This is a genomic window from Aeromicrobium sp. (assembly GCF_047606445.1).
Taxonomy (GTDB): domain Bacteria; phylum Actinomycetota; class Actinomycetes; order Propionibacteriales; family Nocardioidaceae; genus Aeromicrobium.
This window is the reverse complement of sequence record NZ_JASGEK010000016.1, coordinates 1-42,730: the sequence shown is the minus strand read 5'-3', so window position 1 is coordinate 42,730 and position 42,730 is coordinate 1. Positions and strand designations below refer to the sequence as shown.

Genomic DNA, 42,730 nt, shown 5'->3' with positions numbered 1-42,730 from the left:
GGTGTCTGGCCCACGTTTTGCGCCCACATACGGTGGACCAGACGCCGACGACACTTGAAAGGTGGACAACTCACCGCCTTGGCGGGGGCGTCAGTCGTCGGAGGGGCGGGTGAGGCCGGCGGTGATGAGGTCCATGACCGAGGAGTCGGCCAGGGTGGTGGCGTCCCCGACCTCGCGGTTCTCGGCGACGTCGCGCAGCAGGCGGCGCATGATCTTGCCCGAACGCGTCTTCGGCAACTCCGGCACGACCATGATCTGACGCGGTTTGGCGATCGGGCCGATCTCCTGGGCGACGTGGTTCCGCAACGCCGTGATGGCCTCGTCGTCGTCAGCCCTGTCGCCGGCCGACTCGCGCAGGATCACGAACGCCACCACCGCTTGCCCCGTCACGTCGTCGCTCGCCCCGACGACCGCCGCCTCCGCGACGCTCGGGTGCGACACCAGCGCCGACTCGATCTCCGTGGTCGACAGGCGGTGGCCCGACACGTTCATCACGTCGTCGACGCGGCCCAGCAGCCAGATCGCCCCGTCCTCGTCCTTCTTCGCGCCGTCCCCGGCGAAGTACACGCCCGGCCAGCGCGACCAGTAGGTGTCGACGTAGCGCTGCTCGTCGCCCCAGATGGTGCGCAGCATCGACGGCCACGGCTCGGTGACCACGAGGTAGCCGCCCGAGCCGTTCGGCACCGACTCGCCCGCGTCGTCCACCACGTCGACGCTGACCCCGGGGAAGGCGACCATTGCCGACCCCGGCTTCGCGTGCGTGACGCCCGGCAGCGGGGTGATCATGTGCGCGCCGGTCTCGGTCTGCCACCACGTGTCGACGATGGGGGTGCGGCCGCCGCCGATGTTGTCGCGGTACCAGACGTACGCCTCCGGGTTGATCGACTCGCCGACCGACCCCAGCAGCCGCAGGCTGGACAGGTCGTGCTCGGCGGGGATCTGACGCCCCCACTTCATGAAGGTGCGCACGGCGGTCGGCGCGGTGTAGAAGATCGTCACCTTCTTGTCGGCGATGATCTCCCACCAGCGGCCCTTGTGCGGGGTGTCCGGCGTGCCCTCGTAGAGCACCTGCGTCGCGCCCGCCGCCGTCGGCCCGTAGACGATGTAGGAGTGGCCGGTGACCCAGCCGATGTCGGCGGTGCACCAGTAGACGTCGTCGGGCTTGTGGTCGAAGGTGCCGTGGAAGGTCGTCACCGACTGCACGAGGTAGCCGCCGGAGGTGTGCAGGATGCCCTTCGGCTTGCCGGTCGTGCCCGAGGTGTACATGACGTACAGCGGGTGCTCGGCGTCGAAGGCCTCCGGGGTGTGCTCGGCCGAGGCGCTGTCGACCACGTCGTGCCACCAGAGGTCGCGGCCCTCCACGACGTCGGTGTCCTGGCCGGTGCGCCGCACGACCAACACATGCTCGGCCGGGCTGGACTCGCCCAGCTTCGCCAGCGCCTCGTCGACGGCGGGCTTGAGGGCGCTCGGCGCGCCGCGACGGTAGCCGCCGTCGGCGGTGATGACGAGCTTCGCGCCGCAGTCCTCGACCCGGCTGGCCAGGGCGTCGGAGGAGAAGCCGCCGAAGACGACCGTGTGCGGGGCGCCGAGGCGCGCGCAGGCGAGCATCGCGACGACCGCCTCGGGGATCATCGGCAGGTAGATGGCGACCCGGTCGCCGGCCTCGACGCCGAGGCCGGCGATGGCGTTGGCCGCGCGGCTCACCTCGTCCTTGAGATCGGCGTAGGTGAGGTCGCGGGTGTCGCCGGGCTCGCCGACGAAGTGGAAGGCGACCTTGTCGCCGAGGCCGTTCTCGACGTGCCGGTCGACGCAGTTGTAGGCGACGTTGAGCCTGCCGCCGACGAACCACTTCGCGAACGGCGGGTTCGACCAGTCGAGCACGTCGGTGAAGGGCTCGGCCCAGGTCAGCCGCTCGGCCTGCTCGCTCCAGAAGCCGAGGCGGTCGGCGGCGGCGCGCTCGTAGGTCGCGGCGGTGAAGTTGGCCTGCGCGGCCAGTTCGGCCGGCGGCGCGAACACACGGTCCTCGTGCGCGAGGTTGCTGATGGTCTCGTCAGTCACGACGTTCTCCTGTGTAGTCGTAGTGGCCCGCCTCACATTGTGGACCTTCGGGGTGGCGCAAAGGTGGCGGCCCGCCGGGCCTCCGGTTCGACGAAGTGCTCCTGGCTGCCCTTCTCGCTGGACGTCACGGCACCCGGCCCAGCTGAGGAAGAGTCCAGCGGGATCGAGACGGTCGCGAGGCCGCGATCCGATCCGTCTTGACTTCTTCGGCGGGGTTGTGGATCGGTGGCTTGCCAGTGGTGTCGGCTGGTGGGTAGGGTCGAGGTATCGCCCGCCCCTACGGGGGAGTGGGAAGCGGAGGCCGGACCCCCGCCGTATGACGGGAGTCGGCCTCGGCGTTTTCTGACGCAGTTCTGCTCAGACGTCGATTCGCGGGTAGACGCTCTCGTCGCGAGAGCGTGACCCGCCAGCGCGCTGGTCGGCGGCGAGTCCGGCGATGGCGTCGGGAAGCCACAGCATCGGTTCGTCGAGGGGACGGATGAATCCGACGCGGAACGAGGTCGGGATGACATGGGCGCCGATGAGCGCGGCAACCATGGCTCGGTCTTCGGCGTCGAGATGACCTGGTCGTGACTCGATCCACGCGTGAGTGACACCGCGATGGTTGAGTTCACGGAGGAGACGTTCGAGGCATTTGCGCCGAGCGCGCTCCTGGCGTTTGCCGTCGGCGGGCGTGACGACCGCGAGGTGGACGAGGTCCATGGCTGAGATCGTGTCGACCGTGCGTCGTCGGGTTCGTGCTGTCTCGTCGTTCCAATGGAGGCGGCCGGTCGGATTGACGACGAATCCCCGGAGGGTGGAACTCAGTGAGTCGACACGCGACGGTGGGGCCGGGCTTGCCGCGAGAACGTAGAAACCCTGGTGTGGCCCGTTGACGTGGACTGACTCGTCGATCCACGCATGCGGGGCTTCGGGCATGTGGTTCAGGTTAAGCGGGGCGTGTGGAGGCAGGACGGTTTTCCACAGGCTTGATGGAGTGATCGTCAGTTTTCCAGGGCGTGGAGTCCGGCGAAGGCGCGGTCGATCATGACCTGAGGCCGGGCTTTGGTCAGCAGGGAGACGCTGGTCATGAGGGCGAAGCCGAGAAGCACGCTCCGCAGAGGCGGGCTGGATGACGAGCGCCGCGCCGCCCCGCCTCCGTGCCCGGACCGTCATCCATGTCGGTCGTGAGAGCCGAGATGGGTTTTCCTGACGGGATACCACAATATGATGTCAGTATGAGTACCAAAGTTCGTAAGACCTTGACGCTTGACCCGGATGTGATCGAGTCCTTCGGCGACGATCCGGGAGCGCTCTCTGCCACGGTCAACGCGATCCTGAGGGAGGAGTTGAAGCGGCGTTCGCGGCGGGCGGCGCTGGCGTCCTTCGTGGAGGAGCTCAATCAGGAGTTCGGCCGGCCCGATCCGGTTGAGGTGGAGCGGTTTCGGAAGGCGTTCGGATGACGGCCTTGGTGTTGGACTCCGAGGCGTTGTCCCAGTTGGCGCGGAGTCGATCCGGTCGTTCCCCCGGCGCTGTCCACGCGGCGCTCGTGGCCGCAGTGGAAGCGGAGGCCGACGTCCTTGTCCCGGCGGCGGTGTTGGCTGAGCAGTACCGGGGAGGGCGCCACGATCAGGTGGTCGACTCCTGCCTGGGGCGCTACAGCGGGATCGAGGTCGTCGACACGACACGGGCGTTGGCACGGATCACCGGTCACGTGTTGGCGCGCGCCGGTCGCGGGTCGGCGGACCACGTCGACGCCACGGTGGTGGCGGTCGCCTTGAGCGCTCGCGACGCCGTGATCGCCACCGGCGACGTCGCCGACCTCACCGCCCTGGCGGGCGACCTGCCAGGCGTGTCGGTCGAACGAGCCTGAGTTATTCATCGAGTGTTACTCGACAGTCGGGGCGGAAGGCGCCACGGTGGACCTGTGGGTCGCACCGTGTGGCGCGCCCCGCGATGGGATATTTTGACATCAAACAATCTTGCCCGCGAAACGGAGACACCGTGGCCGATCCGACGATCATCTACACCCACACCGACGAGGCGCCGGCGTTGGCGACGCACTCATTCCTTCCGATCATCCGGGCCTACGCCCAGACCGCGGGTGTGAACGTCGAGACCCGCGACATCTCGCTCGCCGGTCGCATCATCGCCTCGTTCCCCGAGCACCTCACCGAGGAGCAGCGCGTCGACGACGCCCTCGCCGAGCTCGGCGACCTGGCCAAGCGCCCCGAGGCCAACATCATCAAGCTGCCGAACATCTCGGCCTCGGTGCCGCAGCTCAAGGCCGCCGTCGCCGAGCTGCAGAGCCAGGGCTACGCGCTCCCGGACTACCCCGAGGACCCGCAGACCGACGCCGAGCGCGACGTCCGCGCCCGCTACGACAAGGTCAAGGGCTCGGCGGTCAACCCCGTCCTGCGCGAGGGCAACTCCGACCGCCGCGCGCCCGCCTCGGTCAAGCGCTACGCCCAGCAGCACCCGCACCGCATGGGCGCCTGGACCGCCGACTCCAAGACGGCCGTCGCCACGATGGGCGCCAGTGACTTCCGCGCCAACGAGAAGTCGGTCGTTCTCGAGGCCGACGACACCCTGCGCATCGAGCTGGTCGGCGCCGACGGCGCGACCACCGTGCTGCTGGAGTCGCTGCCGGTCATCGCCGGCGAGGTCGTCGACGGCACCTACCTCGACGTCGCCGCGCTGCGTTCGTTCCTGACCGAGCAGATCGCCCGCGCCAAGGCCGAGGGCGTCCTGTTCAGCGTCCACCTCAAGGCCACCATGATGAAGGTCTCCGACCCGATCATCTTCGGCCACGTCGTGCGCGCCTTCTTCCCGAAGACCTTCGAGACCTTCGGCGCCGACCTCGACGCCGCGGGCCTGAGCCCCAACGACGGCCTCGGCGGCATTCTGGCCGGCCTCGACGCGCTGCCGAACGGCGCGGAGATCAAGGCGTCCTTCGACGCCGAGCTGGCCGACGGCCCGGAGCTGGCGATGGTCAACTCCGACAAGGGCATCACCAACCTGCACGTGCCGAGCGACGTCATCGTCGACGCCTCGATGCCGGCCATGATCCGCACGTCGGGCCACATGTGGGGCCCGGACGGCGAGGAGGCCGACACGATCGCGGTCATCCCCGACTCGTCCTACGCGGGCGTCTACCAGGCCGTCATCGACGACTGCAAGGCCAACGGCGCCTACGACCCGGCCACGATGGGCACCGTCCCGAACGTCGGTCTTATGGCGCAGAAGGCCGAGGAGTACGGCAGTCATGACAAGACCTTCGAGGTGCCGGCCGACGGCACCGTGCGCGTCGTCAACGCCGCCGGTGATGTGCTGATCGAGCACGCGGTCCAGGCCGGTGACATCTGGCGCGCCTGCCAGACCAAGGACGTGCCGATCCGCGACTGGGTCAAGCTCGCCGTCACCCGCGCCCGCGCCACCGGCGACCCGGCGGTGTTCTGGCTCGACCCCGAGCGCGCCCACGACCGCAACCTCATCGCCAAGGTCGAGGCGTACCTGCCCGAGCACGACACCGAGGGCCTCGACATCCGCGTCCTCTCGCCGGTCGAGGCGACGAAGCTGTCGGTCGAGCGCATCCGCCAGGGCCTGAACACGATCAGCGTCACCGGCAACGTGCTGCGCGACTACAACACCGACCTGTTCCCGATCCTCGAGCTCGGCACGAGTGCGAAGATGCTGTCGGTGGTCCCGCTGATCAACGGCGGCGGCCTGTTCGAGACGGGCGCGGGCGGCTCGGCTCCCAAGCACGTCCAACAGTTGGTCGAGGAGAACTACCTGCGCTGGGACTCCCTCGGTGAGTTCCTGGCGCTCGCGGTGAGCTTCGAGCACCTGGCGCAGACGACCGACAACGCGCGGGCGCAGGTCCTGGCCGACACGCTCGACCGGGCCACCGGCTCCTTCCTCGACAACGACCGCTCGCCGGGCCGCAAGCTCGGCACGATCGACAACCGGGGCAGCCACTTCTACCTCGCCCTGTACTGGGCGCAGGAGCTGGCCGCGCAGACCGACGACGCCGACCTGGCCGCCGCCTTCGCCCCGCTCGCCGAGGCGCTCGCGTCGAACGAGGAGGCCATCGTCGCCGAGTTGATCGGCGTCCAGGGCTCCCCGGCCGACATCGGCGGCTACTTCCAGCCCGACGTCGAGAAGGCGTCCGCCGTCATGCGCCCCTCCGCCACCCTCAACCAGGCCCTCACCACCCTCGCCTGATCTCTGGGTCGCGTCTCTTCCAGATTTGCGCCAAGTTCAACCTTTTCCCGTCAGGGATTCGGTTGAACTTGGCGCAAATCTGGTGAGAGGGCTAGTCGTCGAGGCCGCGGGCGGCGAGGGCGTCGCCGAGGTGGTGGGCATGGGCGACGGCGCGGATCGCCATCGGTGTGAGCCACGCCCGGGGGGATCGTTCGATCCCACGGGCACGGGCGGCGTCACGTGTCTCGGCGGCGATCTGAGCGATGCGAGGGATGGACGTCAGCGTGAGCGAGATCGTCAAGGCGACTCGCTCGGGACGCACGCCGATACGACGAAAAGGGCCGAGACCACGCACGAGTGCGTCCAGCATGGCGTCGACTCGGGTGGTCGCGGTGAACGTGACAGCCGCGATGACCAGCGCCAGCACCGTCGCCGCGACCTCGACTGCGACTGGCCAGCCGCGCTGCCACCATTGAAACGCCACGATCAGAGCCGCCATGATGGCGAAGGGACGCAAGCCCCCGACCAGATCGCGGAGGGGCAGGCGGGCGGAGAGCGCCATCGCCAGCGACACGCCGACGGTCGTCACGGTTGGCCAGGGTCCGCTCAACCAGACCACGAACACGCCATAGCCGAACAGTGCGGCGAGTTTCGGACCCGCGGGAAGCCGATGCAGCAGAGTCGTCCCAGGACGATAGACACTTAAGACAGGTGTCATGGGCCGACCGTGGACATGTAGTGGGCGACCGCGTCGTCGGCGGGTCCGTCGAAGGCGATCCGACCGTCACTGACGACGATGCCGCGTTCGCAGCGCGCCGCGAGCGCGAGGTCGTGGGTGGCCACGATCAGTTGCTGGTCGAGGCCGAAGAGGACTTCTGCGACGCGGCGCGTATTGCTCAGGTCGAGCAATGTGGTCGGCTCGTCGGCCACGACGATGGCCGGTTCGATCGCCAGCACGCCGGCGAGCGCGAGCAGTTGTTTTTGTCCGCCTGACAGCGCGTGCACGCTCACCTCCGCCCGATGGGCGAGACCATAACGATCCAGGATCGCCAGAGCGGCGTCGTGGCGCTCCGCCCGGCGGGGGTATGCGCGGCGCAGCGACAGGGCGACGTCTTCGATGGCTGTGGGCATCGCGAATTGCGCTGACGGATCGGTGAAACAGAAGCCCACCTTCTTGCGCACCGCCACTGTGTGCTCAGCGACGTCGAGGCCGTCGACGATGACGCGACCGGTCGTGGGCCTCACCAGTCCGTTGACGAGACGAGCCAGCGTCGACTTGCCCGATCCGTTCGCGCCGATGAGGGCGATGCGCTGCTCCGACCAGACTCCGTTGACGTCGGTCAGGATCGCTGTCTGTCCGTCGGGGGCCGTGACGCCGACGTCGACCAGCTCGATCACTGGCGGCTGAGCAACTGCGGGAAGGCTCGGTGGACGGCCATGGCCACCACGACCGCGATGGCGAGCTTGAACAGGTCGATGGGGACGAAGGGGGCCGCCCAGGCCAATCCCTGGCTATAGGACACCTTGAAGAACAGGGCGATGCTGAGAGCGCCGGCCAGCGTCACGACCAGTTCACCGACGAGTCCGCCGAGCACGACGAGCAGTTCGGTGAAGCGGGAGTCGCGTCGGATCGCGTACTGGGCTGCGAAGCCGATGGCGGCGGCGGCGAGCGGAAAAGTCAGCAGATAGCCGGAGGTTTGAGTCGAGAAAGGAGCCAGGCCCGCGGCGCCGCCGGCGAACACTGGCAGGCCGGCGATGCCGATGGCGAGGTAGAGCACCACGGACAGGAAGCCTCGAAGAGGCCCGAGCACGGCGCCGGCCAGGAACACCGCGAACATTTGCAGGGTGGTGGGCGTGCCGCTGGCGGCGCCGAAGATGGTGGCCGAGAAGGGTGAGACCACGGCGAGAATCGCGGCGAAGGTGGCGATGAGCGCCAGGTCGGTGCTGGTGAGGAAACGACGCTGGGTGGTCGGGGTGGTCATAGGGGCCTCCTGAATGGTGTTCACCTGAACATCGTTCAGGTTACTCGATAGAGTGGCCGTATGGCCCACAGCCTCGACGACGTGATCTCCGGCGCGCTGCGCGTGCTCGACCGTTACGGCCTGGAGTTCTGCTCGATGCGCCGCGTCGCGGGGGAGTTGGGGGTGCAGCCGAGCGCGCTGTACCACCACGTCAAGGACAAGCAGACGCTGTTGGCGCACATGGCCGCGCGTATCGTCCGCGAGGTGGAAGTCGGCGACGATCTGATCGCCTTCGCCCACGACCTGCGCGCCGCGATGCTGACCCTGCGCGACGGCGCCGAGGTCGTCGCGACCGCCTCGGCCTTCCGTCTCGGCGTCTCCGATCTGGAGGCCGACCTCGCCCGCCGCTCCAGCCCCGACCTCGCCCGCACGCTGTGGATCTACGTCGTCGGGCACACCCAGGCCACCCAGCTGCACCGCCAGGCCAGCAACCTCGGCGTGATCGAGGCCGACCCCGACCTCGACGCCTCCTTCGCCCGCGGCCTCGCCATCATCTGCGGCTGAGCGTCAACGCCAGGCGGCGAGCAGGTCGTCGGCGCGAGGAACACGGTCGCGGTGGCGGCGCAACTGGTCGAGTTCCACGGAGGTGACCCCGCCTCGGGCGCGCCACTTGACCGTGCCGACGAGCGAGGTCGTCTCGTGGGTGGTGGCGACGGCGTCCACTTCGACGCTGTCGGCGCTCGTCATCCAGGGGAACTCGTCGAGCACGACGATCATGGGCCGCTTCGGGCGGCGAGGCCCACCCGCAGGAGCCACTCGCGCCAGGACGAGGCGGGAGAGTCGGTGATGAGTTCGAGGTCGGGCAGAGGGCGTCGTGACTCGTGGAACGCGGCCGTGGCGTCGGAGAGCTGCTTGCGGATCGAGGCCTGGAAGACGGCGGTCGCGAACACGTACGGAACGTCGGCGTCCTCGGAGCGCGATGATCTGGCCGGTCTGTGTGGCGGCGACCGACCGGACGGACCGTCGCACCGTCAGGCCAGCGACCTTGCCATCATCTGCGGCTGAGCGTCTCGATGGTGACGAGATCGGAGAAGCGGCGGAAGTGCTGGTCGTTGTCGGTGACGATGACCGGGACCGCATGAGCGAGCGCCGAGGCCGCGATGTTGGCGTCGTGGACCTGACGGCTGAGAGCGTGTCCGTCGCGGACGAGGTGGGTGAGCCGCGCAGTCGTGCGCGCGTCCTCTGGCAACAGCGTCATGTCGAGGAGGAGCTCGTCGAGGTTGTTAGTCGCGGTCTGGGGGCTCAGGCCCAAGCCGTTGGCCTCGACAGGGCGGGTGCTGACGGCGAGGTACTCGCGGACGATCTGTGGAGTCACGCAGTGGGCGCGGGGGTCGTCGTTCAGGAGGTCGAGCGCGGCGCGGTGCGTTCGCCGGGAGGTGTCCGTGGCGGCGAGGAGGACATTGGTGTCGAGCAGGCACGACGGAGCGGAGGGGCTCATCGCTCGTCGTCGCCATAGAGCTCGTCGCGACTCCATGTGCCAGCGGTGCCGGTGGTGGCCAGGGTGAGCCGGAGAGGGCGGCGTCGGCGCGCGGGGAGGGGCTCGGCGGCAAGACGGTCCAGGGCTTCACGCACCTCTTGCTGGACCGAGTGGCCGCGTCTGGCCGCGCGCTCTTTGATGGCGGCTACGGTCTCGTCGGGCACGTCGCGGATGTGCAGGGCGGTCACATGGCGATGCTACCGCTGACGCTAGCTTCCGGTCGAGGGACAGCCGCAGGAGGCGCGTGAAAAGGGAGCGACGGACGGTCCGGCGGGCTGACCACCACAGCGCGCCGGACCTCGTGGACGTCCGTTGCTCCCTTTGGAGGAGAGACGAGTGAGCGGCGCGACGATGACGCGGTTCACGGGAAATCTTTTTCCGACGGCGACGCAGCCGCAGCCGATGGAGCACGCCGGTGCCGATCATCATCAACAGCAGGCCGAAGGCCGCGAGCCACCGGCTCACGGTCAGACCGGTCGTCGGCAGCAGCCCCGACGGGGGGTCGGTCGGCTCGACCTTCGTGACCGTGCAGGTCGCGTCGCCGTCCTCGCAGGTCGTGATCGGCGGCGCGCCGTTGACGACGACGCCGTTCATCAGCTCGGAGTCGCCCCGCTGGCCGTCGGGCAGCACGTGCGCGGTGTAGGAGACCTGCGTGCTCTCCTGCCCCGGCAGCGAGCCGCTGACCCGCAGCGACTCGCCGTCGCGCTCGACCGTGAGGCCGCCGACGTCGACCACCCGGCCGAAGGCGGCGTCGTCGAGCACCTGCGACAGGTCGTCGACGTAGTCGACGCGGCCGTCGTTGTCGCCGCTGTTGGCGATCGTCAGCGTGTAGGTGACGATGTCGCCGGCGTGGACCGGGCCGTCGGCGTCGACCGACTTCTCGACGCTGACGTCGCCGACGACCGGGTTCGCGGTGCAGAGCGTCGACGTCGGGTCGCAGGCGCCGTTCGACGGCGGCTGAGCCCCTGTGGCCAGCAGGAAGTTGCCGAGCGTCTGGTCGCCCAAGGCGTCGCGGTCCTTGACCTGGACGCCATAGCTGACCGTGTCGGACGCGCCTGCGGCCAAGGTGCCGGTGACGCTGATCCGATTGTCGTCGGGCGTGACCGTCACCAGGTCGGCGTCGGCGGTCGGGGGAACGGTCAGGTCGGCGTCGTCGAGCACGCCGGCCAGATGGTCGACCATGTCGACGTCGACCGGGGCGGTGCCGTCGCTGGTGAAGCCGAGCGTGTAGGCGAGCTCGTCGCCGGGCTCGACCGCCGTGCCCGAGGCCGGGTCGACCGTCTTCGTGGCGGTCAGGTGACGCACCAGATGCTCCGTGCACAACGGGTCGTCCTCCTCTGCGCACGCCGCGGCCGGGTCGGTCCCGGCCGGGACGAGGAAGGTCTCCAACACGCTGTCCTCATGCTGCGCGAAGGGCTTCGTCCGCACGGTGTAGATGACGGTGCCGCTCTCGCCGGAGTCGAGGTCGCCGGTGATCTCCAGCCAGGCCGGAAGGTGGGCGGCCAGCGTGCCGAAGCCCGCCGCGCCGAAACGCTGGACGTCCACGCCGCCGCTCGCGTGCGGGCCGTCGATCAGGTCGGCGTCGTCGAGCAGTCCGCTGATCCACTCGTTGTGGTCCACCGGCGTCGTGCCGCCGCCCGCGTTGCGGAAGGTGATCGTGTAGGTGATCGGATCGCCCTCGGCCACCGACGTGCCGGTCACCGGGCTGGCGACCTTCGTCACTGTCAGGTGCGGCACGGCGTTGACCGTGCACAGGTCGCTCGACGGCGCGCAGGAGGTCGGCGGCTGCTCGCCGTCCGGGGTCACGAAGTTCTCCAGCTCCGAGTCGCCGCGCTGCGCGAACGGACGCACCGTCGCGGTGTAGGCGACCGTCGCGGTGTCGCCCGGCGCGATGGTCCCGCCCACCTCCAGCGTCTGGCCGTTCAGCGTGCCGGTCGCGCCGTTCGTGCCGCCGGTCACGGCCACGTCGGCGTCGTCGAGCACGCCGCCCAGATGGTCGGTGTGGTCCAGCGGCGCCGGGACGTGCCCGGTGTTCTCGAAGGTCAGCGTGTAGGTGACGGTCTGGCCCTCGGTCAGCTGGGTTCCCGAGCCGACGTCGACCGACTTGGTCACCTCGACCTCCGGCAGCGCCGTCACGACCGGGATCTCCACCAGGTTGGACGTCGCCGAGGTCACCGGTGGCGGCTGCGTGCCGCCGGGCGGGGTCGGCGGGGTGAAGGTCGCGCTCGCGTCGTTGCGCACCCACTGGGCCACCGCGTCGTCGGCCGTCACGGTGTAGGTGGCGGTGAAGGCCGCTGTGCCGCCGTTGCCGTCGATCTCGTCCACCGACGCCGGAGCGACGGCCGACAGGCCGGGCAGGTCGTCGTTGACCGAGACGTCGTAGGCGGTGTCGTCGCCGGTGTTGGCGACGGTGAAGGTGTACCGCACCGTGTCGCCGGCGTCGACCTCGCCGGGGGTGACGAGGTCGCCGCCGGGAGCGAACTCCCAGTCCTTGGCGACCTCGATCACCGGCAGCGGCGGCTCGGCCAGCGCCCAGCAGCCCGTGGTGTCGTTGTTGCCGGGATTCTGATCGAGCAGCGGACCGGTCACCGACGCGGGGAAGCACAGCTCGTCGCCTTCGCCCAGCGCCGAGCCGAGCACGGTGACCGGGATCGACAGGCGCGAGGGCGCGCCCTCGACGATCGGCCGGGCAGTGGTCCCGTCGGCCTGGACCGGCGTGCAGGTCAGGCTCGCCGGAGCGTCGACCGGGGGCGTGCCGCCGCCGACGACCGAGCACGACCAGCCGGTCGCCGCCGGGTCGGGCAGCGCCCGCAGCCGAGTGTGCTCCGGCAGCTCGACCGTCACCTCGGCCGGCGCCTCGTCGCTGCCGCCGAGGTTCTCGACTGAATAGTGGATGTCACGGTCGGTCGACGGGTACAGCGCCGGCTCGCCGGCCATGTCGAGGTCGACGGCCAGGTCGGCCTCGGTCAGCCGCAGGCACACGCGCGAGGGCTCGGCCGGCAGGGTCAGCGACGAGTCGACGGCCATGGTGTTGCAGGCGATCTGGTCCGCCTGCGCCCCCGACTGCACGGTCGTGCTGAAGGTGACGCTGCGGGAGGCGCCGGGCGCGAGCGCGCTGATCAGGGTGAGGCGCATCGCCTTCTTGCCGACGATGTCGGTGTCCCAGGTGGAGGCGGGGTCGCCCGTGCTGGACGGGGCCATCTCCGGGCGCGACGGGTTGTTCGACGCGGAGTAGGCGAGCGCGAGTCCGGGTGTCGCGCCCAGGGGGTGCGCGACGGGGTCCAGGCCGTTCAGCGTCAGGCTGAACTGCGATCCTCGGCTGGCGCCGGTGACCAAGGTGGTGTCGCCGGCGTACGGCAGCACGTCGTAGGCCACGGCGTCGGGCAGCGCCTGGGTGCCGGAGTTGGTGATGGTGAGGCGGTACTTCACGTTGGTCGCGTTCGCCGGGATCAGCGCCTGCTGGGCGGGGCTGCTGGTCCAGGCGCAGCCGTCGGCCGCGTTCGCGTCCGGGACGCAGATCTCCTTGGACGTGCGGATGGCCGGGGCGCTGCTGACCGTCAACGGGGAGGCGTTGCCGAGGGCGACGGCCTCGGCGGTGACGCCGTCGCCGTCGACGTCGTTGGTGTCGGAGCCGTTCGCGTTGACCTGGCCGCGGGCGGTCTGGAAGTTCTGCCCGACGTTGGTCTTCCACGCGTCCGCCCCGCTGCCCTCGTCGTAGGCCAGCACCTGCGCGACCGCGCCGTTGACAGCCGTCGAGGCGGTGGGGCCGGGCGTGGCGCGCACGGTCAGGGTCGGCCAGTTCTCCAGGCCGGTCACGCTCGGCGTGATGGGGCCGGGCCAGGTGGCGACGACCACCTGACGCGACTGTCCCCCGACGGTGGCGGTGCGGTACTCGTAGGTGATGCCCGCCGGACCGCCCGCGACGGAGGCCGAGTCGGGGAGGATCTCCCAGCCGGCCGGCGCGAGGAAGGCCAGCTGCGGCGTGATCTGGGTGCCGGGCCACACCTCGCCGGTCGCGCCGCGCATGGAGAAGCTGACCTCCTTGCCGGGCTCCAGGGCGCCGCCGCCGACCACGGTCGGCGCCTCGGTGAAGCTGGCGGCCAGGTTGGGCACCGCCCGGGTGTAGCGGGCCGTGTGCTGGACGTTCGCCGTGATCGGCTGAGCGAGCGGCGTCCGGTCGGCCACCGGGGTGCCCGTGGCCCACGGCTGGTAGATCGGCGGCTGTCCGGTCCCGCCGAAGCCGGGGTAGGTCATCGACACGGTGGCGGTGTTGAGACGGTCCTCGCCGAGGTGGTCGACCGCGCCGTTGTCGACGGTGAAGTAGCCCACCAGCTGTGCCCACGAGTCCCCGGTGTCGGTCGGCTGGATGCGGACGGCGGGGATGGGCTCGGTGGTGGCGGTGACGCCGGTGAACCAGGTGCCCGTCTGCGCGGTGAAGTTGGTGTTGGCGGCGACCGTCGTGGTGCCGGTGGCGCCGGTGTTGAGCGTGTAGTTGAGCGTCATGCCCACGCCGGCCGCGCGCAGGATCGTGGTCTTGATGTGGTCGTGCGACAGGGCGTTGTCGGTGATCGTCGCGACGGCGGGCATGTTGCCGCGGTTGGAGACGCGCACGTTCCAGTAGTGGGCGTTGACCCGGTCGGGCTGGCCCGGTCCCGGCACGTTCACCGCGCTGACGACGGGGCTGTTGGAGACGGCTCCGTCGGCCCGCGTGTTGCTGATGACCTTGTCGGCGTGCATGCCGCCGAAGGCGTCCCAGCAGGCCACGTTCGAGGTGACCGAGTTGTTGGCGGTCTTGGTGGTCTTGGCGGCGTCGAGGTAGGTGACGGTCGCGCTGACGGTGCTGGTGACCGGGGCGGAGAAGTTGCAGCCGTTGGCGTCGGCCTGGGCGAACCGCGTGCCGTCGAAGGTCAGCGTGACGTTGCGGGCGGCCCAGGTGGCGACGGTGGACGGGTCCGAGGCGACGTTGCGCGGCGCGGCCGGGCCGCCGTAGAAGCCGCTGCTCGGACTGCGTCCCCAGCCGCCCCGGGCGCCGTAGACCGGGGCGGCGACCGAGCCGACGGTCCAGGTGATGGTGTTGCCGGTGATGACGGCGCCGCTGTTGGTCAGCGCCGACGTCGGCACGATGGTCGCCTCGGGCGGCGCGGTGTAGACGACGGTGTAGCTGCCCGCCGCCGGGGTGTCGCCGCGGCCGCTGATCCGCGACCCGGGGTTGTAGATGCCCATGTTCCCGGGATTCATCGAGACCGGCTGGACGATGTTCTCGCCGGGGCGGATGCTCGTCGGCGACCCGACGTTGACGACGGGGGTGGCCGGGGCGCCGATGTTCCAGGTGATGTCCGGCGCCGAGGCGGTGAAGGCGGCCGAGTTGGCCGAGGACATGGTGGCGTCCATCTCGATCTGGAAGCCGTTCGGATAGAACGCGCCGTTCGGGACGTCGTCGCCGGAGGTGGGGGCGGTGGAGCCGTGGCGGCCCTCGAAGGCGTAGACGATGTCGAAGGAGCCGGAGGCGCCGGCGGGCAGGTCGCCGAGGTGGACGACCTTGCCGGTCGTGTCGGTGCCCGAGACGGTGGCGTTCGGCAGGTCCGACGGAGGCGTGAAGCCGTTGTAGAGCAGTAGGAAGCGCCCGGCGGGCAGGAGGTTGTTCGGGTCGCGCTGCGAGGGCGACATCTGCACCTGGGCGTCGGCGCAGGCCGTGTCGTTGCAGGAGTACTGCACGCGGTAGGTGACTCGGTGGCCGAGCTGCCCGTCGGCGATGGAGCTGATGACGGAGCCGTTGCTGACGTCGACGGGCGTGACGACGACCGTCACCGTCCCGGCCGACGCCTGGCCGATCGAGGCCACGGTCATCAGACCGGCCATCAGGATCGTGACGACGGCGCCGACGAGCGCGCGTCCGAGTGACGAGACCTGACGAACGGAAAACTTCGGAACTGCGGGCATGGCGATGCTCCCTCAAAGACGCGCGACATCCCCACCTCCCTTGTGAGGACAGCGCCATCTTTGCTTATTCAAAGCTCACTCACAGCCGTTCAGGTCAACGGCCGGGTTTTTCATCACCGCTTTCACCCGAGGCGTCACCCTCGGCCCTCCCGTCCGCCGACGGGAGGGCCGAGCGGCCTCACGCCCGTTCTCAGAGCTTGGCGCCGACCGACCGCAGCTCGGCGCAGGCCTGCACGATGCGGGCTGCCATGCCGGCCTCGGCGGCCTTGCCCCACGCGCGCGGGTCGTAGGTCTTCTTGTTCCCGACCTCGCCGTCGACCTTGAGCACGCCGTCGTAGTTGCCGAACATGTGCCCGGCGACCGGACGGGTGAAGGCGTACTGCGTGTCGGTGTCGATGTTCATCTTGACGACGCCGTAGTCGACGGCCGCCGAGATCTCCTCGGGCAGCGAGCCGGACCCGCCGTGGAAGACGAAGTCGAAGGCGCGCTCGGCGCCGAACTTCTCGGCGACGGCGTCCTGGGCGTTCTTCAGCACCTCGGGGCGCAGCTTGACGTTGCCCGGCTTGTAGACGCCGTGCACGTTGCCGAAGGTCAGCGCGGTCAGGTAGCGGCCCTTCTCGCCCAGGCCGAGCGCCTCGACCGTCGCGAGCGCGTCCTCGGGGGAGGTGTAGAGCTTGTCGTTGATCTCGGCCTCCACGCCGTCCTCCTCGCCGCCGACGACGCCGATCTCGACCTCGAGGATGATGTTCGCCGCGGCGCTGGCGGCCAGCAGCTCCTGCGCGATCTGCAGGTTCTCAGGCAGAGGCACCGCCGATCCGTCCCACATGTGCGACTGGAAGTAGGGCAGGCCGCCGCCCTTGACCCGCTCGGCCGAGGCGGCCAGCAGCGGACGGACGAAGCCGTCGAGCTTGTCCTTCGGGCAGTGGTCGGTGTGCAGCGCGACGTTGACCGGGTAGTTCTTCGCCACCTCCTGCGCGTACGCGGCGAAGGCCAGCGAGCCGGCGACCATGTCCTTGACGGTCGGGCCGGACAGGTACTCGGCGCCGCCGGTGGAGATCTGGATGATGCCGTCGGACTCGGCCTCGGCGAAACCGGCCAGCGCGGCGTTCAGCGTCTGCGAGCTGGAGACGTTGATGGCCGGGTACGCGAAGGACTCGCGCTTGGCCTTGTCCAGCATCTCGGCGTAGATCTCGGGAGTGGCGACGGGCATGAGGGCTCCTGGGTCACGGATAGGTCATGAAGACGGTCGCGGGCCAGTATTCCAGGCGAAGGCGGGAGTCTCATCCCGGCGGGGCGGGAAGGTCGGCGTGCTGGGCGACCCAGGCGTGCATGGCGATGGCGGCGGCCGCGCCGACGTTGATCGAGCGGGTCGAGCCGAACTGGCTGATCGCCACGGTGTGGTCGCAGGCCGCCAGCAGCTCCGCCGACAGCCCCGGACCCTCCTGGCCGAAGACCAGCGCGACCTCGCGGGGCAGCGCGGCCCGTTCGATCGGCTCCGACCCGGCTCCGTTCTCCAAGGCGACCAGCGGCACGCCCGCCTCGGCCGACCACGCCCGCAGCGACGCGACGTCGGGATGGTGGCGGATGTGCTGGTAGCGGTCGGTGACCATCGCGCCGCGCCGGTTCCAGCGACGTTTGCCGACGATGTGCACCTCGGCGACGCAGAAGGCGTTGGCGGTGCGCACGATGGAGCCGATGTTGAAGTCGTGCTGCAGGTTCTCGATCACCACGTGCAGCGGGTGCCGCCGGGCGTCGAGGTCGGCGACGATGGCGTCGTGGCGCCAGTAGCGGTAGCGGTCGACCACATTGCGCCGGTCGCCGTCGGCCAGCAGCTCGGGGTCGTAGTGGTCGCCCTCGGGCCACGGACCTTCCCACGGGCCGACCCCGACCTCGGGCTCCCCGCTCACACGCCGTAGGCGGCGCGGTAGGCCCGCACGGCCTCCAGATGCTCGGCGTGCTGGCCGGTCTCGGCGAGGAAGGCGATGAGCTGGTCGAGGCTGACGATGGAGTCGACGGTGACGCCGAGGTCGCGCTTCACCTCGCCGATGGCCGACAGCTCTCCCTGACCGCGTTCGGCCCGGTCGACCGCGACGGTCACGCCGACCAGTTCCGCGCCCGCCGCCTCGACGATCCCGGCGACCTCGCGGATCGCGGTGCCCGCCGTGATGACGTCGTCGACGACCATCACCCGGCCTTCCAGGGGGGAACCGACGATGGTGCCGCCCTCCCCGTGGTCCTTGGCCTCTTTGCGGTTGAAGCACCAGGGCACGTCGCGGCCGTGGCGCTCCGACAGTTGCACGGCGGTCGCCGCCGCGATGGGGATGCCCTTGTAGGCCGGGCCGAGCAGCACGTCGAACTCACGATTGGCCGCCATGATCGCGTCGGCGTAGAACCGGCCGAGCCCGGCCAGCGCCGCCCCGGTGCGGAAGCCGCCCGCGTTGAAGAAGTACGGCGAGGTGCGCCCCGACTTCAGCGTGAACTCCCCGAACGACAGCACGCCGAGGTCGAGCGCGAACTCGACGAACTCCCGCTCGTAGTCGCGCAGCGTCACGCGGCCGGTGCCTCTGCTGCGGCGGGCTTCTCCTCGACGGTGTCGAGCACGCCGCGCACCACGCGCCGGTCGTCGGTGTGGAACATCTCCGCGCAGGTGATCATCGTGATCATCCGCTCGGTCGGTTCCACCCCGCGCGAGTTCGGGTCGGGCACCGGGAACATCGGCCAGCCCTCGGTGAACGGCACGCGGATGTCGTTGCCGTTGTCGGTGAGCTTGTAGGTGTAGACGTGCGTGCGCGTCTCGATGACGACTTCCGCGCCGGCCGTGAGTTCGATGAGGTGGCGGAAGACCGCGCCGTTGCCGCTGACGTGGCCGGCGATGACGAAGTTGCCGACCTCTCCGGGAGGGGCGCTCTTCTCGTACCAGCCGACCCCGTTGGTGAGGGTCTCGGCGCTGAAGGTCGGCAGGATCGGCATCTCGTAGTCGCTGCCCCAGGCGGGCACGCGCAGCAGGCCGATGGCGTCGCCGTCGATGTTGTTCGCCCAGTCCTCGGCGATCTGCGACTTGGCCTCGTCCTGCTTGCGCTCGGCGACGATGTTCGTGCCGTACAGCTCCCAGGCGACGTAGCCGATGCAGCCCAGGCCCGCCAGCACCAGGATCATGCCGATGGCGGTCAGCACGCGACTGCGGCGGCGAGGCTTCTTCTTACGACGACGCTGCGCCTTGCGGGACTTCGGAGGGGTCGGTTTCTCGGGAGCGTCGATCACAGCCATAATGGCTCGATTCTCTCATATGCGCGAAGAGTCGAGGCCGATCGAGGGAGACGGCGGCCGGTATGAGAAATTTTCTCGGCGCAACGGTTGACATTTTGACCAAGTGTATGCCTACTATAAGGCTCAGCCCCGCCGTTTCACCCCCCGAGAACGGCGGGGCCTTCACGTGCCTGGGCCCGTCGGTCCGGACCCTGGTTGGGATAGTCGGGGTGATCGCAAGGGCGTTCAGGCCTCGTCGACGCCGCGCAGGATCTCCTCGGCCTGACTGGCGATCTCGGCTTTGAGCTCGTCGAAGGTCGTGGCGACGATCTGTCGGTAGTCGGGGGCGTTCGCGGTGAGCCAGGCGGTCGCCCCGGCGTCGTCGCCGCTGTCGATGATCTTCTCGAACTCCGCCATCTGGGCGTCGGTCATGCCCGCGGAGAGCCGTTCGCCCACGCGCAGCTCGATCGTGCTGTAGATGTCCTGGCGCAGTTCCTCGGGCAGCTCACCGAGGCCGATCTCGACGAGCAGGGCGTGGTCGATCCGGATCATGGACATGAAGGACTCATCTCGCGCGGGGACGACGGTCCCGTCATCGTAGTCCGGCTACCCGGCCCGTGGGCGGGTTTCACCACTGCCACAGCGCGGAGACGGGGAGGCCGTAGAGACGGTCGGCGTACTGGTAGCCCTGCGTCCCGGTGTTGAGGACGACGCCGGCGAGAAAACGGTCGCCGAGTTTGGCGCGTAACGCGTCGAGGTGTTTGAAGTGCCCCGCGCTGAAGGACGTCGACGCCTTGACCTCGATGGCGATGACGGCGCCGCCGGCGAGTTCGAGGATGACGTCGATCTCGCCGCCTGCCCGATCCCTGTAGCGGAAGACCTTGAACTCCTCAGCGGCCCAACTCTGCTGCTTGAGAAGCTCCGCGACGACGAACGCCTCGAGGAAGGAGCCGAAGGCCTCGCTGTAGGAGAGTTGATCGAGGTGCGCGGCGGTCAGTCGGGCCAGGTGGAGCCCGAGCGCGGAGTCCAGGACGATGGCCTTGTGCCGACCGACCTCACGTTTGCCGAGGTTGGGCGTCCACGGCGGGATCGTGGCGATCAGATGGGTCGCGCGCAGCAGGTCGAGGTAGCCGGTGATGGTGGCGACCGGGATGGTGGTGGCGCCCGCGAGCCGTGCTTTGACGAGTTCGCCCGCCTGGTTCCCGGCGAGCGCGCGCAGCAGCGAGTCGGCGCGGTCCGGGCTCACCTCACGTCGCAGCTCGCCGAGGTCACGGTGGGTGACCCGTTCGACGTAGGAGGTGAGCCATGTCCGCCGCAGTCGTTCGGGAAGGGCCTTCGCCTCGGGGTAGCCGCCTTGTTCGATGAGGCGGGCGTAGTCGGAGCGCCGGAGAGCCGTCTCGAAGGCCTCTGGTCGGCTGTCCGCCAGGAGCGTCGCGACGAAGTCGTCACGACGGCGCATGCTCTCGCCGGCGCTGAGTCCGTACAGCGGCAGGCTGACCATGCGTCCGGCGAGGCTGTCGGGCAGGCCTCGGACGTTCAGGAGCGAGGCGGAGCCGGTCAGCAGGAAGCGGCCAGGACGGCGGTCCCGGTCGATGGCCGCCTTGAGCGGCAGCACGAGGTGGGGGAGTCGCTGGAACTCGTCGATGACCAGGAGGTCGTCGCCTTGGCGTTCCAAGAAACCGACGGGGTCGCGTTCGACGGCGGCACGCACGTCGGCGTCGTCCAGTGTGAAGACTCGGGACTCGTCGCCGGCGATCTGTCGGGCGAGCGTGCTCTTGCCGACCTGCCGGGCGCCCTCGATCATGACGCACGGGAAGTGCTGCAGAAGCTGTCGCACCTGTGGCTCCGCGTGCCGGTCGAACAAGGCGGTCATGGGTCGATACTAGCCCCAACTCATCGTTTCGCCATCCTCAACTCGTTGTTTCGCAGCACCCAACTCGTCGTTTCGCAACACTCAACTCGTCGAAACGCAGTGACCGACTGGCGCAGATGGACGACGCCCCCGACCGCTGCAGCGGCCAGGGGCGTCGAATCCCGTCTGACGATCAGGCGGCGGTCGCCACCTGCTCCTCGACGACCGTCTCGGCCTTCGGGGCGGGGGTCGGCAGGGACATGCGGCAGATCTTCTTGAACACCGTGAACAGCTGCTTGCTCAGGCGGCCGGTGTTGTAGGTGATGCCGTAGCGCTCGCAGATCTCCTTGACCTCGACGGAGATCTCCGGGTAGCGGCGCGCCGGGATGTCGGGGAACAGGTGGTGCTCGATCTGGTGGCTCAGGTTGCCCGACATCATGTGGAACAGGTCGCCGCCGGTGATGTTGGCCGAGCCGAGCAGCTGGCGGTAGTACCAGTGGCCGCGCGACTCGTCCTCGCACTCCTCCTCGGTGAACGTCGCGACGCCCGCCGGGAAGTGGCCGCAGAAGATGATGTTGAACGCCCACACGTTGCGGGCCAGGTTGGCCACCGCGTTGCCCGCGAAGGTCAGCGGGAACAGCGGGCCGGTCAGCGCGGGGAACAGCAGGTAGTCCTTGACGGCCTGACGCTTGACCTTCTTCATGATCGCCGAGTGCAGGTGCGCGTTCTCCTCGATCTTGCGCTTGCCCGCGACGATGTTCTCGACCTCGAGGTCGTGCATGGCCACGCCCCACTCGAAGAACGTCATCAACAGGAACGCCCACAGCGGGTTGCCCAGGTAGTAGGGGTGCCACTTCTGGTCCTCGTCCATGCGCAGGATGCCGTAGCCGATGTCGCGGTCCTTGCCGAGCACGTTCGTGAAGGTGTGGTGGATGTAGTTGTGGCTGTACTTCCACTGCTCGCCCGGGCACACGTTGTCCCAGTCGTAGATGCGCGAGTTGAGCTTCGGGTCGCCCATCCAGTCGTACTGGCCGTGCATGACGTTGTGGCCGATCTCCATGTTCTCGAGGATCTTCGAGACGCTGAGCGCGGCGACCGCGAGCGGCCACGCCGGCGGCACGTAGAACATCAGCCGGCCGGCGACCTCGAACTGCTGCTGACGCTTGACGACGTTGCGGATGTAGTTCGCGTCCTCCTCGCCGAGGTCGGCGATGACGCGCTGGCGCAGCGCGTCCATCTCGTCGCCGAAGTCCTCCAACTGCTCGGGCGTCAGGTTCGGGATCTTCGGGTCGGAGGCGCGGCTGCGGCTCTTGGCGCGGGGCATGAAGGGGATCGTGGTCATCTCAGTGTCTTTCTGGCGCGTGGAGGGGATCAGAGGTCGATGGAGCAGTTGCCGACGGGAGCCGAGACGCAGACGCGCACCTCTTCGTCGGGGAGCGAGGAGGTCTCGCCGGTGAGCACGTTGCGCACGGTGCCCTCGGTCTTGACCACGGTGCAGGAGAAGCAGATGCCCATGCGGCAGCCGAACTGCGGGGCGAGTCCGGCCTCCTCGGCCTGCTCCAAGAGGTTCGCGCCGGAGTTCTCGGCGCTCGTGCCGGACTTGGCGAAGACGATCGTGCCCTCCGCGTCGCCGTCGGTGGCGAAGGCCGGGGGCTTGAAGAACTCCACCCGCAGGCGCGGCGAGTCGCCGTAGGCCTCCTGGACGAGTTCGATGAGGCCGCCGGGGCCGCACGCCCAGGTGTCGATGTCGGTGTAGTCGCCGACCATCTTGCGCAGCTCGTCGGCGTCGAACAGGTGGGCGCCGTAGCGCAGGTGCACGGTGATCCCGTTGTCCTCGGCGGCGATGCGGTCGAGCTCCTCGGCGAAGATCTGGTCCTCGCGGGAGCGGGCGTAGTGCAGGAAGGTGACCTTGCGGTTGGCGTGGCCGTCGTAGCCGTCGCGCAGCAGTGTGCGGATGTGCGACATGACCGGGGTGATGCCCGAGCCGCCGGAGATCATCAGCAGGTGGTTGTTGGTCGGGGTCGCGGCGCTCTCGTGGACGGTGAAGTCGCCCTCGGCCTGGCTCAGGTGGATGATCTCGCCGACCCGCGCGTCGTTGACGAGGTGCTTGGAGACGACGCCCTCGGCGTGCGAGCGGACGGTGATGGTGAACGGCTCGCCGGGCAGCGAGGCGGCCGAGGAGATGGAGAAGCAGCGGGTCACGCGACGTCCGGCCTCGACCTCGACGCCGACCTGCACGTACTGGCCGGAGCGGTGGCCGCGCCAGGTGCGGGTCGGCTGGAGGGTGAGCGTGGCGACGGGGTGCTCGCCGTCGGTCTCGCGGACGATGTCGGTGACGCGGGCGCGGACCTCGGTGGCGGCCCACATCGGGTGGATCTGCTCGAGGTAACGGTCGACGCCGTGCGGGCTGGTGAGGGCGGCGAGGACCCGCGACTCGAGGACGCGCTGGGTGAGAGTCATGTTCTTCTTCTCGAAAGTTAGTGGACAACTGTCCACAAACTTTGGACGATCGAATGGGCCATCGTCAACGTAGAATCACTGTGAGTGCAGACACGTTGGATGTTTGCGCAGGTCAGCGGTGGTCAGCTGTCCACAAAAAATGTAGGGTCGGGTCATGAGTGACGCCGATCAGCCCGTCGAGCCGACCCGGACCGAGCGCAAAGAGCACACGCGACGCGCCATCTTGGCGGCCGCGCTGAAGCTCACCGAGGACAGCTCGTTGGGCGCGTTGTCGCTGCGCGCGGTCGCCCGCGAGGTCGGCATCGCGCCGAACGCGCTCTACCGGCACTTCGCGTCGGCCGACCACCTCGGCCTTGCGCTCGTCGAGGAGTCCTTCGGCGCGCTGCGCACGATGTTGATGGAGGTGCGCACCGCCCCGCTGACCAATGACGGCGTCATCGGCGCGTCGGTGTCGGTGCTGATCGAACGGGTCAAAGCCGACCGCGCGCAGTTCGCCTTCATCTCCCGTGAGCGGGTGGGCGCCTCGCCCGTCGTCCGGGCGGCGATCGCCCGCGAGTTGGAGCTGTTCGAGGCCGAGGTCGCCACCGACTTCGCCCGCCTGCCCGGCGCGATCCACTGGTCGACCGACGATCTGCGCATCTCGGCCGGCATGATCGTCGCCACCCTCGTCGCCGCCGCCGAACGCCTCATCTACAGCACTCCCACCCCCGAGCTGGAGGCCGAGGTCGCCCGCCGCACCAAGCGCCAGTTCCGCATGATCGCCATCGGCGCCCTCAACTGGCGCTCCTCGGGACGTCGGTCGGGGGATGACAGACAATGAGAGTTGGGTAGGAGCACCCGTCGCAGACGAGAGGAAGGCGCCGCATGGCTGAGGTCGAGCACCCTGAGCGGACGCCTGTCGCCGCGCTGGGGAGAGGGACGCGTCTGCGCGGCGTCCGACTCGGGGACCGAGGGAACTACGAGTTGTTCGAGCCGTTGCGGGTCGACGGTAGCGGCGGGTACGGCGTGGTGTGGACGGCCATCGTCGAGCATGACGACGGGCGTCGTGAGCTTGTGGCGGTCAAGTTCCTCGAGAGCAGGTTCTTCGACCCGGGCCAGGGTCGCGAGGTGGTCGAGCGCGGCCGTCACGAGGATGCCAAGAGCGAGTACGAGCGGTCGCAGGGTCGAGGCGATCACGTGGTGCGGGCTCTCGACTACAGCCCGTCCGGCGCGGCTCACCCCTTCGTTGTGATGGAGTACTTGTCGGCGAACACGCTGAGCGCTCTGGTCGAGAAGGAGGGCGGGGCGTTGTCGGACGAGCGGCTCGCCGATTTATTGGAGGGGCTGGCGGATGCGATGCGCTGCTGTGACACGCAGGCTGGTCCGTACCAGGGGCGTGTCTATCACGGCGATCTGTCTCCGAAGAACGTCTTGTGGGCGTCGGAGCGCGATGATGAGCGTGGACGGTTCGTGGTGATCGACCTGGGCCACGGGCACCACGACCATTCAGTCACCGGGGCTCGGCCGAAGATGGCCCGATACGTGACGCCGGAAATGTTTGAGGAGTTCGCCGCTTCGACCGTTCCACGCATTTACAGCGATCTGCACCAAGCCGGACAGGTGATGGTCTTCGCGCTCGGCGGGGGACACCCGACGAGCGCGGGGTCGACCCGGCCGGACGACTTCGCCGAGTTGCCGGGGCGTGTCCCGGAGGGGACGGCGCCGGAACTCGCCCAACTGGTGGCCGCGATGTTGGAGCCGGATCCCCGACGTCGTGCCGCGAACCTCCCGATGGAGAGGTTCGTTCCGCTCGCCAACGAGGTCGCCGCGCGGTTGCGCGCCGCGCCGCGCCGGGAGATCGAGTCGGAGCGGAGGCGGGAGTCGGAGTCGGAACTGAAGTCTGACGCGGAGGCCTCGGAGCCTTCTGCGCCGCCGGGATCTTCTCGACGTCCTCGTCGCCGCGTGAGGGCGGTGGTCGCGGTGTTCCTCGTCGGCGGGGGCCTGATGGCGGCTGGTCAGGCGGGTCTTCTCGATGGCTCTGGTACGTCCGGCGGTTCTGACACGCAGGACGATCCCGGCAGCACCGTGACCGATCCTCCTTTGGTCGAGGAGGTGTCGACCACGCTGACACCTCCTCCGGAGAAGGACACGGTGTTGGTCAGCGGGAGGACGGTCTCGGAGCCGGTGTATCCGATCGCCTCCGCCGGTTGCGAGGGGAGCAGCCTGACGGTGGAGGTCCAGTCGAGCGATGAGGAGGTCCGGTTGCAGGTGCGACTCGATGAGAACTCGTTGAAGACGGGACGATCGATCGTCGCGCGCGGCGGCCAGGACCAGTCGTGGGACGCCGTGACGCACGTCGGGACGAGAACGGTCAGCGTCGATATGGCGCAGGGGCAAGGCTTCCTCTATCTTGAGTCCAGAGCCGAGACGCAGGTGGATTGCGCCTCTCCCGAAGCTCTGGTCATCGTGAAGACACTCTGAGGAGAACTCGTGAATCGATTCGGCGGCAACATGGTGCTGGCCGCGCTGCTTTCGGTGGTGTTGGTCGTCGCGGGGTGCTCGGGCGGCGACGGCGATGGCACCAAGGTTGACAAGAGAGATGACAGCGCGACGATGCCGTCGGTGATCGACATGGACGAGGACGAGGCCCGCGAGGCCATCCTCGAGGTGGCGCCGAACGTCCAGATCAAAGTGGAGACGCGTCAGGACTCTGGCGACGAGGGACGTGTCCTGGATCAGGAGCCGAGCGTCGGCGACGATATCGGGAGCAAGGTGACGCTCACGGTGGCAGTGGGCAGCCTCCCGGTGCCCGACGTCGTGGGCGAGTCGATCGGCGACGCGACGAAGGCGCTGGAGGACGCGGGCTTCGAGGTCGAGGAGAACCCGGTGTCGGACCCGAGCGTCCAGGACGGGACCGTGGTCGGTCAGACGCCAGCGGCGGGCGCGATGAACGAGGCGACTGTGGTGCTGGACGTGGCTCGCGCCGACGCGGTTCAGTCATTGGCGGAGCTGGAGCCGGTAGAAGTGGACGGAGGCGGTGTGGATGCTGTCGATGTCGTCATTAACACGGAGCCTTATCCGCAAGCCCTCGAATTGTCGCGGGGTCCATATGAATCGAATCCGATGATGGTTTCTTACAACCTCGGTCGTAAGTATCAGACTTTTGAGGCGTTGGTGGGAGTGTCGGATGAAGCTCCGGCTGACACCCTTATCTCGATTCAGCTCAAGGCTGAAGACGGTCGGATCCTTATCTCGGAAACCGATATCAAGTTGGGTCAGCCTGTCGAGATTAAGGTCGATGTCTCAGGTGTTTTGCGGCTGACGCTCATTGGAACGACGACACATTCTGAAGGGTCTGTGTTCCTGGGGAACCCGTACCTATCGAACGCCCGTTGACCTCTTTTCGCGGTAGTGAGTTTCTCCGTTCTTAAGACCGCAGAAACCCCACCACCTCACGCCGCCAGCACGAGTTCCTGAGGGACGCCCTGGCGGCGGATGTTGAGCTTGGCGTGGAGCTGGGTGGCTCCGCGCAGCTGACGGCTGACGCCGCCGCGGCCGGCGAGCTGCCAGACCTTCATGCCCGCCGACGTGGCCCGGAGCGCCATCGAGGTGAAGGCGTGGTCGCCGCTGGCGATGACCATGACGTCGTAGCGACTGGCCGCGTGGAGTTCGTCGATCCGGTCGAGGAGCTCGTGGTCGGCGCCGTTGAGGCCGGCGCGGACGTGGTAGCTCATCGGCACGCCGGCCAGCTCGAACAACGCCACTCGGGCCATCGTCGGGCCCGAGGCGACGACGATGTGGTCCTGCGTGGACACGGCGGGCCGCAGGCCCTCCCAGACCTGACGCACGCCGTAGCGGCTGCGGTCGGTTCCCAGCAGGTTCTCGATGTCGACGATGAAGAGCTTGCGCTGTGCGGTGTGGAACATGGGGTCCTCCTAGCGAGTTGGTCGTAGGGCCATCCCACGCCATGAGCCGCCGATCGGCCGCAACGTCTTGCACGGGCTTCTCCACGGAGGAACCTGTGGGGACGCCGTGCAACGTCTTGCGTCCTTTCGGCGTCCGCATAGGGCATCGTTGTGATCAGTCACACGAAGGAGTCAGCATGGTGTTGCGCGTCTCGATGTACACAGATCTCGACGACCAGATCGTCCAGATCGGATCTCGTACGCTCGCCGAGCCCGGGCCGCGTAGCGCGGTGTATTTCGGGCGTCTGGACGAGAGCGACGTGCTGCGGCGCGCGGCGCGCGGCGGCGCGTTCCTGGGCGTCGAGCGCGGTATGGACGATTGGGTCTCGCGCGACCAGGGGGCTGTCCATTGGACTGCCGAAGGAATCGTCGTCACGAACCACAGTGACAAGCGGCCGCTGCTCGTCCGGGAGTGGGGGCGCAAAGGTCTCGATCTCTATGATCGTCAGGATCGTGTGCTGCTGAACGGGCGAGCGGTGGTCGACATCGTCGACACCTCGACCTTCCTCATCGTGGGACCTGAAGATCCCTACGAGCCGGGGTGGCTGGCCCCGCTGCCGGAGCCGTCCGAGGAGACCCCGGGACAGGCGGAGATCGCGCGGTTCCGCATCCGGCCCGAGATCGTGTGCTCCTGCCGTGCCGATGGCGGTCGGGTCAGTCTGTGCCAGGACTCGAAGCACGAGGCGCGGGAACGACGGTTACGGACGATGATCGTCTCGGAGGCCGCGACGACCGCATGGCCTCAAGGGCGTGTGGTCCGCGAGCGGCGCGACAAGGCCGCCGCGGAGAGGCTCGGCATCACGGTGCAACGGATCTCGCAGCTCAAGGCGGAGTTCCGTCGGGTGGTGGCCGAGGGCTCGGAGTCGGTGTCGCGGAACGCCCCCAGCTCGTCGGAGTTGGTCGAGTGGCTGGTGCAGGCGCGAGTGCTGACGTTCGACGACGTCATCGATCTGGTGGAAGAGGCGACGCGATGAAGTGGTTGTTTCAGCGACACGAAGACATCGTCGTCGCTCAGCAGGAGGAGGCGCCGGTCGGGGAGCAGGCTGACGAGCGTGCCGAGGCTCCCACGAAGCTCGGAGTGGTCGTGCGGGCGGCGAGTCAGGTCGGGCATCGGACCGGCAACCAGGACCGGTATCTCGTCGGCGGGAGTGTGGTCGCGGTCGCCGACGGCGTCGGCGGGTCGGTGCGCGGGGACGCGGCCGCGCAGGTCGCGTTGGGCCGGATCGGCATCGACAGCGCGTTGATCGGCGATCACGTTCCGCCAGTCACCGCCGTACGAGCCCTGACGGCCAGCGCCCATGAGCAGGCGCTGCACGCGGCCACCGTGTTCAACGCGGTCGAGACGTCCTCCACGCTGTCGATGGTGCATGTCAGCCGTCCTCGACGTTCCGACTACCGGGAGGAGGACACGCCCCGAGCGGGCCGGGAGAGCGAGCCGGCGACGACCGAGGAGAGCACTCCGGTTCTCGCGGACACCCCGGCGGACGTGGACGTGCCGGACGATGGCGTGGAGAAGCTGACGCTGACGTTCGCATGGGTCGGGGACAGTCCGATCTATCTGGTCGTTGACGGCCAGGTGGAGCAGATCTCCCGTCCGCACACCACGGCTCCGAGCGGTCACGCGGGCGGCGGCTATGCGCTGCAGCGGGCGATCGGCGGCATCGACGCCACTCCTGATGTGGTGCAGCGGACGGTGACGGCGGGCGCGCGGGTGCTGTTGGCCAGTGACGGCGTGCTCGACATTCCCGCCGATGAGGTGGAGGCGGCGTTGCTTGACCCCGACTATGGCCCGTCGGACTGTGTGGAGGTGTTGTTGGAGTTCGCGCAGGAGTACGGCGTCCGCGACAACACCACGGTGGCGGTGATCGATGTCGTTGACACGTCGCAGTTCGTGGGCTTGTCGCAGCTCGTTTGAGAGGTGTTCGCGGCGAGACGCAAGAACTTGCCCCGCGACCAGGTGACTTTGCGCGATGATGTGAGGCGCTGGCGGTCCACGTCGGCGTTCGAGTGGAGGTGTCATGATCGGGAATCTTGTCGGCGACACGGTCGACATGTTGGTGATCTGTGGGTTTCTCACGTTCACCGGGGCGGCCTGGGCGACGTTCGTCATCGGTCGCCGTGACGGTCTGCGCAATGAGACGGCGCGGCTGGTCGCGGCGATCGGAGTGGGCGGGCTGAGCGTCGCGGGTTTCTTCGGCGTGTACGCGGTCTCGAGTCGTGTGGCGCCGCTCAGCCTGATCACGGTGCTGGCGGCCGCGACGTTGGCCTTCGTCGTCAGCCAGCTGTTGGTGAGGTCGATCGACCTTCCGGTCCGAGTCGGGCTGGCGGCCGCGATGGCGCTGGCGTTGGCGGGTCTGCTGTTCGACTTCCGATTGAGCCCCGGGGGGCCGTCCTTGGTCAACACGGTGATCCCTTTGGGCGTGTTGTGGCTGTTCTCCCGGCCTGGAACGCTGCGGTTGTTGCTCAGTCGTGACTTTCGTCTGGTGGTCATACTGGCCGCGTTGGCCTGCATGGCGTTGCCGCGTCTTCTGGGGTCGTCGGCCGCCGATGGCGCGTATGTGGCGGTCACTTTGCCGCTGGTCGGATCGGTGCAGCCGCAAGAGCTTGGACGAGTGCTGCTCGTCGTATGGCTGGCCGGCACGCTGGCGGATCGCCGACTGGAGCTTCTCGCCGACGACCAACGGTGGCGAAACCTTCCCGTGCCGAATGTGCGTCTGGTCGGATTCCTGGTGTTGCCGCTCCTCCTCGGGGTGATGCTCGCGGTCGTCGCTCAGGACTTCGGTCCGGCGATGATCCTGGTGATCACCACCTGTGTGCTCCTCGCGGTGGCGGGGGCGAAGCGGCGTTACCTCGTCGGGGCGCTTCTCACCGGCACGGCGGGCTTCGTCGTCGCCTCGCTGGCGATGGACAAGATCGCTCAGCGGGTGGATCAGTGGCGTAACCCGCTGCCGGAATCCACCTTGGCGAGTCCTGGACATGTGGACCTCACACACATCGGCGAGGTGCTCGTCACCGTGGCCCAGGGTGGCCTGACCGGTCAGGGTTTGGGATATGGGCTGCTCGCGTGGATTGATGAGTACCACACCGACAGCCTGCTCGCGAGTCTGGCGACTGAGGCGGGCATGGTGACGACGGTCAGCCTGCTGTCGCTTCTGGTGTTGGTCGGCGCGGTCGGAATATATGTGGCGCGTCGCGCTGCCGATGAGAAGGGCACGCTGTTGGCTGCGGGGCTCGGGGTCATGCTGGTCACCCAGGGTCTGGTGATCTCGGGCGCGCTTTTCGGCGTCTTGCCGCTCACGGGCGTCACGGTGCCGTTCTTCAGCGTCTCCGGGTCCAGCCTGGCGTCCTCGGCAGCGGCGTTGGGGCTGATCTTGGCGGTCGCTCAGTCGCGCGACGCCGTGCCGCAGGCCCCTGCAGGGATGGCTCGCCGGTTGAACATCACCGCCGCGGTTGGCGCGGTCGCCGCGCTCATCGTGATCGGCGCGGGTCTTCGGGTCAGTCTCGACGACGGGCTTCTTGAACGGCTCGGCCCGCGCGACCCCTACACGCTCGCCGTCGCCATGCTGAATCGTGGCGAGATCGAGACGCGCGACGGCGTGGTGTTGGCCCGTACGGAGCCGCGAGAGGAAGATCAACCGCTTCGGATCGCCACTGCGGTGCGGTCTTACCCGGGTGGTGCTGGCTACACGCCGTTGGTGGGCAATGTGTCGCTGGGCGGTCTGGACACAGGGCTGGAGAAGGCGTTGGCCGACGAGCTGCGCTGTGCTGACGAGAAACGACTGACGGGGAACGGCTGCCCGACGATCACGCTGTCGATCGACAGTCGTATCCAGGAAGTCGCCAACGCCAGCCTGGAGGGGCGCACGGGAGCGGTGATCGCCACCGACATGCGGACCGGTCGCGTGTTGGCCTATGCGAGCAGTCCGTCCGCCGACCCGTCGGGTTTCGGGGACCGGATTAATGGCGATCCCCAAGAGGCCTTGGCTGAGGAGATCGACCAGTTGCGAGTGGTGACGTTTCCCGGCTCGGTGGCGAAGATCCTCACCGCGCTCGTCGGGGTCGACGAGGGCGTCGCGCCGCTGGGCGCGGCTCAGTCGACGTTCGAGGTCGGCGGGGGCTCGATCTCGAGCACGTCGGGCGGGCCGTGCGGCGGGCAGGGGTATGACGATTCGCTGTCAACTTCGTGCAACCCGGAGTTCGCGCGGGTCGGCGCGGAACTTGGAGCGCCGTCTCTCGTTGAACTGACGACGGGGGTGCTCAACTTCCAGGACGACTTGAACGGATTGCCCATCATGCCGAGCCGGATCGCAGAGGCCGAGGACTCGCTCTTCGGCGCTGCCAGCGGGGCGATCGGCCTGGGCAACGCGCAGATGACGCCGATCGCGGTGAATCAATTCACGGCGATGGTCGCGCGCGATGGTCGTCCGATCGGTTTCACGCTGCTGGCCGACGAGGAGGGCTCGATCGGTGACGAGCCGTTCAGCGAGGAGGCCGTCGAAGAGGTCCAACGCGGCATGCGCCTGGCGGTGACCGAGGGCACGGCTTCGCGCATCGACGGACTCCAGGGGTTGGACGCGGCCGCCAAAACCGGCACCGCCGACTATGAGGGAGACGTGGCGAACGCCTGGATGACCGCTTACGCTCCGTATGACGATCCGCGGTACGTGGTGACGGTCGTGGTCAAGCCCGGGCCTGACGGTGCGGCGGGCTTGGTGGGCAGCCGTGATGCGGGACCGATCGTGGCCGCCGTGCTGCAAGCGTGTGAGACGTGGGGAGACGACAAGTGAACGACGAGCCGACGCCGGTGGCTGGCCGGGATGGTGACCAGGTCACGCCGATGTTCCGCCCTTATCAGGACAACGGGGGTGGTCCGCGTGACCCCGCGGATCAACCGACGGGCCTCGCCCCCGATCTGGTCCAGCGGCCGGGCCGCGAACCCAAGGTGGGAACGCTGCTGCGTGGCGGAGACGGGAATACGTTCAAGTTGGTCCAGTCCTTGGCGGAGGACCACAAGGGCGGCTTCGGGGCGCTCTGGATCGCCGTGGTGGTGAGTGGGCGTCTGTTCGATCCGACTCGACGTGATCAGGTCGCGGTCAAGTTCCTCATGCACAAGAACAACCGGGGTGAGCGGTTCTATCTGCGGCCGACGCCGGAGGACCACGATCGAGTGCGGAGCGAGTACGAGCGTTCGCTCGGTCGTGGCGATTACGTGGTGCGCGGTCTCGATTACAGCCGACCAGGTGACGAGTGGGCGTTCGTGGTCATGCGCTACGTGCCAGGGACGACGCTCGCGCGGCAGGTCCAATCTTCTGCGTCGGCCTCGCCGGTCCCACTGGGTCTGACGGAGGCAGTCTGCTCTTGGAGGCGTTCACGGAGGCGCTGACCTGTCTGTACGAGCCGCGTGGACCTCGTCGACAGCCTTCGTATCACGGCGATATTGCTCCAGAGAACCTCGTCTGGTATCAGCCGCCCGGCATGGACCGTGGGAACTACGTGCTCGTGGACCTGGGGCATGGGCACCAGGACGACACAAAGGGGACGAGGCCGTTGCCGGGCCGGTATCCCACGCCGGAGTCTCTTGGGTTGGTCGATGACTCGCATCTGAACGTCCATGCGATTTACGGGGATATCCATCAGGCCGGCCAAGTGATCGTCTATGCCCTCACAGGACTGCGCCCCAGCGCCCCGTCGCGGCAGGCCACCGAGGAGTCGATGCGTCAGATCCCCGCACTGATTCCCTCGGGCCTGCCGCGGGAGTTGTCGGAGCTGTTGCACGACATGGTGACCTTCGATCCGTGGGAGCGGGTGCGGCGTCTTCCGATGAGTGAGCTGGCGGATCGGATGCACGCGGTGCGAGCGAGCCTGCACGGTTCGCAGGGACGGCCTCAGCCGGTGGCGCCAGTGGCGCGGCGGGAGGTCGTGTGCCGTCACGCGCTCGTCAGCGATCGACTGCTGCGCCTACGGTGCTTCACTCATGAGCCCGGTGATGACAGTGCTGAGGTTGAGTTGGTTGACTGGGGGACGGTCGCCCAGCCAAGACAGACAGGAACGGTGCCGTCGCCACTGAGGCAGGTCGGGGCGTTCGTCGACGCCGACTTGGTCGCCGGGTCCGACGCGGTGGCCGCGGCGTTCTTGGTCGCCGGGTCGGTGCGTGTGTTCACCCAGCGGGGGCGGGACATCCGCAGCGGACAGTGGTCGCAGCACGACTTTGCGCTGCCCCCGAACGTCAACCCCGCCTACGTCCGGCTCTGTTGGACCACCAGCACTCGACTGCTGGTTGTCGTCGGCGGACCGAACGACCCACTACTGCGTTGTGACCTTTCCTATGACGGTTCGTCGCTGCGTCAATTGGGCGAGTGGCTGGTTGACCACGCCCCCGCCGAGTCAGTCGCGCTGTCGCGCCTCTACGAGGGCGGCTACGAGGTGGTCGCTCTGGTCGCTGGTCGACTGCGCGTGCTGCGGGTGTTGCCCGATGGCGAGGCCGCATGGGATTCGATAGACGCGCTGCCTGCGGGGGAGGCTCGATCAGCGGCGGCGTATCGGCAAGAGATCCACGACGGTTTCGGCTGGATGGTTGTGGCTGTCGATGCGGCAAACGATTTGTGGGCCCGGGTGATGCGCATCGACATGGGGGCTGCCGCAGCCCGCTGGGAGGACTGGCGTCGGGTTGGGTCGGTTCCGGTGGAGCCGACTGATTTTCGGTTCATTGAGTCGGGCGGTGTCCCTTCCGTGGTTGCGACCTCTGCTGACCAGACGAAAATCATGATCACCCCACAGCGTCTCTGAGTGGGAACGACGCGGGAGAGGAAAAAAGGAAGACAATGGCAGGGAACAACAGATTTGGGGCGTCGTACGACGCCCCGCCAAATGACGAGGATAGACGGGAATTCCTACGGCTACCGGTGATGGTGTTGTTCGATACCTCCGACAGCATGGGCTGGGAGGAGATCAGGGGACGTTCGACGCTTGACGCTCAAGGACGGACGCCGATCGAGGTGTTGCGGCAGGAGGTCCCGGGCATGATCCGTGGCATCGCCAAGGAGGTCGGAGCCACGTTGGATATCGCGGTGGGCGAGTTCTACGGACACAATGGGCAGTTGAAGGTCCGTTGGCTTACACCGAGCGGTGGCTCGTGTGCCATGGCGGAGTCCGATCAGCCGTTCCACCGGGCCAATGAGGTCCCGATCACTACCTTCCCCGTCGGGCACGGTGGTACAAGCCCGATCTCGTCGGCGTTCAAGCTCGCCATCGACGAGATGCGCAGGTACATGGACAAGTTGATCGATCAAGGGGTGAGCGTGTCCAGCCGCCCGAGCGTGTGTGTGTTCACCGACGGAGCGCCTCAGTCCGACGACGAGGACGCTGACGCGGCGATGCGCAAGGTGCAGGAGGTCAGCGAGAAGATCAAAGTCTTCGGCCTCGGCACGGACTCGAGCGCGGTCGCCTACCTCAATCATGTCTGCTTGGACGCGGCGTTGGTACTGCCTCCCGATCAGATGACCGCCATCTTGAAGATCGTCAAGATCATGTCCACGGATACTCGCGGGGGCAGTGCGGCGAGCATTGTCCATAGGGTTATGCGTGACATTGTGCAGCAGAGTGGCAGGGCGGAGATGGATCGCGGATGAGCGCTCAGCGCCGTCTTCCTTGCTGGGTGAGGCTGATGAGTAGGCTCGGATGGGGGGAGCCGTCTGAGGCCGCGCCTGTCCGAATCGTCAGAGTCAGACCTGTTCTCGATCAACAGACGACTCCCGATGACGTGGGACAGGAGGTCTACGACCAGGAGGCCGATGCCCGGGATGTGTCGTCATCGGAGCAACAGGTGAGCGACTCTTCGGAAATAACCAACCCCGGGTTGGTTGGGCAGGGCCAGGAACCCGCTGTTCAGGAGTTGGCCGAGCACGAATCAGTTGATCAGGGCGAAGCCCCTGTCGTTCAGGAGGCGGCTGAGCCTGAATTCGTCGAGCAGGACCACAAGGTGGTCGCTCAGCCGATGGTGACTCCTCAGCCGCTGCTGTCCGAGCATGACGTTGCCTCCGTAGCGAAAGAGGCGGCTTCTGAGCCGTCTTGTGTTCGTTGTGTGGCGACCACTGTGCGTGGATCGAGCAAAGGAGAAGGGCGTGTGTGTGAGGACTGGTCGTACGCGGGGCCTCAGTCTCCTGACCACGCGCTATTGATCGTGTGTGACGGCGTTGGTTCGGCGCGCGATTCGAGTATTGGTGCTCGGCGAGCCGGTGAGATCGCGCGTGAGGAGGTCGCGGATGTTCGAACATTGCCGAAGTCGGAGGAATGGGTGGGAATCTTCGGCCGAATTCGTGACCGATGGCTTAAGGAGTTCAGTGATCCGGCGGACTTCAGCACGACCTTGACCATCGCGTTGGCGGGTCCCGGGGGGCTCTCGGTTGGTTCGCTGGGGGACTCCTTCGCGGTCGTGTTGCGCGAACTGGAGAAGCAAGAGCTGAGGGCAGATCTGGTGATCGTACGTGAGCGTATTCCTGGTCGTCCGTTGAATGTCACCGACTCGTTGCTCAGCGTGGACTGGAACCAGTGCTTGCAGACGGAGTTTTCGGAGGACCCAGCTAACAGGGCCTTGCTTCTATCCACTGATGGCCTGGAGTATGTGGCCCTGCGGGCTTCTCGCGATGAGGTGACCGGAACTGTTCGCGATGTGTTGAGGTCAGGTGTGGTCGACAACCTCCTGGCGGACTTCTGGGAGGGACGAGTCGAGGAGGACTCGCGCGCGTTGTGTGAGCGATTCTTGCAGGATGCCCATGTGATGACCTCCAAAGGTGACGACATAGGAGTTTCTCTTGCCGCCTGGTGAAGTTTTGATGACGGGTAGCACCGTCCGTTTTCTCGGTCAGTCTTTCCGCCTGGGTGAGAGCAAGGGTGGTGGAAACTCTGGATGGGTGTATGCCGTCGAAGGAAGCAGTGACTTCGTGGTCAAGGTGTACATAGACGAGGCTCCGGGTGGGCTGGTGGAACGTGTCGCCTTTTTTCATGATTTCTACCGAAGGTGGGAAAAGGAGCTTCCGCCAGGCGGCTACCCTATTGAACTGATCGCGTCAGATTCTAAGATAGAAGCCGTCGCGATGATCCGTTTCAACGGAAATGGAGAGATCAAGACTCTGGAGGAATTTTTTAGCGAGGGGCTGATCGGTGGTGTGGATGCGTGGACGCGACTTAAGATTGCGCGTCTTATCGTGGATCAATTGAGCTTCTTCCATGCGAACGGCATTTATGTAGGAGATCTAAAACCGCAGAATATTATGGTGCGGATTGACGGAGCGGCGGTAGAGGTCGGCTTCGTCGACATGGACTCCTTTGGCATCGTCGGTCGTGCTCCTTCGGAGGGATGGACGGAGGGGTTCGCGGCCCCTGAGATAGCTGATAACTCGAGCCTGGCATCGCCTGCGAGTGATTGCGTGTCCCTGGGGATTGTCATCCTCAAGGTGTTGATGGGGAGCTTCACGCCGTTTGATGGTGTTGTCGAAGGAAGCCGTCTCCATTTCTCTCAGGAACGGATCTCTGCGGGCGAGTCATGGATCAACCAGGACGGGCACGCCTATTTTGGGGCTCAAAAGGTACGCCCATTGAACGAATGGGATGAGGGTCTTCGGCGACTGGTGAGGAGATTCCTGGCGTCGGTTCCCGCAGGTACCGGCAGCCGCCCGACTGCCGACGAATGGAAACGTGTGCTGACGTTAACGGCGGTGGATAGCATGTTGGGGGTGCCGAAACCCTTATGTTATCAACACAATTATCGAGTGGCATTGTTTACCTGTCACTTGTGCGCGAGGAAGCTTTGCGCCACCTGTTCTGACACGGCGATCACTAGTCGTCCATTGTGCTCAGACTGTCGAATGAGTGCTCAAGAAAGATCTACTATATCGGCAGAAGAGCCTGTAGTTTCAGGTACACCGAAGCCGGTCAGGCAATCTTTGGCGATGTCGGAAGATCGTCCTTCGGGGAAATGTTACAAGCATCCTAGTCTGACGACTTCTATTTCTTGTGACTCTTGTAATCGCAGAGTATGTCGTTCTTGTCGAAAATATGTGGATCGTAAGTTTTTGTGTTACGAATGCCACAAGGCCGGGAAATCTACGCTAAAACGTTTCTCGATAAGCTTGGGCGATTTTCTAGATGATTACTTGGGAATTATTCTAACGATTGTATCCGCGGTTTTCTTTGGATGGGTGTTTGGTTCCCGTTTCCTTGGCGATGGTCAGATGCCAGAAGTGAGTTCTGGTGATTGCATCGATGCTTATCCTTTCGATACATGGGTTTCCGATGGTGGAGGGGGCTCTTGGAATCGTGTTCCTTGCGGCGACGATGAGGCTCGGGTCAAGGTCTTGTCGACCGATGTGAATGAAGATTTCGATGCAACTAACTGGACGTACGGAGATGAATACGTTCTGGGTACCGTGCCGCGGGAAGGGCTTTGCTTCCCGGGGGATGAGGAAGATGAACTCACCGATTCTAATTTGGTTTGGTTTCATGCGATGGGGCCCTGTGGTCGAGATTTTACAGAGAAGGGGATCATCGATGGAATTGCTGAATATAAAAATATTGATTCGAGTGAAGTTTCGATCGATCTTTATGTGATTCGCTCGGTGGGGAAGGATCAGGAATGTGATTTTTCCGCTGGCGAGCGCAAATGGGAGATGAACTTCTCAGAAGGGGTCACGACCACGGTGTGCGCGGCTCCGTATGAGGAATGAGAACCTTGCAGGCTCGGATGGCGGTGCAAGGACTTGCGCCGCCGTCTCAGCGCTCGATGGGAGTCTGGGATCGGCCGGTTGAGCGCGAGCTGAGGAATGACACATGGTTCTGAAACTGCTATTGCTGGTGGTGGGGTTGGCGGTCGTCGTCGGGGCGGTCGTCGTCGTAGTGAGGCGAACGGAGTCTACGGTGAACGGAAGCGGTGCGGTGGCGGGCTGGTTCCGCCGACTGGTCGAGGCCACTGGGTTTTCCGAGGTTGCTGAGGGGGAGTCCCCGGCGGCTGGCAGTGAGACGTTCGATGTCAGCCGCTATCAGCGCGCGGTCGTTAACGAGACGCTGAAGAAGGCGTGGAAGACATTGGGTTCTCGCCGGGCCATCCTGGGCAATGACGTGCGTGTGGCGGTCAGCTCCGAGGCGGAGCAGACGCTGAGGACGCGTGGCATGGCGGCTTCCATCGACGAGATCGTTCAGGAGCTGCGTAGGATCGCGCAGAACGGGAAGTATGAGATTCCCGCCGACCTGTCCCTGCGGCTGGAGGCGGATCCGACGCTGACGGGCCTGCAGGCGGTGGCGACACCGCGAACGGTGGAGCGTCCCAAGGTTGTCCTGCGCGCTGTCCGCGGAATCGTCGGTGAGAAAGAGGTTCCCTCGGATCAGAGTGAGCTTCTCATCGGCCGTGCGGTCGCGGAGGACGAGTTCCTCGTGAACTCGGAGCGGGTGTCAAAGACTCACGCGAAAGTGCGGGTCGTCGCGTTGAACGAGACGGAGCAGAGGCTCGTCATCCAAGATCTCAAATCGACGAACGGTACCACACTCAACGGTGAGCAGCTCACCATAGGTGAGGACCACCCGCTCGCCGAGAACGACGAGATCGGCTTGGGCCCTGACGTGCGCCTGCGGGTGGTCGTCATCCGCCCCGAGGCCGTCGGTGGCAGGCCGGACGAGGTGGCCTTCGATGACGACGAGACTCCGAGATCCCATCCGATGGACACCGAGAACGACCTGAGCGATACCTCCGACTCCACGACTCCGGAGGGTCAGAAATGACGTCGAACGAGATCATGCTCGCGCTGCTGATCATGGTGGTGGGGATCGTGGCGTGGCTCAAGATCGGCGATAAGAACGGGAGCGATCGGCCTAAAGGCCAGGCCGTCGCGCAGGCTAAGGGCCTGATCTCGGCGATGTTCGGTCAGGACGAGCGCGCGACCGACATGACGCCTGACGAGGCGCGGCGCAAGATCACCCAGGACGTCTTGGCGCGAGGTTTCCAGATCCCCGGTGAACGCGGACACGTGTACGGCAGGCGCATCACCGTCAGCATCTCGCCCGATATGGAGCGAGCCTTCCAGAAGGTGGACCAGCAGGTCGTCGTGGGCCAGATCATCGACGGCCTGAGAGAGGCTGCTGTCCGTGAAGGTCTGGTCGTCCCGCCGCAGGTGACGATGTACCTGGTGACGAAGGCGGATCTGAGGGGTAAGAGCACTCGGGTCGATATGGACTTCCTCGAGGAGGAGACTCCGGCCACGCGAAGGTTCCAGCTGCGGTGGGAGGGCAGTGATCAGCCTCATTTCGACGTGCCCGTCGACGGCCGTGAGGTCACGGTGGGCCGAGCGTCCACCGCGGACTGGGCGGTGGACTCCCCGCTTGTCTCCGGCCGGCACCTGCGAGTTCGCATCGATGAAGGTGGGACGCCGGTGATCGTTGACAACAAATCCACCAACGGGACCACGGTGAACGGTGTGAGGATCGGATCGGGGGAGCCCCGCACGGTGGCCGACGGTGACCAGATCGGACTCGGCCCAGACGTGCGTCTGCGAGTTCGGTGGACGCGTGGCTGAGCCTTCGGCGTGCGATGACCTGTCGTCGCAAGTTCTTGCGTGCGGGACAGCGGGATCGTGCCAGACTGGCGCAGCGGAGCCGAAGCGTCTGACTGGCAAGGAGCGATGATGTCGGGTAGAGGGATTCTGTTGTTGCTGCTGTTGGCAGTGACCGTTCTGGTCGTGTATCGCCTGGCGTCCACCAGCTGGGATGGGCGCAGCGACAGCGCCTCTGGCTGGGTGGTCCGGGCGGTTCGGGGGCTGAAGGAGATCTTGGAAGGAGGCTCCCGCCCCTCTGAACAACCACGGATGGACCACCTCCAAGGGGGCGACACGCCGCCGGCGCGCCCACGGCGGCACGGTGACGAGGAGCAGACCCCGAAGTCGTCCGAGGTCGAGCGTCGGCAGGTCGTTCTGCGGCGGTTCGATGTTGAGCAGCCAGACTTTTATGTGCCGATCAGCGGCGCCGAGGTGATGGTGGGGAAGTCGGGCGACGCCACCTGGACGATCGACTCGACGTATGTGTCGCAGAGTCATCTCTTCGTGGCGGTGCTGCCGGACGGGTCGCTGCGGATCCGTGACGACGCCAGCACGAACGGCACGACCGTCAACCAGTCGAAGATCCAGGCGAACGAGAACCGTACGGTCACGCACGGCGACATCATCGGCCTCGGGCCGGACGTGCGCATCCGCGTCGTCGTCTCCTGATCACCACTGCTGAGGAGAACAGATGAGCGACGACGACGCCACCCCGAGGTACAACACCGCGAGCGACCTGAGTTCCCGGCCTAGTGACGCGGTGAAGCCTCAGGGGAGCGACATCCTGATGCCCTATGAGGGCGTCACCCCGTATGAGGGGTTGCGACTCAGCGGCGCCATGGGCCATAGCTTCCAGTTGACGCAGAGAATCGAGTCAGGGGCGTTCGGCTCGATCTGGGTAGCCAGCATCGTCGACGGTCCGCTGCACGACCCGGCGCGTCATGACGTGGTGGCGGTCAAGATTCTTGATCGGCCTCGGCCGGGAGCGGCTGCTGATGAGTACAGGCGATCACTCGACCGTGGCGACTACGTGGTCCGTGGGATCGACCATAGCCGTCCCGAGGACTCCATCGCGTTTGTCGCGATGAGGTATGTGCCAGGCGCACACTTGAGCGCTCTTGTCGCCGCCGCGAAAGACCAGGGTGGCCACGGGGTCGACGGCGAGAAGCTGCCTTTCCTGTTGGAGGCTTTCGAGGTCGCCCTGCCGTGTTTGTACGAGTTCCGGGGGCCGCGGAGAGAACGTTCCTATCACGGGGATATCTCACCGAGAAATCTTGTGTGGCACGCTCCGCCGGGGGTGGATCGAGGGCAGTTCGTCATCGTGGACCTCGGCCCCGGTCATGGGGACGAGGACTCTGCGGATGTCGTTCCGCCGATGGCTCGTTATGTGACGCCGGACATGTTCCCAGCGGTCGACCAAGGTGTCGCTCCGTATCCGATCTACAACGATATCCACCAGGCCGCGCAGGTGATCCTCTACGCGTTGACGGGCGAGCATCCGACGAGCCCGCACACCACGACACCGGAGGAACTGGAACACCTCGCAGACCTGGTTCCCGAGGGACTGCCACCAGAGCTGTCCCAGTTACTGAAGGACATGCTGACGCCAGATCCCCTGGAGCGTTCGCGACGGATCCCGATCACGGAATTCGGTGAGCGCATGAGGGCTGCTCGTCTCTCATTGCGGTCAGAGGATCTGCGGGGTCCTTTCTCAACGACTGCTGAGGAGGACAGATGAGCGACGACGAGGTGACTCCTACTGCCCCTGGACTCGGAGATAAGACTCCGGTCGCGCCGGGGGACGATCAGGAGCGTAGGCGGGAAGGGCAAGGCGACCCGCGTTCTCGGCTGGGCGAGGCCATGATGCCGCAGGGCGTCGAGAACCTTCGGCCGGGGCAACGACTGCGGGGCGCGTTGGGCAACGTCTTCCAGCTGCGGAAGACCTGGGGAGCGGCCGGCTCCTATGGCTCGCTCTGGACGGCGACGGTGGTGGAGGGACCGCTCCACGACCCCGCGCGGGACGAGACGGTGGCGGTCAAAGTTCTCAACCAGCTGGAGCACGGGGCGGCTGCGGCTGAGTACGCGCGATCGCTCGACCGGGGGGAGCACGTCGTGCGCGGGCTTGACCACAGTCGTGTCGGCGATCTAGTGGCGTTCGTCGCCATGCAGTATCTCCCAGGTCAGTCGTTGCGTGATCTCGTCGCGGATGACGACTACCAGGTCGGTCGGCCGCTTGACACGTTGGAGTTGGCCGATCTGCTCTACGCGTTCGCTAAGGCGCTGCCGCGTCTGTACGAGCAGCGTGGACCGGCTCGGGAGCGCTCTTATCACGGGGATATCTCGCCGAAGAACATGGTTTGGCATCAGCCGTACGGAGCGGAGCGGGGACGATTCGTCCTGGTCGACCTCGGTCATGGGCATCGTGATGGAAGCCTGGCCACGCTCACCCCGTCGCGTGCGCGCTACGTGACGCCTGACATGTTCCCGACGGCTGGTCAAGGCGTCGCTCCGCACCCGATCTACAACGACATCCACCAGGCCGCGCAGGTGATCCTGTACGCGCTGACCGGCCGCCACCCGACGAGTAGCGCCACGGCCCGCGAGGACCTCGACCGTCTCGCTGACCTCATCCCGCAGAACACGCCACCAGAACTCGCCCGCCTCCTGCGAGACATGCTCACCCCCGACCCGCGAGAGCGAGCTGAACGCGTTCCCATTCAGAAGGTTCACAAGCGGCTGCGGTCGGCGAACCTCTCACTCTTCCAAAGCCCTCGGCGGAGGTCTGCGAAAGGTGTTCTTCCGGGAGGTTCTTCTCTGACTGTCAGTGGCAGGCTTCTTGGTGTATCTAAGAAGTTCCGCCAGTAGGTCACGGTCGTCGGGCTGGCCGGCTATCCCAGCGGTGGGTGGTCCAGGCGATGCGGATGAGGCGGCGGATGATGATGATCGTGTTGGCGAGGGCGATGAACGCTTCG

39 protein-coding genes and 1 pseudogene are annotated in these 42,730 nt (G+C 66.9%); 20 read left to right on the top strand and 20 right to left on the bottom strand.

The window, feature by feature from the left end:
• Positions 1–90: 90 nt before the first annotated feature.
• A complete protein-coding gene (acs, locus tag QM621_RS04255; RefSeq protein WP_414989115.1) occupies positions 91–2,058 on the bottom strand; it encodes an acetate--CoA ligase in 1,968 nt (655 codons plus the stop codon).
• A gap of 357 nt (positions 2,059–2,415) precedes the next feature.
• Positions 2,416–2,760 carry a hypothetical protein gene (locus QM621_RS04250; protein WP_414989114.1) on the bottom strand — a complete coding sequence of 115 codons (345 nt, stop codon included), beginning with the start codon at positions 2,758–2,760 and terminating at the stop codon, positions 2,416–2,418.
• 515 nt (positions 2,761–3,275) lie between these two features.
• On the opposite strand from QM621_RS04250, the gene QM621_RS04245 reads away from it, so the two are divergent.
• From QM621_RS04245 to QM621_RS04235, 3 genes are all read left to right on the top strand, one after another.
• Positions 3,276–3,500, top strand: a complete 225-nt coding sequence (locus QM621_RS04245) for a hypothetical protein (protein ID WP_414989113.1) — start codon at positions 3,276–3,278, stop codon at positions 3,498–3,500.
• Positions 3,497–3,910: a PIN domain-containing protein gene (locus tag QM621_RS04240; protein WP_414989112.1), complete on the top strand. Its 414-nt coding sequence runs from the start codon at positions 3,497–3,499 to the stop codon at positions 3,908–3,910. The genes QM621_RS04245 and QM621_RS04240 overlap by 4 nt, the downstream gene beginning before the upstream one ends.
• Positions 3,911–4,041: 131 nt before the next feature.
• A complete protein-coding gene (locus tag QM621_RS04235; RefSeq protein WP_414989111.1) occupies positions 4,042–6,261 on the top strand; it encodes an NADP-dependent isocitrate dehydrogenase in 2,220 nt (739 codons plus the stop codon).
• 91 nt (positions 6,262–6,352) lie between these two features.
• Here the strand turns inward: QM621_RS04235 and QM621_RS04230 are convergent, their stop codons facing one another.
• From QM621_RS04230 to QM621_RS04220, 3 genes are read right to left on the bottom strand one after another with little or no spacing between them, the layout of a single operon-like run.
• Positions 6,353–6,958, bottom strand: coding sequence for an energy-coupling factor transporter transmembrane component T family protein (locus QM621_RS04230; protein ID WP_414989110.1), 606 nt, complete (start codon positions 6,956–6,958; stop codon positions 6,353–6,355).
• On the bottom strand, positions 6,955–7,638 hold the full coding sequence (locus tag QM621_RS04225; RefSeq protein ID WP_414989109.1) for an energy-coupling factor ABC transporter ATP-binding protein: 684 nt from the start codon (positions 7,636–7,638) through the stop codon (positions 6,955–6,957). The genes QM621_RS04230 and QM621_RS04225 overlap by 4 nt, the downstream gene beginning before the upstream one ends.
• Positions 7,635–8,222, bottom strand: a complete 588-nt coding sequence (locus tag QM621_RS04220; RefSeq protein ID WP_414989108.1) for a biotin transporter BioY — start codon at positions 8,220–8,222, stop codon at positions 7,635–7,637. Before QM621_RS04220 ends, QM621_RS04225 begins: the two co-directional genes overlap by 4 nt.
• A 60-nt stretch (positions 8,223–8,282) precedes the next feature.
• On the opposite strand from QM621_RS04220, the gene QM621_RS04215 reads away from it, so the two are divergent.
• Positions 8,283–8,765 (top strand): TetR family transcriptional regulator, encoded by a 483-nt coding sequence (locus QM621_RS04215; RefSeq protein WP_414989107.1) that lies wholly within the window; start codon positions 8,283–8,285, stop codon positions 8,763–8,765.
• Positions 8,766–8,768: 3 nt separating this feature from the next.
• Here QM621_RS04215 and QM621_RS04210 read toward each other — a convergent pair whose 3' ends face one another.
• The 13 genes from QM621_RS04210 to QM621_RS04150 all read right to left on the bottom strand — a co-directional run bounded on the left by QM621_RS04210 (position 8,769) and on the right by QM621_RS04150 (position 23,236).
• The gene (locus tag QM621_RS04210; protein WP_414989106.1) at positions 8,769–8,978 is read right to left on the bottom strand and encodes a hypothetical protein; all 210 of its coding nucleotides are present in this window, start codon (positions 8,976–8,978) and stop codon (positions 8,769–8,771) included.
• A complete protein-coding gene (locus tag QM621_RS04205) occupies positions 8,975–9,151 on the bottom strand; it encodes a hypothetical protein (RefSeq protein ID WP_414989105.1) in 177 nt (58 codons plus the stop codon). The genes QM621_RS04210 and QM621_RS04205 overlap by 4 nt, the downstream gene beginning before the upstream one ends.
• Positions 9,152–9,252: 101 nt before the next feature.
• Complete coding sequence (locus QM621_RS04200; RefSeq protein WP_414989104.1) at positions 9,253–9,699, bottom strand: type II toxin-antitoxin system VapC family toxin; 447 nt, start codon at positions 9,697–9,699, stop codon at positions 9,253–9,255.
• Positions 9,696–9,902: a FitA-like ribbon-helix-helix domain-containing protein gene (locus QM621_RS04195; protein WP_414989117.1), complete on the bottom strand. Its 207-nt coding sequence runs from the start codon at positions 9,900–9,902 to the stop codon at positions 9,696–9,698. Before QM621_RS04195 ends, QM621_RS04200 begins: the two co-directional genes overlap by 4 nt.
• Positions 9,826–15,678 (bottom strand): hypothetical protein, encoded by a 5,853-nt coding sequence (locus QM621_RS04190; protein WP_414989103.1) that lies wholly within the window; start codon positions 15,676–15,678, stop codon positions 9,826–9,828. Before QM621_RS04190 ends, QM621_RS04195 begins: the two co-directional genes overlap by 77 nt.
• A gap of 190 nt (positions 15,679–15,868) precedes the next feature.
• Positions 15,869–16,888, bottom strand: a complete 1,020-nt coding sequence (gene fbaA / locus QM621_RS04185; protein ID WP_414989102.1) for a class II fructose-bisphosphate aldolase — start codon at positions 16,886–16,888, stop codon at positions 15,869–15,871.
• 70 nt (positions 16,889–16,958) lie between these two features.
• Entirely contained in the window at positions 16,959–17,585 is a 627-nt protein-coding gene (locus tag QM621_RS04180) for a TrmH family RNA methyltransferase (RefSeq protein WP_414989101.1), read from the bottom strand.
• Positions 17,582–18,223, bottom strand: coding sequence for an orotate phosphoribosyltransferase (pyrE, locus tag QM621_RS04175; protein WP_414989116.1), 642 nt, complete (start codon positions 18,221–18,223; stop codon positions 17,582–17,584). The genes QM621_RS04180 and pyrE overlap by 4 nt, the downstream gene beginning before the upstream one ends.
• Positions 18,224–18,225: 2 nt before the next feature.
• The gene (locus tag QM621_RS04170) at positions 18,226–18,945 is read right to left on the bottom strand and encodes a sortase domain-bontaining protein (RefSeq protein WP_414989100.1); all 720 of its coding nucleotides are present in this window, start codon (positions 18,943–18,945) and stop codon (positions 18,226–18,228) included.
• Between the two features lie 225 nt (positions 18,946–19,170).
• Positions 19,171–19,482: a DUF5663 domain-containing protein gene (locus QM621_RS04165; protein WP_414989099.1), complete on the bottom strand. Its 312-nt coding sequence runs from the start codon at positions 19,480–19,482 to the stop codon at positions 19,171–19,173.
• Between the two features lie 70 nt (positions 19,483–19,552).
• Positions 19,553–20,797 carry an ATP-binding protein gene (locus QM621_RS04160; RefSeq protein ID WP_414989098.1) on the bottom strand — a complete coding sequence of 415 codons (1,245 nt, stop codon included), beginning with the start codon at positions 20,795–20,797 and terminating at the stop codon, positions 19,553–19,555.
• Positions 20,798–20,969: 172 nt separating this feature from the next.
• Entirely contained in the window at positions 20,970–22,118 is a 1,149-nt protein-coding gene (locus tag QM621_RS04155; protein ID WP_414989097.1) for a fatty acid desaturase family protein, read from the bottom strand.
• Between the two features lie 29 nt (positions 22,119–22,147).
• A complete protein-coding gene (locus tag QM621_RS04150; RefSeq protein ID WP_414989096.1) occupies positions 22,148–23,236 on the bottom strand; it encodes a ferredoxin reductase in 1,089 nt (362 codons plus the stop codon).
• Between the two features lie 154 nt (positions 23,237–23,390).
• On the opposite strand from QM621_RS04150, the gene QM621_RS04145 reads away from it, so the two are divergent.
• The 3 genes from QM621_RS04145 to QM621_RS04135 are packed head-to-tail and all read left to right on the top strand — an operon-like array spanning position 23,391 to position 26,611.
• Positions 23,391–24,056 (top strand): TetR family transcriptional regulator, encoded by a 666-nt coding sequence (locus QM621_RS04145; protein ID WP_414989095.1) that lies wholly within the window; start codon positions 23,391–23,393, stop codon positions 24,054–24,056.
• 44 nt (positions 24,057–24,100) lie between these two features.
• Positions 24,101–25,696 (top strand): protein kinase domain-containing protein, encoded by a 1,596-nt coding sequence (locus tag QM621_RS04140; RefSeq protein ID WP_414989094.1) that lies wholly within the window; start codon positions 24,101–24,103, stop codon positions 25,694–25,696.
• Positions 25,697–25,705: 9 nt separating this feature from the next.
• Complete coding sequence (locus QM621_RS04135) at positions 25,706–26,611, top strand: PASTA domain-containing protein (RefSeq protein ID WP_414989093.1); 906 nt, start codon at positions 25,706–25,708, stop codon at positions 26,609–26,611.
• 56 nt (positions 26,612–26,667) lie between these two features.
• On the opposite strand, the gene QM621_RS04130 is transcribed toward QM621_RS04135, so the two are convergent.
• Positions 26,668–27,141: an NYN domain-containing protein gene (locus QM621_RS04130; protein ID WP_414989092.1), complete on the bottom strand. Its 474-nt coding sequence runs from the start codon at positions 27,139–27,141 to the stop codon at positions 26,668–26,670.
• A gap of 176 nt (positions 27,142–27,317) precedes the next feature.
• Between QM621_RS04130 and QM621_RS04125 the strand changes: the two genes are divergently transcribed.
• From QM621_RS04125 to QM621_RS04065, 13 genes are all read left to right on the top strand, one after another.
• Positions 27,318–28,154, top strand: a complete 837-nt coding sequence (locus QM621_RS04125) for a hypothetical protein (RefSeq protein ID WP_414989091.1) — start codon at positions 27,318–27,320, stop codon at positions 28,152–28,154.
• Complete coding sequence (locus QM621_RS04120) at positions 28,151–29,095, top strand: PP2C family protein-serine/threonine phosphatase (RefSeq protein WP_414989090.1); 945 nt, start codon at positions 28,151–28,153, stop codon at positions 29,093–29,095. Before QM621_RS04125 ends, QM621_RS04120 begins: the two co-directional genes overlap by 4 nt.
• Before the next feature lie 418 nt (positions 29,096–29,513).
• On the top strand, positions 29,514–31,967 hold the full coding sequence (locus QM621_RS04115) for an FtsW/RodA/SpoVE family cell cycle protein (RefSeq protein ID WP_414989089.1): 2,454 nt from the start codon (positions 29,514–29,516) through the stop codon (positions 31,965–31,967).
• Positions 31,964–32,563, top strand: a complete 600-nt coding sequence (locus QM621_RS04110; RefSeq protein ID WP_414989088.1) for a hypothetical protein — start codon at positions 31,964–31,966, stop codon at positions 32,561–32,563. Before QM621_RS04115 ends, QM621_RS04110 begins: the two co-directional genes overlap by 4 nt.
• Entirely contained in the window at positions 32,539–33,966 is a 1,428-nt protein-coding gene (locus QM621_RS04105) for a hypothetical protein (RefSeq protein ID WP_414989087.1), read from the top strand. The genes QM621_RS04110 and QM621_RS04105 overlap by 25 nt, the downstream gene beginning before the upstream one ends.
• 119 nt (positions 33,967–34,085) lie before the next feature.
• Complete coding sequence (locus QM621_RS04100; RefSeq protein WP_414989086.1) at positions 34,086–34,808, top strand: hypothetical protein; 723 nt, start codon at positions 34,086–34,088, stop codon at positions 34,806–34,808.
• A gap of 131 nt (positions 34,809–34,939) precedes the next feature.
• Complete coding sequence (locus QM621_RS04095) at positions 34,940–36,004, top strand: protein phosphatase 2C domain-containing protein (RefSeq protein WP_414989085.1); 1,065 nt, start codon at positions 34,940–34,942, stop codon at positions 36,002–36,004.
• Between the two features lie 7 nt (positions 36,005–36,011).
• Positions 36,012–37,901, top strand: a complete 1,890-nt coding sequence (locus tag QM621_RS04090; RefSeq protein ID WP_414989084.1) for a protein kinase domain-containing protein — start codon at positions 36,012–36,014, stop codon at positions 37,899–37,901.
• A gap of 103 nt (positions 37,902–38,004) precedes the next feature.
• Complete coding sequence (locus QM621_RS04085) at positions 38,005–38,949, top strand: FHA domain-containing protein (RefSeq protein WP_414989083.1); 945 nt, start codon at positions 38,005–38,007, stop codon at positions 38,947–38,949.
• 14 nt (positions 38,950–38,963) lie between these two features.
• On the top strand, positions 38,964–39,740 hold the full coding sequence (locus QM621_RS04080; protein ID WP_414989082.1) for an FHA domain-containing protein: 777 nt from the start codon (positions 38,964–38,966) through the stop codon (positions 39,738–39,740).
• Positions 39,741–39,869: 129 nt separating this feature from the next.
• Positions 39,870–40,427: an FHA domain-containing protein gene (locus QM621_RS04075; protein WP_414989081.1), complete on the top strand. Its 558-nt coding sequence runs from the start codon at positions 39,870–39,872 to the stop codon at positions 40,425–40,427.
• A gap of 22 nt (positions 40,428–40,449) precedes the next feature.
• Complete coding sequence (locus QM621_RS04070; protein WP_414989080.1) at positions 40,450–41,496, top strand: hypothetical protein; 1,047 nt, start codon at positions 40,450–40,452, stop codon at positions 41,494–41,496.
• Positions 41,493–42,623: a hypothetical protein gene (locus tag QM621_RS04065; protein ID WP_414989079.1), complete on the top strand. Its 1,131-nt coding sequence runs from the start codon at positions 41,493–41,495 to the stop codon at positions 42,621–42,623. Before QM621_RS04070 ends, QM621_RS04065 begins: the two co-directional genes overlap by 4 nt.
• A 1-nt stretch (position 42,624) precedes the next feature.
• On the opposite strand, the pseudogene QM621_RS04060 reads toward QM621_RS04065, so the two are convergent.
• Positions 42,625–42,730, bottom strand: a pseudogene (locus QM621_RS04060) (IS5/IS1182 family transposase); the annotation flags it as partial.

Bases quoted from the DNA above. Each gene is read 5' to 3' on its own strand.
- QM621_RS04250 (WP_414989114.1), bottom strand. From the start codon at position 2,760: ATGGACCTCGTCCACCTCGCGGTCGTCACGCCCGCCGACGGCAAACGC.
- QM621_RS04245 (WP_414989113.1), top strand. From the start codon at position 3,276: ATGAGTACCAAAGTTCGTAAGACCTTGACGCTTGACCCGGATGTGATC.
- QM621_RS04240 (WP_414989112.1), top strand. From the start codon at position 3,497: ATGACGGCCTTGGTGTTGGACTCCGAGGCGTTGTCCCAGTTGGCGCGG.
- QM621_RS04230 (WP_414989110.1), bottom strand. From the start codon at position 6,958: ATGACACCTGTCTTAAGTGTCTATCGTCCTGGGACGACTCTGCTGCAT.
- QM621_RS04220 (WP_414989108.1), bottom strand. From the start codon at position 8,222: ATGACCACCCCGACCACCCAGCGTCGTTTCCTCACCAGCACCGACCTG.
- QM621_RS04215 (WP_414989107.1), top strand. From the start codon at position 8,283: ATGGCCCACAGCCTCGACGACGTGATCTCCGGCGCGCTGCGCGTGCTC.
- QM621_RS04210 (WP_414989106.1), bottom strand. From the start codon at position 8,978: ATGATCGTCGTGCTCGACGAGTTCCCCTGGATGACGAGCGCCGACAGC.
- QM621_RS04200 (WP_414989104.1), bottom strand. From the start codon at position 9,699: ATGAGCCCCTCCGCTCCGTCGTGCCTGCTCGACACCAATGTCCTCCTC.
- QM621_RS04190 (WP_414989103.1), bottom strand. From the start codon at position 15,678: ATGCCCGCAGTTCCGAAGTTTTCCGTTCGTCAGGTCTCGTCACTCGGA.
- fbaA (WP_414989102.1), bottom strand. From the start codon at position 16,888: ATGCCCGTCGCCACTCCCGAGATCTACGCCGAGATGCTGGACAAGGCC.
- QM621_RS04170 (WP_414989100.1), bottom strand. From the start codon at position 18,945: ATGGCTGTGATCGACGCTCCCGAGAAACCGACCCCTCCGAAGTCCCGC.
- QM621_RS04165 (WP_414989099.1), bottom strand. From the start codon at position 19,482: ATGTCCATGATCCGGATCGACCACGCCCTGCTCGTCGAGATCGGCCTC.
- QM621_RS04160 (WP_414989098.1), bottom strand. From the start codon at position 20,797: ATGACCGCCTTGTTCGACCGGCACGCGGAGCCACAGGTGCGACAGCTT.
- QM621_RS04155 (WP_414989097.1), bottom strand. From the start codon at position 22,118: ATGACCACGATCCCCTTCATGCCCCGCGCCAAGAGCCGCAGCCGCGCC.
- QM621_RS04150 (WP_414989096.1), bottom strand. From the start codon at position 23,236: ATGACTCTCACCCAGCGCGTCCTCGAGTCGCGGGTCCTCGCCGCCCTC.
- QM621_RS04145 (WP_414989095.1), top strand. From the start codon at position 23,391: ATGAGTGACGCCGATCAGCCCGTCGAGCCGACCCGGACCGAGCGCAAA.
- QM621_RS04140 (WP_414989094.1), top strand. From the start codon at position 24,101: ATGGCTGAGGTCGAGCACCCTGAGCGGACGCCTGTCGCCGCGCTGGGG.
- QM621_RS04130 (WP_414989092.1), bottom strand. From the start codon at position 27,141: ATGTTCCACACCGCACAGCGCAAGCTCTTCATCGTCGACATCGAGAAC.
- QM621_RS04125 (WP_414989091.1), top strand. From the start codon at position 27,318: ATGGTGTTGCGCGTCTCGATGTACACAGATCTCGACGACCAGATCGTC.
- QM621_RS04120 (WP_414989090.1), top strand. From the start codon at position 28,151: ATGAAGTGGTTGTTTCAGCGACACGAAGACATCGTCGTCGCTCAGCAG.
- QM621_RS04115 (WP_414989089.1), top strand. From the start codon at position 29,514: ATGGCGCTGGCGTTGGCGGGTCTGCTGTTCGACTTCCGATTGAGCCCC.
- QM621_RS04100 (WP_414989086.1), top strand. From the start codon at position 34,086: ATGGTGTTGTTCGATACCTCCGACAGCATGGGCTGGGAGGAGATCAGG.
- QM621_RS04090 (WP_414989084.1), top strand. From the start codon at position 36,012: ATGACGGGTAGCACCGTCCGTTTTCTCGGTCAGTCTTTCCGCCTGGGT.
- QM621_RS04085 (WP_414989083.1), top strand. From the start codon at position 38,005: ATGGTTCTGAAACTGCTATTGCTGGTGGTGGGGTTGGCGGTCGTCGTC.
- QM621_RS04080 (WP_414989082.1), top strand. From the start codon at position 38,964: ATGCTCGCGCTGCTGATCATGGTGGTGGGGATCGTGGCGTGGCTCAAG.
- QM621_RS04070 (WP_414989080.1), top strand. From the start codon at position 40,450: ATGAGCGACGACGACGCCACCCCGAGGTACAACACCGCGAGCGACCTG.
- QM621_RS04065 (WP_414989079.1), top strand. From the start codon at position 41,493: ATGAGCGACGACGAGGTGACTCCTACTGCCCCTGGACTCGGAGATAAG.